A 54,605-nucleotide genomic window follows, 5' to 3' on the forward strand; every position below is an offset into this window, starting at 1 on the left:
AACGCCCTGTCCGACGTGTACGCGATGGGCGGCCGCCCCGTCCTCGCCGTCAACCTCCTGGCCTGGCCCCGGGACGTCCTGCCCCTCGACCTCGCCCGCGAGGTCCTGCGCGGCGGACTGGCCGTCGCCGCCGAGGCCGGCTGCCACGTGGGCGGCGGGCACAGCGTCGACGACCCGGAACCCAAGTACGGGATGGCCGTCACCGGGCTGGCGGACCCCGGCCGGCTGCTGCGCAACGACACCGGCCGCCCCGGCGTGCCGCTGTCGCTCACCAAACCCCTCGGGCTGGGCGTGCTCAACAACCGGCACAAGGCCACCGGCGAGCGGTTCGAGCAGGCCGTGGCCACCATGGTGGCGCTCAACCGCGACGCCTCCGCCGCCGCCCTCGCCGCCGGAGCGGTCTGCGCCACCGACGTCACCGGCTTCGGTCTCCTCGGCCATCTGCACAAACTCGCCCGCGCCTCCGGCGTCACCGCCGTGATCGACACCGCCGCCGTGCCCTACCTCGACGGGGCCCGGCAGGCCGTGCGGGACGGCTACGTCAGCGGCGGCACCCGGCGGAACCTGGAATGGGTGACGCCCTCCACCGACTTCGGCGGCGCGGACGAGGAGACCCGGCTGCTCCTGGCCGACGCCCAGACCTCCGGCGGGCTGCTGGTGGCCGGCGAGGTGCCCGGCGCCCCGGTGATCGGCGAACTGGTCCCGGTGGGCACGCACACCGTCGTCCTGAAGTGAGCCTCACATCTCGGTGCCGGTCTCCTGGTCGATGCCCGCCCGTTCCCGGTAACGGCGCACCAGCTCCGGGGCGGCCGGGCCCCGCGGGCGGCGTCCCGGCCGGATGTCGACCGCCAGCGCCTTCGCCTCCTGGATCTGCGTGTTGGGGTCCAGGGACAGGTGCAGCAGCTCGTTGGCCGCGTCACCGGTGCTGTAGCCGTTGGGGCCCCAGTGGTAGGGCAGACCCACCTGGTGCAGACGCCGGCCGTGCACGGTCAGCGACGGCATGCGGTCGGTGACCAGCACCCGCGCCTCGATCACCGCGCGGGCGCTGACGATCGTCGCCCAGCCGGTGTGCTCGAGACCGCGCTCGGCAGCCAGCTCGGGCGACACCTCGCAGAAGAACTCCGGCTGCAACTCGGCCAGGTACGGCTGCCAGCGGGACATGCCGCCCGCCGTGTGGTGCTCGGTGAGCCGGTAGGTGGTGGCCACGTACGGGAACACCTCGCTGCCCGGCTCGGCGCCGCTCGGCTGGTAGCGGTTGTCCGGGTGCGGCGGCCGCAGCAGGTGCCGGACGGGGTTGCGCTGGCGCCCGTACAGCAGGTTCGTGAACGGCGAGTCCTGCGGCTCGTAGTGCGTCGGCAGCGGCCCGTCGGCGAGGCCGGACGGCGCGTACAGCCAGGCCTTGCCGTCGTCCTGCATGATGAACGCGTCGGTGCCGGACAGCGCATCGGGTCCACAGGCGCCCTCCGGCGGCCGGTGGCCCGGGGACTTGCCCTTCTGGAAGTCGGGGACGTCGTGTCCGGTCCACTCGCCTCGCTCCGCGTCCCACCACACCAGCGCCTTGCGCTCGCTCCACGGCCGGCCGCCGGGGTCGGCCGAGGCGCGGTTGTACAGCACCCGGCGGTTGGCGGGCCAGGCCCAGCCCCACTCGGCGGCCACCCAGTCCTGCTCCCCGCCCGGCCGGCGGCGGTCGGCCTGGTTGACGCCGTCGGCGTGCACCCCGCAGTAGATCCAGCAGCCGCAGGAGGTGGACCCGTCGTCGGCGAGCTGCTCGTAGCCCGACAGCGGGACGCCGTCGGCGTCCCGGCCGTTGATCTCGGCCAGCACCGCCTCTGCGTCCGGCTCGGCGAGCTCACCGGACGTCGGGTAGTCCCAGGTCAGGTCGAGCAGCGGCCGGTCCATCGGATCGGTGGACGCGGCGAGCTTCTCCCGGACGATCCGCCCGAGGTGGTAGGTGAACCACAGGTCGCTGCGCGCCTCGCCGGGCGGCGGCACCGCCTGGTGGTGCCACTGCAGCAGCCGCTGGGTGTTGGTGAAGCTGCCGTCCTTCTCGGTGTGGGCGGCGGCCGGCAGGAAGAACACCTCCGTGCCGATGTCCTCGGTGCGCAGTTCGCCCGTCTCGATCTCCGGGCCGTCCTTCCACCAGGTGGCCGATTCGATGAGTGAGAAGTCCCGTACGACGAGCCAGTCCAGGTTGGCCATGCCCAGGCGCTGCAGCTTGGCGTTGCCGGAGCCGACCGCGGGGTTCTCTCCCATGAGGAAGTAGCCCTTGCAGGTGCCGTCCAGCTGGGCCATGACCGTCTCGTACGTGGAGTGCGAGCCGGTCAGCCGCGGCAGGTAGTCGAAGCAGAAGTCGTTCTCCGCCGTCGCCGCGTCGCCCCAGTACGCCTTGAGCAGGCTCACCAGGTAGGCGCGCATGTTGCCCCAGTAGCCCTTGGGCGCGGCGTCGGCCCGCACGAAGCCGTCGAGGTCCTGGTCGCGGTGGGCGTAGGGCATCGGGATGTAGCCGGGCAGCAGGTTGAACAGGGTGGGGATGTCCGTCGACCCCTGGATGGAGGCGTGGCCGCGCAGGGCGAGGATGCCGCCGCCGGGCCGGCCGATGTTGCCGAGCAGCGTCTGCAGGACGGACGCCGCGCGGATGTACTGCACCCCGACCGTGTGCTGGGTCCAGCCGACCGCGTAGGCGAGGGCGGTGGTGCGGTCCCGTCCGGAGTTCTCGGTGACCATGTCGCACACCTGGCGGAAGACGCCCTGGGGCACGCCGCAGATCCGCTCCACCATCTCGGGCGTGTAGCGCGCGTAGTGCCGTTTGAGGACCTGGAAGACGCAGCGGGGGTGGGTCATCGTCTCGTCGGACTCCGGCCGTCCCTCCGGGATGGTCGCGCCGCCGGATCCGTGGGACTCGCCGTGCGCCGCGTCCATGACGTCGGGGGCGGACGCTTCGCGCCGGTCGAAGCGCAGGTCGCGCTGCCCGGAGGCGGCCCGCACGTCGACGCCCTGGTACTGCCAGGTGGCCGGGTCGTAGCCGCGGCTGTCGGTGTCGAGGCCGGAGAACACCCCGTCGAGGTCCTCGGTGTCGCGGAAGTCCTCGCGCAGGATCACCGGGCCGTTGGTGTAGGCGACCACGTACTCCCGGAAGCAGGCGTCCGTGCTCAGGACGTGGTTGATGATCCCGCCGAGGAAGGCGATGTCCGATCCGGCGCGCAGCGGCACGTGCACGTCGGCCAGGGCGCTGGTGCGGGTGAACCGCGGATCGACGTGGATCACCTTCGCCCCGCGGGCCTTGGCCTCCATCACCCACTGGAACCCCACCGGATGGCACTCGGCCATGTTGGAGCCCTGGATCAGGATGCAGTCGGAGTGCTGGAGATCCTGCTGGAAGGTGGTCGCGCCGCCGCGGCCGAACGAGGTTCCCAGACCGGGAACGGTGGAGGAGTGTCAAACACGCGCCTGGTTCTCGATCTGCACGGCGCCCATGGCGGTGAACAGCTTCTTGATGAGGTAGTTCTCCTCGTTGTCCAGCGTGGCCCCGCCCAGGCTCGCGATGCCCAGGGTGCGGCGGGTGCGGGTCTCGTCGACCTCCCACTGCCAGCCCGCCCGGCGGGCCTCGATCACCCGGTCGGCGATCATGTCCATCGCCGTGCCGAGGTCGAGGCGCTCCCAGTCGGTGCCGTGCGGTCGCCGGTACAGCACCTGGTGCTCGCGCGCGCTCCCGGTGGTCAGCTGGAGACTGGCGGAGCCCTTGGGGCACAGCCGGCCGCGTGAGATGGGTGAGTCGGGGTCGCCCTCGATCTGGGTGACGCGCTCGTCCTGCACGTACACGTTCTGGCCGCAGCCGACGGCGCAGTACGGGCACACCGACTTCACGACCCGGTCCGCCGTGGCGACCCGGGGCGCGAGGCGCTCGCTCGGCCCGCTCTTGGCGGCGGCTCCGCGGCCCAGCGGGTCGGTGCCCTTGAGCTGGCGGTAGACCGGCCAGGAATCGATCCAGGTGCGCACGCCCATGATGCCTGCCTTTCCGCGGTACGCGACCGCCCGGGGTGAGTACCCGCGCCTCCACGTTCCCACCAGGATCACCCGGCCCGCGACCGGGCCGCCAGTCGTTCCCGCTGCGGAACGACCGTGTACCGGGGATCCTCGGCCGACGCCACGCCGGCGTGGAACACGCCGAGCCGCAGGGCCGCGGACCCGGCCAGCAGGGCCGTACCGGCGAGGGCCGCGAACGCCCGGCCGCGGCGGCCGGCGCAGGCGGCGAGCACGGCACCGCCGGCCGTGAGCCCTTCCGCCGCGCGCAGCCACGCCCGGGGTCCGCCGCTCGCGTACGTCTCGGCCGCGAGGCCCATGTTCCGTTTCATCAGCCGGAAGGCGCCCAGTTCGAGCACCGCGCCCAGGACGGCCGTGCGGCGGGCCGGCCCGGTCTGTTCCGGCGGTGCGGCGGCCAGGGCCCACCCGGCCGCCGCGGTGGCGGCGGAGCCGGCGAAGACGAACGGCATCTCGCGGTACCCCTCGTGCCACGAGGGAACCGCGGTGTCGCAGATCAGCACGGCGGTGTACGTCGCGACCGCCGGGGCGAGCACGGCGGCGGACACCGTGGCGGCGGCACCCGCGATCCGGTACCGGCCGGCGACATCGGAGGCGGCCGCGGCCATGGTCAGCGGAGCGTAGGCCGCCAGGAGCCACGACCCCATGCTCATCGGGGAGGTCGGCTTGACGACGCGGAGCATGGTGAGGAAGCGGGCCGGCCGGCCCAGGTCGTGCACGAGCGCCGCCAGCGACAGGGAGATCGCCCCCGCCGCGCCGAGCTTCGCCGTACGGGCCAGTGCCGGCCGGGCGGTGACGTCGGCCCCGGCGGCCAGCAGCGACGACGCCCCGGCGAGACCGCCCAGCCAGAGGTAGCCCGCGACGTCCAGCGGCTTCCACTCCGGCCGCTTCAGGACGGGCCGGCCGTAGTAGGACGCGAACTCGGCGTCCGGAACCATGGCTTGCTCGCCGCGCCCCCGGCGCCGGCCGCCCTTCGAACCGCCCCGCGTGACCTCGCTCATCGCGTCCTCCCGGCGAAACCGGCTGCGGCCAGCGCGGCGAGCGTCGCGGCGGCCGCGGCGGCGTGCCGCCACATGCCGGGCAGATCGCGTGTGGTGACCACCGGGTCGGGCGGCAGCCCGTACACCTCCGGCTCGTCCAGCAGCAGGAAGAACGCGCCGGCGCCCCCGACCCCGTCCTCCGGGTCCTCCCCGTACAGGCGGGCGTCGCGGACCCCGGCGCCGTGCAGGTGCGCGACCCGGTCCGCCGCGCGCTCCCGCAGTTCCTCCAGGGGGCCGAACTGGATGGAGTCGGTCGGACAGGCCTTGGCGCAGGCGGGTTCCATGCCGACACCGAGCCGGTCGTAGCACATCGTGCACTTCCAGGCGCGTCCGTCGTCGGGCCGCCGCTCGATGACACCGTACGGGCAGGCGGACACGCAGTAGCCGCAGCCGTTGCAGACGTCCTCCTGCACCACGACGGTGCTGAACTCGGTGCGGAACAGCGACCCGGTGGGGCACACGTCGAGACAGGCGGCGTGCGTGCAGTGCTTGCACACGTCGGACGACATCAGCCAGCGCACCTCGCCCCCGTCGAAGGAGTCGGCGAGGCCCCGGGCGGCGTCGAAGACGTCGACGTCCTCGTGGCCCCCGGCCGCCGGCACGCGCTGCTCGACGAAGGCCACGTGCCGCCAGGTGCTCGCGCCGAGGCCCTGCGTGTTGTCGTACGACATACCGGTCAGTTCGAGGCCGTCCTCGGGGATCGCGTTCCACTCCTTGCACGCGACCTCGCACGCCTTGCAGCCGATGCACACCGAGGTGTCGGTGAAGAACCCCATGCGCGGCGGCGGATCGGCGTACCCCGCCTCGCGCGCGACGTCGTCCGTCATGCGGAACCTCCAGTCTCGGCCGCCCCCGGGTGCCCCCGCCGGCGCCGGCCGAAACGACGGGCCGGCGCTCGTGCGTAGGGGCAGGGCGACCACCACCGCGGTCCTGTCCGCCGCCCTGGCGGGCGCCACCCTGGCCGCCGCTCCGGGTGCGGTGTCCGCTGTGACTCCACGGCTGCAACCTCGCACGGGACGGCCCGTTCGGCGACATGACGTACAGGTCGGCCCGGAGACCTGGGCCACGCTGCATACCGTCTGACCGGGGCAAGGAGGCGGGGCCGGGGCGTCACGCCCCGGCCCCGCCCTTCGTCCGTCCGGGGGGCGTCCCGCCGGACGGGCCCCTAGGGCACGCCGAGTTCGAACAGGACGTATCCCGCGTACGAGCCGGAGGCGAGGGCCGCCGTGCCCAGGACGGTGAGCAGTGAGGGCCACGTCAGCCGGCTCATGGCCACCGCGAGGGGGATGAGGAGGGGGAACAGGGGGAGGAGGTAGCGGGAGACGTTGCCGAAGTACTGCTGGGTGGCCATCACCATCAGATACGACAGCACCGTGTACACGACCAGGACGGCGGGCGGGCGCAGCCGCACCAGCAGCACGGTCAGCACCGGCACCAGCAGCACCACCCCGACGCCGATCGTGTCCTCCATCGGCATGGCGAACAGGTAGTCGAAGTGGCCCACCGGTACGGACGTGAGCACGTCGAAGCTGTGCCGGCCGTAGTCGAACCGGTGGCCCCAGGCGCCGTCCTGGAGCTTGTTGTAGCCGCCCCAGTCGCCCATCCGGTAACCCACCCAGCCCAGATAGCCGACCGCTCCCAGCGGGGCGATCACCACCGCGGCCAGAGGACGCCGCAGGCCCTCCCCGCGGCGCAGCACCGCGAACAGTCCGGCGACGGCGAGCGCCGCGACCAGGGTGACCGCGGTGGGCCGGGCGAGCCCGGCGGCGAAGGTCAGCACCCCGGCGGTGAGCCAGTGGCGGGTCATCACGGCGTAGCAGGCCCAGGCGGCCAGCGCCGTGTAGACGGACTCGGAGTACACCGCCCACTCCGCGCCGGAGCCCGGCCACACCGCCCACAGGCCGGCGGCGACCAGACCGGCCCGGTACCCGCCCAGCCGGGCGGTGACGGCGTGGATGCCGAGCGCCGCGACGAAGGAGAAGACGACCGACACGGTCATGCCGGCGCCGTAGGGGCCGAGGCCGGTGAGCTCCGAGACGACCCGGGTCAGCGCCGGGTACAGGGGGAAGAACGCGGCCGAGTTGCCCTGGAGGGTGATCATGCCGGTGGCGCCCGGCACCGGTTCCAGCGCCGGGTCGTAGCCGTACTGGGCGATCTGCTGGTACCACCAGCCGTCCCAGCTGCCCAGCACGTCCCAGGGGCGGGCGCCACCGCCGAACCGCGGATGCTTCTCCCGGAAGTCGCCGGCGGAGTCCAGCAGGAACATGAAGACGGCGAAACCCGCGAGCTTCAGCGCCCCGTACACCGCGAACACCGGACCGCAGTACGCGGCGGCCCGGCGCAGCCGCTCGCGCCGGGAAGGGGCGGCCGGAGGCGGGGCGTGGGGGAGGAGGACGGCGGCCGGGCCGGCCCCGTGTGTCCCGAGGAGGGTCATGAGGCGGAGCGTCCTGTCGTACGGCGGGAGCGGTGGCGGGGGAACACCCAGGCCCGCAGGAGGAGGAAACGCAGCAGGGTCGCGGCGAGGTTGGCGGCGAGCAGCGTCAGCAGCTCCACGCGCGGGTCCGCGCCGGGCGCGGCGCGGTGCAGGACGGCCAGTGAACCGCCGGTGAGGGCGAGGCCGGCCAGGAGGACCGTCAGCCCCTTGAGCTGATGGCGCAGCGCTCCGTCCCGCCCCCGCACCCCGAAGGTGAGCCGGCGGTTGGCGGCCGTGTTGGCGACCGCGGCCACCAGCAGGGCGAGCGCGTTGGCCGTCTGGGCTCCCGCAGCGGGCCGGAGCAGGCTGAAGAGCAGCAGGTGGAGCAGGGTGCTGGCGGCCCCGACGGCGGCGAAGCGGAACAGTTGGGGGACCAGGGCGGGCGGCAGCCCGCCGACCGCGCCGAGCTCCTCGGTGCGGTGCAGCGCGGTCAGCGGCAGCCGGCCACGGGTCAGGGCACGCCCCAGCCGGGCCACGCCGCGCAGGTCGGCCAGCGCCGTGGCGAGGATGTCGACGCGGCTGTCGGGGTCGTCCACCCAGTCCACCGGCACCTCGTGGATGCGCAGCCCGGCGCGTTCGGCGATCACCAGCAGTTCGGTGTCGAAGAACCACTCCCGGTCCTCGACCAGCGGGAGCAGCCGCTCGGCGACGTCACGCCGTACGGCCTTGAAACCGCACTGGGCGTCGGTGAACCCCACGGCGAGCGTGCCGCGCAGCAGCCCGTTGTAGCAGCGGGAGATGATCTCGCGCCGGGGTCCGCGCACCACCCGGGAACCACGGGCCAGCCGGGTGCCGATCGCGATGTCCGAATGCCCGGAGATCAGCGGGGCCACCAGCGGCAGCAGGGCCGCGAGGTCGGTGGACAGGTCCACGTCCAGATAGGCGAGCACCGGGGCGGACGACCGCGACCAGGCGGTGTGCAGGGCGCGCCCCCGCCCCTTCTCGGCCAGCCGCAGCCACTCGGTCCCGGGCAGCTCCCGGGCCAGCCGCTCGGCGATGAGCGGGGTGCGGTCCGTGCTGGCGTTGTCGGCGACGGTGATCCGGAAGGGGTAGGGGAACGTCCCCGTCAGGTGGGCGTGGAGCCGGCGGACGCAGGGCTCGAGGTCGTTCTCCTCGTTGTGCACGGGCACCACCACCTCCAGCACGGGTTCCGGGTGGTGGGCGGACAGCGGGGCCCGGCGCGGCAGCGTCCCCCGGGCCGCGGACGCGGCGGTCGTGCGGCAGCCGGCCGGTTCCGGCCGCCTCGCGGGTGTCATGACGGATCTCACGGTCTCCTCCGGCGCACGGCATGGCGGGACCCCGGTGGGGCCCGTGCGGGCATGCCGGAGGCGCCCGGGTGCTGGTCGGGTGAAGTGGCCCCGGGGCGGGAGGGCCCCGGGGGGCCCGGGGGCGTACACCCCGGGCGGGTACGGCGGTGCGGGCGTCAGCCGCTGCCGGCCGTCGTGGGAGGGCCCCCTGCCTCCTCCGTGGACGGGGGTGTGCTCGGCGGCCACGTGGGGGCCGGCGGTGAGGACGGGGCGGTCGTCGCCGACGGGGTCGCGTCGGGTGTGTCGGACGGGGGGAAGGCCGGTGTGCCGCCGGTCCCGGGCGCCGTGGTCCCGGGCGTGCCCGTGGGCGGGAGCGAGGTACTGGGGGCCGCGGTCGTCGGAGGCGGGGACAGCGGGGGCGGTGTCGGACTCGTCGCCGGCAGGGGCGGCCGGTCGGCGGGCAGGGACCGGGAGCCGGTGTCGGGCAGCAGCGCCAGCCCGATGCTCAGTCCGGCCACGGCGAGGGCCGAGCCGCCCGCCCGCCACAGCATCCGCGACCGGCGCCGCACCCGGATGCCCTCGTACAGCCGGGCCCGCTGACCGGGTTCCAGGGGGGCGTGCCGCCGGCCGTCCCGCATCATGCGCGTCAGCTCGCGCTCGAAGTCGTCCATCGCTGCTCCCCTCACCCCACGGGCCTGACGGAGTCGGACAGGATCCGCCGTAGCCGCGCCACTCCGCGCGAGGCGTGGGAGCGGGCGGTGCCCACCGGACAGCCGAGAGCCTGGGCCACCTGGCCCTCGGGCAGGTCCTCGCAGTAGCGCAGCACCACCGCGGCCCGCTGCCGCGGCGGCAGCAGGGCCAGCGCGGCCTCCAGCCGCGAGCGTTCCGCGACGGCCGCGGACACGTCGCCCGGCCCGGCACGGTCGGGCAGTTCTTCCACCGGACGCTCGCCCCACCAGCGCCGGCGCGCCGAACGCGCCGCCATCCGCACCAGCACCTGGCGCACGTACGCCTCCGGCGCCTGCTCGGCGACCCTCGGCCACGCGAACCACAGCTTCACCAGGGCCTCCTGGACGAGGTCCTCGGCACGCTGCCGGTCGCCGCCGGTCAGCAGACGCGCGACATGGAGCAGCGTCGACCAGCGTGCGGCCACGAACTCGTCGAAGCCGTCGGCCCGAAACCGCTCCATCCCCACCGTCCCGCCCGCGAACAACCCCTTACACCCACTCAAAGACCCGGGGCCCGGCGGAACGATGCACCCATGTGCTGTGATCCACCTCACGTCCGGACAGGCGAAAGGGCGGGCCGTGCGCCCACGACCGCCTTGCGGCGATCGATGAAGCGCACGGCCCGCCCCGGTGCGGGCACCCGCCCTGTCCGCGTGCGGTCACCTTCCCGCTCGCCCCTGCGGGGCCCGGTGGTGTCCGCGCGTGCGGAGCGGTCAGTGACTGCCCGGTCCGCCGCTGCCGAACGACCCACTGCTCCCCTCGTCCCAGCGAGGTCGTTCCTGCGCGGCGCCGGCGCGGCTGCCGGTGTCGCCCTGCCCGTTCAGCTCGTGCGGCGTCAGCCGCTCGTCGCTCCGGGGCACCTCGTTCGGCTCGCGCTGCTCACGTACCTCGTGGACCGGTCCGCCCTCCGGCATCCGGGGCTGCTCCTCCGGCCGGGGCCTGCGTGTCGTGCTCTTCCTGGTCCGGCGGCTGCCGAAGGCGAACATGCCGATCAGCAGGGCCACCACCACCAGGGCCGCCGCTCCGAGGCCGATGCCGAGCGCGCCGCGGCTCGCCGCGAGGTCCACCGTCTCCATCCATGAGGTGTTCGTCATGGCTCGCGGGTACCCCCGCTCCCGGGCGCGAACCCGCTCACCTCGCCCGCCGGCCCGCTCACCTCCCCCTGGGACGCCCGCGCACCGCGCCGACGTTTGGCCGCCGGGACGGCGGCTACCCGCGACCTGTGACCACGACATCGCAGGAAGAGCTGTTCCGGTTCCTGGAGGACCGGTTCGCCTGCGCCCAGGCCTGCACCGAGTGCGCACGGGCCTGCGCGACGCGGGCCGGCCTGGTGGACCCCGACGGGACCGGGAACCAGGAACTGATACGCCGCAAGGGCATCATGTGCGCGGAGGTCTGCGACGCGACCTGCCGTGTGCTGTCCGAGCAGAACCAGGTGGACGAGGACACCCTCCGCGTCCAGGTCGAGTGGTGCCGGCAGATGTGCCTGGAGAGCGCGCAGGCGTTCGACGGGCACCCCGGGGCGGAGGAGACCGCGCAGGCGTGCCGCGCCTGCGCCCGGGCCTGCACCGAGTTCCTCGCCACCCTCGGCTGACCTGCCTTCCGCGCGCCGCGGCCCCGCGTCCGGCACCGTACAAAACCGGGCGACGTGTCGCCATACTGGACGGGCCAGGGGAGGAGCGCGGCGGACTGCGACGGGGGCGGGCGAAGGAGATGGGGGACAGCAGGCTGATCCACGGCCGGTACCGGTTGCTCGACCGGATCGGACGCGGCGGCATGGGCGAGGTCTGGCGGGCACGGGACGAGTCGCTGGGCCGGCAGGTCGCGGTGAAGTGCCTCAAGCCCGTCGGGGCGCAGCACGACCGGTCCTTCGGCCGCGTGCTGCGCGAGCGGTTCCGGCGTGAGGCCCGGGTGGCCGCGGCCCTGCAGCACCGCGGGATCACCGTCGTGCACGACTTCGGGGAGTCCGAGGGTGTGCTGTACCTGGTGATGGAACTGCTCCAGGGACGCGACCTCAGCCGGCTCCTGGAGGACAACAAACAGCATCCGCTGCCGGTCGAGGAGGTCGTGGAGATCGCCGGGCAGGTCGCCGCGGCCCTCGCCTACACCCACGACCAGGGCGTCGTGCACCGTGACCTGAAGCCCGCGAACATCGTGCGGCTGGACGACGGCACGGTGAAGATCTGCGACTTCGGCATCGCCCGGCTCGGTCACGACATCGGCTTCACCTCCCGGCTGACCGGCACCGGCGTCGCCCTCGGCACCCCGCACTACATGTCGCCCGAGCAGATCAGCGGCTCGCCGGTCGACCGGCGCAGCGACCTGTACTCCTTCGGATGTGTGCTCTACGAGATCGCCACCGGGGTGCCGCCGTTCGACCTCGACGACGCCTGGGCGATCCTCGTCGGCCACCGCGACACCCCGCCCCGGCCGCCGCGCGGTCACCGTGCCGACCTGCCCGAGCGACTGGAGCGGATCATCCTGGACCTGCTGGCCAAGGAGCCCGGCGGACGGCCCGACAGCGCCCGGGACCTCGCCGACCGGATCGGCGAGCTGGGCGCCACCCCCGCCCCCGCCGTGGCGGCGGCCGGTGCGGGCCTCACCGGAGTGCCGGGGAAGGCGGCGGGCACCACCGGGGCGGTGCGCCCGGAGGAACCCGCTCCGACGGGCCGTGCGGGCCGCCTGCCGTCCTGGACGCGCGGCATGACCACCGGCCGCAAGGCCCGAGGCGGCACCTCCCCGGGCACCGCACCGCCCGACCCGGCCGCCGGCCTGTCCGGCGAGTGGATCGCCCGCCCCGCCACGGGAGCGCGCCCGCGGTCCGTGGCCGAGGAGCGCCCGGCCCCGGCCCCGGAGGCCCTGACCGCCCTCGCCGGACGGCACAACGCGGGCCTGAGCCTGGGACGCCTCGGCCGCTGGGCGGAGGCGGGCGAGGTGCACCGCACGGTCGCCGCCGAACGCGAACACCTCCTCGGCCCCGAGCACCCCGACACCCTCGCCAGCCGTTACGAGGTCGCCTTCACCCTCAGCCGCACCGGTCGCGCCGCCGACGCCCTGCGCGCCTACAAGCAGGTGGCCGCGGCCCGCATCCGCGCGCTCGGCGCCGACCATCCCGACACCCTGGCCGCACGTCAGGAAATGGCGTACGTCCTCGCCCAGCTGGGCCGGCCCCTCGACGCCCACCAGGTCTACCTCTCCGTGCTCGCCGCCCGCGAGCGCACCATGGGCGCCGAGCACCCCGACACCCTGCGCTGCCGCCACAACCTCGCCTTCAACCTCAGCAGACTCGGCCGCCTGGAGGACGCGTACGCGATGGCGTGCGCGGTGGCCGAGGCCCGCGCCGGGGTCCTGGGGCCCGAGCACCCCGACACCCTCGTCACCCGCTTCGAGGTCGCCTACACCCTCGGCCGGCTGGGCCGCTGGACGGAGGCCCTGGAGACCTACCGCGAGGTGGCCGGGGCCCGTGCCAGGGCCCTCGGTCCCGACCACGCCGACACCCTCGCCGCCCGCTACGAGATCGGCATCGGCCTGGGCCGGCTGGGCCGCACCGCAGAGGCCCTCGACCTGTACCGGGGCCTCGCCGGGGACCGTACCCGCGTGCAGGGGCCCACCCACCCCGAGACCCTGCGCGCCCGGCACGGCATCGGCGTCAACCTCGGCCGGTTCGGCCGCTGGGTGGACGCCCTCGCCGAATCGCGGGACGTGTGCGCGCTGCGCGAGCGGGTCCTCGGCGCGGACCACCCGGACACGCTGGTCAGCCGCCGCGAGGTCGCCGTGGGCCTGGGCTGGCTGGGCCGCTGGGCGGAGGCCCTGGCCGAGTACCGGGAGGTCGCCGACGCCCGGGAGCGGGCCCTCGGCGAGGACCACCCCGACACCCTCGCCGCCCGCAACGACGAGGCGCACTGCCTGGAGCAGCTCGGCCGCGTCGAGGAGGCCGCCGGGCTGTACCGCAGGGTGGCGGCGCTGCGGCAGCCGGGAGCGGCCGGAGGGGCATGACGGGCGGGCACCCCTGGCCGGTGCGGATCACCGCGTGCTACGAAGGACCATGACCGCAGCCGAGGAAACCGGGACGTACGACGCCGTCATCGTCGGCGGAGGCCACAACGGCCTCGTCGCCGCCGCCTACCTCGCCCGGGCCGGGCGCTCCGTGCTGGTGCTGGAGCGGCTGGACCACACCGGCGGGGCGGCGGTCTCCACCCGCCCGTTCGCCGGCGTCGACGCGCGGCTCTCCCGGTACTCGTACCTGGTCAGCCTGCTTCCCCGGAAGATCCTCCAGGACCTGGGCCTCGACGTCCGGCTGAGCACCCGCACCGTCTCCTCCTACACCCCCACCGAACGCGGGGGACGGCCCACCGGGCTGCTCGTCGGCGGCGGCGAGCGGCGCACCCGCGAGGCGTTCGCCCGGCTCACCGGGTCCGACCGCGAGTACCGGGCCTGGCAGCGCTTCTACGACATGACGGGCCGCGTCGCCCGCCGTGTCTTCCCCACCCTCACCGGCCCCCTGCCCACCCGCGGTGAACTGCGCCGCACCGTCGACGACGAGGAGGCCTGGCGGATCCTCTTCGAGGAGCCCCTCGGTGTCGCCGTCGAGGAGCGCTTCGCCGACGACCTGGTGCGCGGTGTCGTCCTCACCGACGCCCTCATCGGCACCTTCGCCGGCTCGCACGATCCCTCGCTCGCGCAGAACCGCTGCTTCCTCTACCACGTCATCGGCGGCGGCACCGGCGCCTGGGACGTGCCGGTCGGCGGCATGGGCGCCCTCACCGACGCGCTGGCCGGCGCCGCCCGCGCCGCCGGGGCCGTCGTCGCCACCGGCCACGAGGTGGTGCGCGTCGACACCGACGGCCGCACGGCCGAGGTGACCCACCGCTCCGTCGACGGCGAGGGCGTCGTCGGAGCGCGGCACGTCCTGGTCAACGCCTCACCCCAGGAACTCGCGCGGCTCACCGGCGACACGCCTCCGCCGCCCGCCGAGGGCGCCCAGCTCAAGGTGAACATGCTGCTGGAGCGGCTGCCCAGGCTTCGCGACAGCTCCGTCGACCCGCGCGAGGCGTTCGCCGGCACCTTTCACATCGCCGAGGGGTACGGACAACTCGCCACCGCCCACGCCCAGGCCGCCGCGGGTGAGCTGCCCGCCGCACCGCCCTGCGAGATCTACTGCCACTCCCTCACGGACCCGACGATCCTCGGCCCGGACCTGGCCGCGCGGGGCTTCCAGACGCTCACCCTGTTCGGACTGCACACCCCGGCGCGGCTGTTCGAGCCGGACAACGAGGGCGTGCGCGAGGAACTGCTGCAGTCGACCCTCGCCCAGCTCGACGCCCACCTGGCCGAACCCCTCGCCGACTGCCTGGCCACCGACGCCGACGGACGCCCGTGCCTGGAGGCCAGATCCCCGCTCGACCTGGAACGCGACCTCGGACTGCCCGGCGGCAACATCTTCCACCGCGAGCTCTCCTGGCCCTACGCCCAGGAGGGCACCGGCCGCTGGGGCGTGGAGACCCGGCACGCCAACGTCCTGCTGTGCGGCGCGGGCGCGGTGCGCGGCGGCGGGGTGAGCGGAGTGCCGGGACACAACGCGGCCATGGCGGTCCTGGAGGCGGGGGAGGTCTGACGCGCAGGGTCAGCCGGCCGACCGCGTCCACCCCTGCGCCCGCAGGCGCGCCGCGTCGGCCGGGCGCGTCTCGTCGAAGAGCCGGCCGCCGGGCGTCTCGACGCGCAGCGTGCCGACGTACGCGCCGCGTCCGACGTACAGCCGGTCCGTCGTGTACCGCCAGCGCAGGGTGAGGCTCCGCGCGGCGGGCAGGGCGGCGGTCAGTTCGTGCCAGACCCGTCCGGACCAGCCGGTGGCCGTGCCCGACGGGTGCGGCTCCGGTTCGGCGTCACGGCGCACGGTGGTGAACGGCACCGGCTGCCAGCCGGCGCCGCCGTCGGTGGAGGCCTCCAGGGCGAGGACGTCGGCGCGGGGCTCGGTGTCCCACCACAGCGGGCAGCGCAGCCGGGCCGCGCCCGGGGAGGTGTCCAGCGCGGGCAGGGTGAGGGTGGCCGTCGACGCACTCGCCATCCCCGAGAACCACGCGGTACGGCCCCGGGCCGGCCGGACCGGTACCGCGCGGGCCAGCTGGTTCGCCGCGGCCACCCGGGGAGCGGAGCCGGAACGCCAACTGCGCACAGGGTGGACGGAGTTGCCCAGCACCACGAGGAACGAGTCGGTCGTCGGGTCGAGCACCAGGGACGTCCCGGTGAAGCCGGTGTGACCCGCCGTGCGCGGGGTGGCCATCGCGCCCATGTACCAGTGCTGGTGGAGCTCGAAGCCCAGACCGTGCTCGTCACCCGGGAAGGCGGTGTTGAAGTCCGTGAACATCAGCTCCACCGACTCCCGCGTCAGGATCCGGGCCCGGCCGTAGACACCGCCGTTGAGGAGGGTCCGCCCGAGGACCGCCAGGTCCCAGGCGTCGGAGAACACCCCCGCATGCCCGGCGACCCCGCCCAGACTGTGGGCGTTCTCGTCGTGCACCTCGCCCCACACCAGCCCCCGGTCCAGCCCGGACCACGGCCTGCGGGCGTCCTCGGTGGCCGCGATGCGGGGCTTCCAGGAGGCGGGCGGGTTGTAGCGGGTGCTGCGCATGCCCAGCGGGCCGGTGATCTCCTCGCGCAGGAGGACGTCGAGGGGGCGGCCGGTGACCTGCTCCAGGACCAGCTGCAGCGCGATCAGGTTCAGGTCCGAGTAGCGGTACACCGTGCCGGGCGGACCGGTCGGCGCCTCGTCGAGGACGAGTCGCACCTTCTCCTCGTACGTGGGCGCGTCGTACAGCGGGATCCAGGCACGGAAACCCGAAGTGTGGGTCAGGAGGTGGCGGAGCGTCATGTCCTGCTTGCCCGCGCGGCCGAAGTCCGGGAGGTACGAGGCGACGGTCGCCTCCAGCTCCAGCCGGCCCCGTTCGATCTGCTGCACGGCGAGGATCGAGGTGAACAGCTTCGACACCGATGCCAGGTCGAAGACGGTGTCCTCGGCCATGGGGATCTGCTGGTCCGGCGGGAACTCCACGCCGCTGTCGGTCTTCTCGTCGTACGCCCGGTAGCGCACCGCCATGCCGATGGGCCGGTGCAGCGCGACCGTGCCGCCGCGCCCGGCGAGCAGGACCGCCCCCGCGTACCAGGGGTGTTCGGGGGAGGGGGCGAGGAACGCCTCGGCCTCGGTGACCAGTTGCCCCAGCGGAGCGGCCAGCAGACCGGCGCGGCGCGCCGATCCCCGCCGCAGGGTCGGGTTGCCGCCGCGTACGGGTGCGGCCGCCGACGCCGGGTCGGCCGGAAGGGCCGCGAACGCCAGCGCTCCACCCAGCGCCAGCGTACCCGCGCCCAGTTGACGCCGGGTGATGCCTCTCGCCCCTTCGTCCGCCATCAGGTTCCTCCCGTGTCGGGCCCCGCGCGAGGGCTGAAAGAATTTTTCGCAGGTCGCCGTGCGGGTGAAACTTTCCTGTCACGGGCGGCCGGTGTCAATGGTGCGCGCGCGGTCGCCCGAGGTGTCCCTGGCGGGAGCGGACGACTTCAGGCGTAGTACTCTGGCCGAAGTGGTGTGAGGGAAGCCCGGCGGGTGGGGGTGGTGACAGTGGTGAGGCGCAACGAGCAGCGGCGGGCCGCGCTGGTCGACGCGGCGATCGAGGTGCTCGCCAGGGACGGCGCCCGGGGGCTGACCTTCCGGGCGGTGGACACCGAGGCCGCGGTACCCCCGGGCACCGCGTCGAACTACTTCACCTCGCGCGACGACCTCCTCACCCAGGCCGGTGCCCGGGTCTACGAGCGGCTCCAGCCGGACGAGGAGACCATCGCCAGGCAGCGGGCCGCCGGGCGCGACCGGCAGGTCTACGTGACGCTGATGCGTGAACTGGTCGGGCGCATCGCCTCCTTCCGCACCGGCTACCTCGCTCTCCTCGAACTCCGGCTGGAGGCCACCCGCCGGCCGGGACTGCGCCAGGTGCTCACCGAACGGGTCCGGGCCGACGTGGAAGCCAACGTCCGCTACCACGAGGGCTCGGGTCTCCCCGGAGACGCGACGGCCGTCAAGCTCCTCTACCTCGCGCTCAACTGGCTGATCGTCGAGCAGCTCACCCTGCCCGACGTCTTCACGCCGGAAGAGCGCGACCGGCTGGTGCGGGCCGCGGTCGAACGGATCGTGGCCGAGGGGTAGCCCGCCCGGCCCTCACTCCCGCTCCCCGCGCAGATCCACGATCCGGCGGATCTTGCCCACGGACCGCTCCACCGTCTCCGGGTCGACGATCTCCACGTCCACCGAGACCCCGATGCCGTCCTTCACCGCCGCCGCGATGGACCGCGCGGCCGCGTCCCGCGTCGCCGGGTCCGCGTCGGGACGGGCCTCCGCACGGACCGTGAGCACGTCCAGACGGCCGCGCGTGGTGAGCCGCAGCTGGAAGTGGGGCGCCACTCCCGGGGTGCGCAGCACGATCTCCTCGATCTGCGTGGGGAAGAGATTCACCCCGCGCAGGATCACCATGTCGTCGCTGCGCCCGGTGACCTTCTCCATCCGCCGGAACACCCGGCCGGTGCCCGGCAGCAGCCGGGTCAGATCCCGCGTCCGGTACCGCACGACGGGCATCGCCTCCTTGGTGAGCGAGGTGAAGACCAGCTCACCCCGCTCCCCGTCCGGGAGGACCTCACCGGTGAGCGGGTCGACGACCTCCGGGAAGAAGTGGTCCTCCCAGATGTGCAGTCCGTCCTTGGTCTCCACGCACTCCTGCGCGACCCCCGGACCGATCACCTCCGACAGCCCGTATATGTCGACCGCGTCGATGGCGAACCGCTCCTCGATCTCCTGGCGCATCCGCTCCGTCCACGGCTCGGCCCCGAAGATGCCCACACGCAGGGACGTCGAGCGCGGGTCGACGCCCTGCCGCTCGAACTCGTCGAGCAGGGTGAGCATGTAGGACGGTGTCACCATGATGACCGACGGTTTCAGGTCCTGAATCAGGGTGACCTGCCGGGAGGTCATGCCACCGGACGCCGGGACCACCGTGCAGCCGAGCCGCTCGGCACCGTAGTGGGCGCCCAGTCCGCCGGTGAACAGGCCGTAGCCGTAGGCCACGTGCACCACGTCGCCGGCCCGGCCGCCCGCGGCCCGGATCGAACGGGCGACCAGGTCCGCCCACAGGGACAGGTCACCCTCCGTGTAACCGACCACGGTGGGGCGGCCGGTGGTGCCGCTGGAGGCGTGGATACGGCGGACCCGGTCGCGCGGCACGGCGAACATCCCGTACGGGTAGTGGTCCCGCAGGTCCGCCTTGGTGGTGAACGGGAAGCGGGCCAGGTCGGCCGGCGAGCGGCAGTCCTCCGGACGGACGCCCGCGTCGTCGAAGGACTTCCGGTAGAACGGCACGTTGTCGTACGCGTGCCGCAGTGTGCTCCGCAGCCGTTCCGACTGGAGCGTCCGCAGGCCGTCGGGATCGAGCCGCTCCGCCGCGTCCGTCATCACACCTGCTCCTCGCCCGTCGTGCCGCACCGGACGACCGATCATTCGGTCGCACCTGAGGCATCAGTAAGTCAGGCCACCGGCACCCGGGGCAAGAGCGGGGCCCCGGCCTCTTCCGCGGGAGCGGCCGTCGGCCCCTCGGCCCCCGGGGTAGTTCCTCCACGGCCTGTCGGCGGCCGGACCCTGTCGCTAGGCTGACCGCGGACGACGAATCGGGAGGAGCACGGACGTGGCCGAGAGCACCACCCAGCAGCGCCCGCTCACGGGCTGGGACAAGCCGGACCTGGACCTCAGCAACGCGCAGTGGCAGTCCAGCAGTCGAGGCAGAGGGGACGTCCAGATCGCCTTCGTGGAGGGGTTCATCGCCATGCGCAACAGCGGCCGCCCCGAAAGTCCTTCCCTGATCTTCACCCCCGCCGAATGGGGCGCGTTCGTGTCGGGGGCCCGCGAAGGGGAGTTCGACCTCACCTGAGCCGCGACCGCCGCGGCTCACGTGTTCCCCGCGTTTTTCCGGACACGCGAGCTGAAGTGCCTCAGCCGGGCCGTGCCTGAGTCAGGCTGGCCCGGGGAAGGCGAAGGTCGTTACTCCGGAGGCGAGGAATGATGAGTACCCAGCCGGTCGTCGCGGCGGTCGACGGTTCCGAAGACAGCCTGCGTGCCCTGGAGTGGGCCCTCGACGCCGCCCGCCGGCGCGAGGCCACGCTGCGGATCGCGCACGTGCGCCAGTACGCCCCCTGGACCCAGCCCGAAGTGCCGGCGGCCGGGCCGCCCGGCCCCGACGAGGACCCGGTCCTCGACCAGGTGCGCACACACCTGGCGAAGCAGGACGCGCTCCCCGCCGTCGAGTACGTCGCGCTGGAGGGCGCGCCCGGCGCGCTGCTGCCCGAGATGGGGGCGACGGCCGCACTGCTGGTGCTCGGCTCGCGAGGACGTGGCGGCTTCGCGAGCCTGCTGCTCGGTTCCAACTCCCTGGCGGCGGCCCGGGACGCCGAGTGCCCGGTCGTCGTGGTGCCCCGCCCGGGGCAGGGCGACGACGGGGCGCCGGCCCGGCCGGGCCGGCCCGTGGTGGTCGGCATGAACGCCGACAGCCCCGACGACGCCACGCTCGGCTTCGCCTTCGCCGAGGCCGCGCTGCGCGGCGGCCGGCTGCGGATCGTCGTCGCCTATCCGTGGCCGCTGCAGACCTGGATGCTGCCGGGGGAGATGCCGCCCCCGGACATCGACCGGGGCGCGGTCGAGCATGAGACGAGGATCCTCGCCGAGGGGTTCCTCGCACCGCATTGGGAACGGCACGCGGGGGTCACGACCGAGATCGTGGTGCTACCGGGGGATGCCGCGGGCCATCTGGTCGAGGCCTCCCGGGACGCGGAGCTGGTGATCGTGGGGCGCCACCGGCGCCGTCTGCTGGCGCCCGCCCGGATGATGGGGTCGGTCACCCAGGCGGTCCTGCTCCATGCGGAGAGCCCGGTGGCGGTGGTCCCGCCGAGTCCGGGGGAGGAGGTGCCCGGGTAGGTCCGGTCGAGGGCCCTGGGGTCTCCCCGTCCCGCGCTGCGGCACCGGCCGGCGGGGTGGACCGAGGAGCTCGCCCGAGCGTCCGCATGCCGGTCCGGGCACGTACCATGGCGGCATGTCGTTCCTCCGCCGCCGCAGTGCCACGCCCGCCGGGCCCGACTTCGACGTTCTGGCCATGGACCCGGGCGACTGGCCCGGCAATCTGGGCGCCGGGCTACTGCCCGCCCCCGACGGAAGCTGCCAGGGTGTCTTCCTGCGGTACGACCTGTTCGGCGGCCGCGGCCCGGCGATGATCATCGGCAATCTACCCGCGGGCTCGCCGGCCCGGGAGGTCCCCGAGGGCGAGGTCCCCTTCGAGGTCGGACAGCTGCTGCTGGCGCTGGAGAACGACGAGGAGGTGACCGTCGTCGGCACCGAGGACATGCCGGTGATGCAGGGCGACAACCTGCTGATCGTGCGCCGCGTCAAACTCTCCGAGAGCCGGATCTCCTGCGTGCAGTTCGACCGCAGCGACAACGTCCTGGTGACCATCGCCGCATGGGACCGCCCCATCACCGACGACCTGTACGCCCTCCTCAAGCCACTGCCCGCGGAACTGTTCCAGCAGGGCTGACTGCCGGGGCCGGGTTCCGGCGGAACCCGGCCCTTCACCGTCGCGTCCGCCGCGCCGCTACGACGACGTCAGCGTGACGTCCGCCGCCCGCACGAAGCCGACCCGGTGACCGAACTGGATCTCGTAGTACTGGTCCTCGCCCCGCACCACCCGGTGCGACGCACCGTCGAAGGCCACCGCGTAGTAGTACTCCCCGGGCACCTTGCCCCCGGTCACGTACTTCTGGCCCTTCAGCACCGTGTACGGCAGCGGTGACACCGTCTGCGCCGGCACGCCCTCCGGGTAGGCCTCCTTCTCCGGATACGCCCTGCCGTACACGGGCACCGAGTCGAGTCCCTCGCGCGGGGTGACGACCTTGCCCCTGGCGGGGACCGCGGTGGGCTGCTTCGCCGGGTTCCTGAACCACGCCTTCTGTCCGAGGTACCAGATGGCGGTCCAGTCGCCCCAGCGGTCGGCGACCGCGTACTGCTGCCCGGTGGAGACCCGGGAGGACAGGTCGTTCACCCCGGTGGACGGCGCCGAGCCGAGGCCGATGTCCCTGATCAGCGGGGAGCTCTCGTCGTGGTCGGAGTACAGCCGCACCGCGCTGGACCCGTGCGTGGCGCAGGGCTCGCCCGCGCTCTCGCAGCCGGTGAAGACCGGCCGGTTGGCGGAGTAGTCGGGGCGGATGGTGACCACGCCGGAGTTACGGCCGGCCGTCGCCTCCAGGGGGCGGCCCAGCAGCTCGAAGTAGTGCCGCCAGTCCCAGTAGGGCCCCGGGTCGGTGTGCATGCCGGCGATGGTGGCCGCCGTCGTTCCCGGCACCGTGTCGTGGCCGAGGATGTGCTGCCGGTCCAGCGGAATGCCGTACTTGCCGGCCAGGTACTTCACCAGCCGGGCCGAGGACCGGTACATCGCCTCGGTGTACCAGGCGTCCGGCTCCGCCAGGAAACCCTCGTGCTCCAGGCCGATCGAGCCCGCGTTGACGTACCAGTTGCCCGCGTGCCAGGCCACGTCCTTGGCCTTCACGTGCTGGGCGATGTGACCGTCGGTGGAGCGCAGACTGTACTGCCAGGACACGTAGGTGGGATCCTGCACCATGTCGAGGACGCCCTCCCAGGCGCCCTCCGTGTCGTGGACGACGATGTACCGGATCGCCTGCGAGGCGGGCCGGTTCCCCAGGTCGTGGTTGCCGTAGTCGCCGTCCCCGAACTCCGCGTACGGTGCCGGGATCCACTCGCACGACACGGTCCTCGGACACTCGGTGCCGGCGGCGGAGGCCCCCCTCAGTCCGGCGCGGGCCAGGGCCGACGTCTCGGGCTCGAGGCCGGGGCGGGCGGGCAGCGCGACGCGCTGTCCCGCGTCCGTGACCCGTTCCTCGCCGGCGCGGATCACCTCGAAGACGTCGTTCGCGTACGCCGCGGCCGTCGCGGCGTCGTCGGCGCCGGAGAAGAGCGCCACGGCCGCGTACCAGTCGGCCGGGTCGTCGCTCCCCGGCACACCCAGCCGCCGCTGTGCCTCGGCCAGCAGGGCGGCACCACCCGCCACGTTCGCGGCCGGGTCCTCCCGCAGCCGCTCGGGGCTGAGACCGGTCAGCCGGGCCGCCTCGGGCAGCGTGGTCAGCCGGTCCGGCAGGTCGCTGGTGCGCGGCGCCCGCGTCTCGGGACGCAGCGGCGGGCGGGCGTCGTCGCCGCGGGGATCCTCCGTGCCCTCGCCGTGGTGCTCGGACGCGGCGAGCGCGGTACGGGCGTCCGTGAGGTGCATCGGCCCGTAGCCGCCGGTCACGCTCGGTGCCCCGCCGTGCGCGTCCCAGCGTGACTGCAGGTAGGAGACGCCCAGCAGCACGCTCCGCGGCACGTCGTACCGGGCGGACGCGTCGGCGAACGCCTGCTGGAGACGGGAGGCGGCCGGCGGGGCGGGGGTGGGCGCGACGCCCAGCAGGGGCAGCGTCAGAGCGGCCGCGGCGAGGATGCGCAGGGCGATGGACTTCCGCCCGCTCGTGGGGGTCCCCCTGTTCGAGCGAAGTCGAAAGTGGGAGTGGGGGAGGGGGGCGCGCCGGGTCCGGCCGGTCGTGCGGACGGGGTCGGTGGGGGGTGGTCGCAATGCAGCCTCCTGGGACGGACGGGCACGGTACGCCGTGTGGAGCCGAGCGGTGCGAGTCAGTGCTACCGGTCGGCTGACCATCCGTCAATCATGCTCAGGAGCCTGCGTTCTCTGGCCGGTCGGGACCTGCGGTGCGTCAGTGGCGTACACCAATGGTCCCCGGGTGGGCGTCCCCGGTGGAGGTGGCGCAGCCCGCCGGGTCCGGGCTGACTCCCTCGCTCGACTGCCCGCCGCCGCGGGCAGTCGAACGGGTTCAGCGGGTGCCCACCGCCGCGCGCACAGCTCGTCGGGCGAGCTGACAGTCGTCGTGCAGGCGGCGCAGCAGCAGCCGCTGCTCCTCGCCGGAAGCCGCGCCACTGGGGTGCGCGGCCGGGGCCGTCTCGTGCATCGAGCGCTGCACCGCCGTCTCGTAGGTGCGGATCTCCCGGGTCAGCACCAGCATCAGGTTCACCAGGAAGGCGTCCCGTGAGGCGGGTCCGGCCGACTGGGCGATCTGGCTGATCTGGCGACGGGCCACCGGCGCGTCCCCGAGGACCGACCAGAGCGTCGCCAGGTCGTAGCCCGGCAGGTACCAGCCGGCGTGCTCCCAGTCGACCAGCACCGGTCCGGCCGGCGAGATCAGGATGTTCGACAGCAGCGCGTCGCCGTGGCAGAACTGGCCCATGCCCTGGCGTCCGGTCGCCAGCGCGATGCCGTGCAGGAGTTTCTGCAGGTCGCCGAGGTCCCGGTCGGTGAGCAGCCCCAGCTCGTGGTAGCGGGAGATGCGGGCCGCGTAGTCCAGCGGGGCGTCGAACGTCCCGGCCGGCGGCCGCCAGGAGTTCAGCCGGCAGATCGCGCCGAGTGCCGCCCTGATGTCCGCCCGCGGTGGCGCCTCCGCCGGGTGCCGCTGGAGCGCCACCACCCGGCCGGGCAACCGCTCGATCACCAGCGTGCAGTTGTCCGGATCCGCTGCGATCAGCCGGGGCACCCGCACGGGGGGGCGGTGCCGGACGAACGAGCGGTATGCCGCTATTTCGTGGCGGATCCGCTCACTCCACGCGGGGGAGTGGTCCAGTAAGCACTTCGCGACCGCGGTACTGCGCCCGGTGGTGCCGACCAGCAGCACGGACCTGCCGGTGCGGCGCAGCACCTGGACCGGCGCGAACTCCGGGCAGATGCGGTGCACCGAGGCCAGCGCGGTGCGCAGCTGGGCACCCTGCGGACCGGACAGGTCGAGCCTCCCGCTGAGCGGCTGGGTGCCCGGTCCCGCTGTGCGCCGTGCGCTGCCCGCGCCGAGGACGGGGGCAGCCGGGCGCGCAGGGGCGAGGTAGGGGCCACTGTCCGACGGACGCGGACGCAGCGGCCGGGGCGGGGCGGACACGGAGGACGATGCTGCGTACATGGGTGATACAGATCCCTTCGTGTGCCTGCGACGTCAGTGCACCACCAGGCCCGGCCGCCCGGCCGCACCCTGGGGGAATGCCCCTGCGGCGACGGGGTCGTGGTGGCGCGTTCCTACTCGACACCGGATGGCCCCTGGCACACCATCTGGCGCACCCTGGCGAACCCTGGCGAATAGTCGCCCGGCAACCCGCACCGGGCTACTGTCAACTCAGCCGAGAACCTGGGGGCTTGACGTGAGCGGACAACCCAACACCCGGCTCTCGGACCTGTTCGGCCTGGCCGGCTGGTCCAAGGGCGAACTCGCGAGGCTGGTCAACCGGCAGGCGGCGGCCATGGGCCACCCCCAGCTGGCGACCGACACCTCCCGGGTGCGGCGGTGGATCGACATGGGAGAGATCCCGCGCGATCCCGTACCGCGGGTGCTGGCAGCCCTGTTCACCGAGCGTCTCGGCCGTGTCGTGACCATCGAGGATCTCGGTCTGGTCCGGCACGGGCGTACGGGGAAACGGCCACGCCCCGGGAGTGCGGAACATCCCGACGGAGTGCCGTGGGCGCCCGAGCGGACAGCCGAGGTCCTCACCGAATTCACGGGAATGGACCTCATGCTCAACCGACGCGGCCTGGTGGGCGCGGGCGCCGCGCTCACCGCGGGCTCCGCACTCAGCAGCGCCATGCACGACTGGCTGCACACCGATCCGGCCCTGACCGCCGACGCTCCCCGTCTCCACGATCCCCTGCACGCCGACCCCGCCGGCTTCGACCGCTACGAGGCCGCTCCCATCGGCTCGCAGGAGATCGAGGAACTGGAGCGCTCCGTGGAGGTGTTCCGCGCCTGGGACGCCGCCCGGGGCGGGGGCCTCCAGCGCAAGGCGGTGGTCGGCCAGCTCAACGAGGTGGGCGGCATGCTCGCCTACCACCACCCACCCCATCTCCAGCGGCGCCTGTGGGGCGTCGCCGCCAACCTCGCCGTGCTCGCCGGCTGGATGTCCCACGACGTCGGCATGGAACCCACGGCGCAGAAGTACTTCGTCATCGCCGCCCACGCGGCACGGGAGGGCGGCGACCGCCCGCGTGCCGGCGAGGCGCTGTCCCGGGCGGCCCGTCAGATGGTGCACCTCGGGCGGCCCGACGAGGCACTGGACCTGATGAAGCTCGCCCAGTCCGGGTCGGGTGAGGAGGTGCTGCCGCGCACCCGCGCGATGTTCCACACCATCGAGGCGTGGGCGCAGGCGTCCATGGGCAAGGGGCAGGCGATGCGCCGCACCCTGGGCCGCGCCGAGGACCTGTTCGTCTCCGACAAGGGGGACGTGCCGCCGCCGAACTGGATGCAGTTGTTCAACGAGGCGGACCTGTACGGCATGCAGGCCCTGGCGTACCGGACGCTCGCGGAGTTCGAGCCGGACGCCGCCGCGCACGCCCAGCACTACGCGGACAAGGCGCTGGCGCTGCGGGTCGAGGCACAGCAGAGGTCCAAGATCTTCGACTTCCTGTCCATGGCGTCCGCCTGCTTCATCGCCGACGATCCCGAACAGGCGGACCGGTTCGCGCGGCTCGCCCTGGTGTCGATGGGGCAGAACTCCTCGCGCCGTACCTGGGACCGGCTGCGCCAGATGTACCGGCTCACCGCCGAGTACTCCTCGTATCCGAGGATCCAGGAACTGAGGGAGGAGATCGAGCTGGCGCTGCCCAGACCCCGGGGCAAGGGCGGCACCGCCCGGACGTGACGGCCCGGCCCCCGTGGAGCGGGGCTACGCGGCGACCCGAGCCACCAGTACGCAGGCGTGGTCCGCGCGCTCCCCCTCGCCGTACTCCCGTAGCACGGCCCGGACGCAGTCCCGCGCGGTGCGGGTTCCGGTGAGGACGGGAGCCAGGGGGAGGAGTTGGTGGGCTGCGGTCGCTCCGGCGTGCCCGGGCACCAGCAAGTCGGTGTGCAGGAGCAGCAGATCGCCGACCTCGAGGGTCTCCTCGGCCTGTCCGTACGCGGAGTCCGGGGCGGCGCCGAGCGGTACGCCGCGCGGAGCTTCCAGTGCCCGCCCCGTCCCGCCGCGGAACAGCAGCGGTGCGGGGTGTCCCGCCTGGGCCCACACCAGGGAGCGGGTGGCGGGCCGGTAGCGCAGGCAGACGGCGCTGCCCAGGGCCGGCTGCGCGCCGACGTCCAGTAACCGGTTCAGGCAGGCCAGCAGCGGGCCCGGCTCGATGCCGGTCATCGCCATCCCGCGCACGGCGCCGAGCAGCATCGCCGTACCGGACACGGCGCCGACGCCGTGTCCGGTCAGGTCGCCGACGCCGAGCAGTGTGGTGCCGTCGGGCAGTTCCAGGGAGTCGCACCAGTCGCCCCCGACCGCGGTGTGTGCGGACGGTGGCAGGTGGGCCGCGGCGATGTCCAGGGTCCCCGGGCCGTCGTGGGGGGTCCGCGGACCGTCGTGCGGGAGCCGCCGGGAGCCACGCCACGGCGGCGGCACGGCCTCCCGCGGCTCCACCACGAGCGGCTGCCCGGTCCCCGTGGCGGCGTGCCGGTGGTGGTGCAGCCAGTCACGGGTCTCGCTCACCGCCCGCCGGCAGCGGCGCAGTTCACTGACGTCCCGCAGCACGGCCCACATCGAGGCGGTGCTTCCGTCGGCGCCGAGCACCGGTTCGCCCATCATGTGGACGGTCCGTACGCCGTCGCCCGGGCGCAGGACCCGGAACTCGCCGTCGATCGGCCGGCCGTCGACGAGACAGCCGGTGACCATCCCGGTCAGGGAGGGCCGGTCCTCGTCGACGACCAGCGACGGCAGTTCGTCGAGGGTGAGCGGGGGTGCGGCCGGGTCGCGGCCCAGGATGCGGTACAGCTCGCCGGACCAGCTGACTTCGTCGGTGAGCAGGTTCCACTCGGCGCTGCCGACCCGGCTGAGCAGGGAGTCGGGAGGTGGCACGGCTGTCGCGGCAGGCGGGCCGGACACCATCGGCGGGTCGTCGCGCAGATGGGCCAAGTGCTGGTCGAGGTCGTCCAGTTGGTGCAGCGCCAGGTCGTACAGGGCGCGCCGCCAGCGTTCCCTGGGGTCCGTCGTGTCCGCCGGGGTGCCGCGTCGTACGGCGTCCACGTCGCCCTTGAGCCGCCGGGCCTGCGAGATGAGCGCGTCGACCGGGCCGCGTGGCGGCGGCTGGGCGGCGGGGCGGTCCGCGGAGAGGTGGGACGGCATGAGACGCACTCCGATGCGGGACGGTACGGCCTTCAGGCGGAGGGAGGGACCGCTACGACTGTCGCACAGCCCGCGAGGGCCTGTGAGAGATTCGGCAACACCCGACCAGGCGGTGCCCTTGGCATATGCCACCGTCTTCTCGGGACTATCCAGGGGTATGCCCTGGGGTGTGTTCGGCTCCTCAACTCTTATAATTCGCAAGGGATTTGGGGGCTACCCGATATCCTGGATCCACTCACTCGCATGTTCGACGTTCAGGCGTGTGCGCGGGGAGTGACCGGCGGGTAACCCCGCATTCAGTAGCGCAGGACCGCGGCCATGCCGTCCGCGTCCCCGAGGGTGCCGTCCGGGACGAAGCGGACCTCGGCGCCCGTCTCCAGGCACTGCTCGACGATCTCGTCCACGATGTCCTCGCGGGCGTCCAGGTCGCCGTCCTCGGCGATGATCAGATGGTCGCCGGCGTCGCGCACCGTGATCCGGTAGTTCTCCTCGACCGCCAGCAACCGGACCCGGCCCTCCCGGGCGCTCTGCCACAACTCGTCCACGCCGGCCGCGAACTCCTTGCGTCCGCGGGCCGATTCCAACGACCGGGACACGTCCTCGGTGCGCTTGCGCGCCTCGTCCTGGAGGACCGGCTGCACGGCCTGCCACACCGCCTCGGCCGTCCCGTGTGCCAGCCCGCCGTGCGGGACGTGCACGGCGTCCTTGGCCGTGGCGCTGCCGGCCTCGCTCAGCAGCGACAGTGCGGCGGGATCGCCGGTGACGTACAGCGGCCGCGGGTGGTGGCGCAGGACGGCGCCCATCGCCGTGTCGGCCTCGCGCAGGAACCGGCGGGTGTCCTCGTCCCGGAAGTTGCTCGGCTGGTCACCGGACCGTTCCTGCCGCTCGGGGTCGAAGTTCGGCTGCTCGCGCACGAGGGGGAAGGCGCCGATGTGTTCCTCGGCGACGCGGTCCGCGCCGCCGCTCCACAGAGTGGCCCGGTCGGCGGCCACGGACAGCACCCAGAACGGCTGCTCCGCCGTGTGGGCGGAGACCAGGTTGCGGGTCAGGAAGGTGTCCGACACGACGACCCGTTCGGGCACGCTCCGGGCGAGGGACCACACCTGGTGCTCGCCCGGAGCGGCGAAGATCACCAGGCCGTCCTCGCTGTGCGACAGGTCGACCTCCGTCAGGGCCTGGTCGAGCTGCCGGGCCACGTCGGCGCGCCGGTCCCGGGTGACCGCGGGATCGGCCTCCAGCTTCTTCTTGGCCTCGGACACCATGTTGCGCAGCCGGACGGCGTCCTGGGTGCTGAGGGGATCGCGCCGGTGCGTCGGCGTCAGCAGGGACACCGCGGGGTAGGGGCGCGGACGGCGAAGCTCGGCAAGGGTCGCGGGACTCAGATCGTGCTCCATGACAGCACCATAGGGCGAATTCCACGCTAGGGCATTTGGGGCAAAGCCCCGCACGTGCGAACCCGGCCCGCCCGGGGGCGGCGACCGGCGGGGAGGGCCCGCCTACCTCCGCGCGACGGAGAGCGGGCCGTGCGGTCGACACGGCGAGGAGCACCGGTGGCACCGTCGCGCGGGCAACCGGGTGCCGGGGTCGGTGGCCCGAGCGCGGTTCCGGGTGCGTGCTCGCGGTGGCGTCCCTGTGCGGCCACGCCGGCCGGCGCCGGCGCGGCGGCACAACGGCCCGGCCGGGCGCGGTCCGTGTGCCCGGCCCGGCCCGGCGGTGAGTGAGCGTGCCGGCGGTGCCGGCAGGAGGTCAGAGCCGGTCCTCGTTCTCGCTGCCGCAGGAACTGCCGCTCGGCGGCAGGGAGCCGTGCAGCAGGAAGTCGTCGATCGCGCGGTGGACGCAGTCGGACGATCCGTAGCCGGTGTGGCCCTCGTCGCGGTTGTCCAGCACCACCGCCGCGGAACCGAGCCGCTCGGCGGTCTGCACCGTCCACCGGTACGGCGTGGCGGGGTCGCCCCGGGTGCCCACCAGCAGCATCCTCGCCGTGTCGACGTCCTTGACCCGCTCCCGGATGTAGTCGGTTCCCGCGGGCCGGCCGTAGCAGAGCACGACCTGGGCGAGCCGGTACGGGCCGAAGACCGGTGAGGCCTCCTCGTACGCCGCCCGCAGGCGGGCCACGTCGCGGGTCAGCCGTTCGGCGTCCGGCCGGTCGGGGTCGTCCGCGCAGTTCACCGCCATCAGCGCCGCCGGCAGGTTGTCCAGCGGCACCTCCTCCGGTTCGGTCAGGGGTTCGTCGGTCCGCCGCGGTACGGGCAGCCCCGCACCGCCGGTCGCGAGGGCCTCGACCCCGCTGATGTCCCCGTCCTCGACGAGCTCGGCGAGCGCCCTTTGCAGCAGCGGCCACATCTGCTTGGTGTACAGGCCCTGCGCGATGGCGCCGACCAGGTCCTGACCGGTGAACTCGTAACCGAAGTCGGTCGGCACCGGGTTCTCGTCGAGCGAGTCGACCAGGTCCACGACCTGTGTGCGGGCGGTGCGCGCGTCCTGTCCGAACGGGCAGGCCAGTTCCTCGGTGCACCAGGTGAGGAAGTTCTGCAGAGCCGTCTGCTGTCCCCGCGCGCTCGCCAGCCCCTGCTCGGCCAGCGACTCGGTCAGTGTGTCGACGCCGTCCAGCGCCATGCGTCCCACCTTCCGCGGGAACTTGGCCGCGTACACCGCGCCGAGCCGGGTTCCGTAGGAGAAACCCAGGTAGTTGAGCTTCTTGTCGCCGAGCGCCTGGCGCATCACATCCAGGTCGCGGGCGACGTCCACGGTTCCGATGTGCTCGAGGACGGGCCCCGAGTGCTCGGCGCACTCGGCCGCCACCTCGCGCAACTGCCGCAGCGTCTCGCGCGGATCGGTCATCTCCTCGCCGTCGGTCGCCTCCAGCGCCTGAGCGGTGGCGTCCGTGCCACAGCTGACCGGTGAGGAGAGGCCGACGCCGCGGGGATCGAAGGAGACCACGTCGTAGTCGTCGGTCAGCCCCAGGAAGTCCTTGCGGCCGTGGGCGAGTCCGAGTACCCCGGAACCACCGGGGCCGCCGAAGTTCAGCACCACCGAGCCGCGGGGGTCGCCGGTCGCCCGGTAACGGGCCAGGGCCAGTTCGAGGGTGCCCCCGCCGGGATCCGCGTAGTCGAGCGGAACGGTGATCTTTCCGCACTGCAGGTCCTTCGGCAGGTCCATGCCCTCGCACGCGGACCATGCGATCTTCTGGTCGTAGAACCGGTCGAGTTCCGAGCCGGTGCGGCCGGTCGCGGTCAGGCCGGTGCCCAGCAGGGCCAGGCCGACCACTCCAGCGGTCGCGCAGCGCGGGACCGAGGGGCGCATCGCGCACCGCCGGAGACGGAGTCGCTCGGACAGCTTGACCAGCATCGATGCCTCCCGGGACGCCCCGACCGGTGCCCTCGCCCACCATAAGCGGGCCCCGCGGCCTCTGCCCGTCGGCCGGACCCGGGGGCACCCCCGGCCCGGACCCGGTGTTCACGCGCCAGGAGTTCGAGGGGCTTTGCCCGCAGTTCGAGCGGCGGAACCCCCGATGGGGTGAACCGGCTGCGGCATACGGATGAGCCATAACCCGGATGCCGCAGCCGCGTTCTATCCGGTGCGGGCGAGCGCCCGCGACCATGTCTGGAAGGGCAGGGACCTATGAGACGGGTTACCCGAAACGGTGTGATCGCCGTCGCCGCCGCGTCGGGCGCGATGGCCGTGGCGGTGCCGGCGTACGCCGACGCCGGGGCGGACGGCGCCGCGGTCGGCTCGCCCGGGGTGGTGGCGGGGAACACCCTCCAGCTCCCGGTGCACGTCCCGGTGAACGTGTGCGGCAACACGGTGAACGTGGCGGGCGTCCTCAACCCCGCCGCGGGCAACACCTGCGTCAACGAGGACACGGGAGAGCGGGGCGCTTCCGCGGACTCCTCCACCGGGGCGAGGACCGGGAGCGACACGCAGGGCTCCCCGGGAGTGCTGTCCGGCAACGGGGTGCACCTGCCCGTGGACCTCCCGGTCAACGTCAGCGGCAACAGCGTGAACGTGGCCGGCGCGGGCAACGCATCCGCCGGCAACTCCTCCGGCAACACCGGAGGTGAGCGCCCCGCCCGCCCGGAGCGGCCTGAGCCCGCCACCACACCGCGCACCCTGCCCGCCCCGGCTCCGCACACGGCCGCGCAGGAGCCCGTCGCCCTCGCCGAAACGGGAGCCGACCGGACGCTGCCTGCTCTCGCGACCGGCGCGGCACTCTTCCTGAGCGGGGCCGCGCTGTACCGCCGGGCCCGCGCGGGGGCGGTCGGCTGAACCGGCCGGCCGGGAGAACGATCGAGCTCACGGGGCCCCGGCGTCCGGGTCGGCGGGGCCCCGTGGTCGTGCCCGTCACGGGTGGTGCCCGGCCATTCCCGCGCGGAGCCCTCTCAGGTCAGCCCTGCCGGCGGTGGAAGCGCCGGTGCAGCTCCTTGATCTCCTCGGTCAGCGCGGGCACGGGACCGTCCACGGTGACACCCGGGGCGACCACGGAGACGGGCAGTGTCCGCACCGGCGGGGCGGGCACCCCCAGCTCCGTCAGCCAGGACCCCAGCTGCTCGGAGGAAGCGACGTACACGATGCGTCCGAGGCCCACCCAGGCGTGGGCGGCGGCGCACATCGGGCAGTGCTCGCCGGAGGTGTACACCGTGGCCGCGGCCCGTTCGGCGGGGGCGAGGTGCGCCGCCGCCCAGCGTGCCAGCTCGAACTCCGGGTGCCGGGTGCGGTCCCCGGACGCGACGCGGTTGTGGTCCTCGGCGAGCACCGTGCCGTCCGCGGCGACCAGTACCGAACCGAACGGCTCGTCACCGGATTCCAGCGCCTCGGCCGCCAGCTCCACGCAGCGCCGCAGGTACGGCAGTTCGTCATCCTTCACGACCATGGTCCCGCCTCCTCACGAGCGACTTGATCCACAGTCACCCTAATCCCGTTGCTCACCGGCACCGGCCCGTGCTGGAGTCGCCCGCATGGACGACGCCGACCTGCTGTCCCTGTTCGACCGTGACATGCGTGAGGGGGCGCGGCCCGACGGCCCCGGGGCCCGCGTGGAGCGAGTGGGCGCCGTCGTGCGCCGCACCGCCCCCGGGCACGGCTGGAACGGCATCCTCTGGTCCGCCCTGGAGGCGGCGGACGCCGACGCGGTGATCGCGGAGCAGGTCGCGTACTTCACCGGGCTCGAGCGCGACTTCGAGTGGAAGCTGTACGGCCACGACCTGCCCGCGGACCTCGGGCAGCGGCTCGTGGCGGCGGGATTCACGCCGGAGCCGGAGGAAACGCTGATGATCGGCGAGACCGCCGCACTCACCCTCGACGCCGGGCCGCCCGAGGGCGTGCGCATCGTGCCCGTCACCGACCGGGCGGGCGTCGACCTGGTGGCCGGGGTGCACGAGAGGGCGTTCGACGCCGACGCCTCGTGGCTGCGCGGACAGTTGCTCGACCAGCTGGCCGACTGCCCGGGCACCGTCGTCGCCGTGCTCGCCCTGGCCGGCGACGAGCCGGTGAGCGCGGCCCGCATGGAACTGACGCCGGGAACCCGCTTCGCCGGACTGTGGGGCGGCGGCACGGTACGGGGCTGGCGCGGCCGGGGCATCTACCGCGCCCTGGTGGCACACCGGGCCCGCGTCGCCGCGGACCGCGGCTACCCCTACCTCCAGGTGGACGCCTCCGATCAGAGCCGCCCCATCCTCGAACGCCTCGGTTTCGCCGCCGTGACGTCGACCACGCCGTATCTGTACACGCCCGTGCGGTGAGGCGCCGCGGCCCGTTCGCCCCTCCCACGGAGGAGACCGCCGCGCGGGCCTCCTCCGCCTCCGCTGCACGACGCCGGCGTCCGGCGGCACCGTCGAGGGGTGCCGCCGGACGCCGGCTTCGCTCATCCGGTGGCCGGCCTAGCGGCCGGCCTTCGAGCGGTCCAGAGCGGCCACGCCCACCGCGGCCAGACCGATCTGGATCAGCCACTCCACCCAGTCGACACCGTCGGTGTCGGCCACACCGAAGCCGGCGGCGATCGCCGACCCGAGGAGTGCGGCGGCGATGCCGACGAGGATCGTCCACAGAATGCCGATGCGCTGCCGGCCCGGAACCACGAGCCGGCCCAGAATGCCGATGACAATGCCGATGACGATGGCACTGATGACGCCGTCGATCTCCATCTCGCCCCTTCTCCTCGCGTCTTCCGCTGCAGTGCGTCTGCCCCCGCGCCGCGCGGACACTCCGCCCCGCACGGGAGAGCGCCGGCCCGCGGCGGACGCGGACCGGCGCTCGACTCCCCTTTCGCCGCGGGCCTACGGCTTGGGCGCGCTCCTGGCCGCCGTGGCGGCGCAGACCGCGCCCAGCACCACGGCGAGGGCTCCGATGATGACGTTGTTCCAGATCACCCCTGCGTCAGGGCTGCTGCCGACGATCCACGGCGAGATGATCATCCATGCGCCCAGGGCGCACATGGCCCAGCTGAGCCCGTACATGCGCGCCGGGGCCGCGGTGAACCCGAGGGCGAGCACACCGATCGCGATGCCCACGACGAGGTTGTGGGTCACGAGGGCGGGCTGGCTGGTCGTGTAGTGGAGGATCCAGGGGGACACCGCGCAGTAGAGGCCGAGCAGGAACACCGGACCGTCCACGAGGGCCACATCGCGACCGCCGAGCACGCGGTCGTACCGTGCCCGCATCTCCGGTGCGTCGGGGTGGCTCGTGAGGTCGCTGCGCGCGTGTGAGACGTTGGCCATGAGTCGTCTCCTTCGACTAGCGGGCCTGACCGCTGTGTGCGGTGTGCGGTAAGTGCCGCGCTCTTACATTCTGTACTTATTTTTCCCTTATGTGTAGAGCTGGGCGGAGAGTGTACGGGCAGGGTGACCGCCCGGGCTTCTATAGGGTGATCCCGTGGCCAGAGCAGACGACGAGGAGCGGCGGACGGCGGGCCGGGGCGGACCGGGCGGGTCTCCGGTGCCGGGACCGGCCGAGCTGCAGGCTTTCGCCGTGCAGCTGCGCCGGATGAACGGCGAGATCAACCGCATGGTCCACGGCTTCGCACACCACAACGGCCTGCACGTCACCGACGTGCAGGCGCTCGCGGCGATCCTCGACGCCGACGAGCCGATGACCCCCGGCCGGCTCAGGGAGCACCTCGGGCTCACCTCGGGGGCGGTGACCGCGTGCGTGGACCGGCTGGAGCGCGCCGGGCACGTCACCCGGGTGCGGGAGAGCAGCGACCGACGGGTGGTCCACCTGTACTACGCGGCCGACGCCAGGACCACGGCCCGGACGCACTTCCGTCCGCTCGCGCAGGCGGTGGGTTCGGTCCTCGCCCGCTTCGACGACGCCGAACTCGCCGTCGTGCTGAGGTTTCTGACCGCGTTGAACGAGGAACTGGCGCTCCGAGGCACCTCCGGGCGGCCCTGACCGCCGGGCCTGACGGTACCGGCGGACGCGGTGTGGTCTACGATCACCACCGCAATCTATTTCAATCATTGAGATTGTTTTCTATTCAGATGATTACCGCCGCACCTGGAGAGCGATGAACGCCTCAACGCGATGGGCCCGCCGGCTCGTCCCCCTCCTGCTGGTCGTCGTGTGGCTCGGCATCGGCGGGGCCTTCGGTTCCTACGCCGGCAGGCTCGGGGAGGTGGCCACCAACGACCAGGCCGGCTTCCTGCCGCGCAGCGCCGAGTCCACTGAGGTCGTCGAGGAGCAGAAGGCCTTCCGGCAGGACGAGACGCTTCCGGCGATCGTGCTGTGGACCGCCGACGGAGGCGGTCCGGTGACGGACCGGCAGGGCGAGGCCACCCGCTCGCTCGCCTCCCTCGCCGACGCCCCGGGCGTCGCCGGCAAGGTCTCCCCGGCGCTGCCCTCCGAGGACGGCGAGGCGCTCCAGGGCGTCGTCCAGCTGGAACCCGCCGACGGGGACCAGCTCGCCGAAGCACTCGAACGCATCCGGACGGCGGCCGGCCAGGTGGAGGGCACCACCGTCCAGGTGGCCGGACCCGCCGCGACCCAGGCCGACCTCGCCGACGCCTTCGCCGGCATCGACGGTCTGCTGCTCGGCGTCGCCCTGGTGGCCGTCCTGGTGATCCTCGTCCTGGTGTACCGGAGCGTCCTGCTGCCCCTGGTGATCATCATTTCCGCGGTCATGGCGCTCGCCCTGGCCTGCGCGGTGGTGTACGCGCTCGCGAAGAACGACATCGTGCGGGTCGACGGCCAGGTGCAGGGCATCCTGTCCATCCTCGTCATCGGCGCCGCCACCGACTACGCCCTGCTGCTCACCGCCCGCTTCCGGGAGGAACTGGCGGAGCACGACCGTTTCACCGCCATGCGGTCCGCGCTGAAGCAGACCTGGGGTGCCGTCGTGGCCAGCGCCGCCACCGTCGTCCTGGGTCTGCTGGCCCTGCTGCTCAGCGACCTCACCAACAACCGGGCGCTCGGTCCGGTCGGCGCGATCGGCATCGTCTGCTCCGTGCTCAGCACCCTGACCTTCCTGCCCGCCGTACTGGTCCTGCTCGGCCGCGCCGCCTACTGGCCGGCGAAGCCGCACAGCGCCGAGGAACGGCGCACCGGTGACGGGCTGTGGCAGCGGGTCGCCTCCCTCGTCGACCGCGCCCCGCGCAAGGTGTGGGCGCTCACGCTGGCGGGCCTCGTCGTGTTCGCCGCCTTCTCACCGGCCCTCACCTCCAAGGGGGTTCCGCTCGACGAGACCTTCGTCAACGACGCCCCCTCCGTGGCCGCCCAGGAGACCCTCTCCGAGCACTTCCCCGGCGGCTCCGGCAACCCCACCGTGGTCATCGCCGACGCCGGCCGGCTGGAGCAGGTCGTGGCCGCGGCCGAGGACACCGAGGGGGTCGCCTCGGCGGCCGGCGTCACGGCCTCCGGACGTCCCGGCGGCGAACCGCTGGTCGTCGACGGGCGGGTCCGCGTCGACGTCACCCTCGACGCCGCCTCCGACAGCGACGCAGCCAAGGACACCGTGGCCCGGCTGCGCACGTCCTTGCACGGCGTTCCCGGCGCCGACGCCCTCGTCGGGGGCTACACCGCGCAGCAGTACGACACCCTGCGGACGGCGGAGCGGGACCGCGGGCTCATCGTCCCCGTCGTCCTCGTCGTCATCTTCCTGGTGCTGACGGTGCTGCTGCGCTCGCTGCTGATGCCCGCGCTGCTCGTCGCCACCGTCGCGGTCAACTTCCTCGCCACGCTCGGCGTTTCCGCCCTCGTCTTCCCGTTGTTCGGGTTCACGGGCACCGACCCGTCGGTGCCGCTGTACGGCTTCGTGTTCCTGGTCGCCCTCGGCGTGGACTACAACATCTTCCTCATGTCCCGGGTCCGGGAGGAGTCGCTGCGGCACGGGGCCCGTCAGGGCGTGCTGCGCGGACTGGTCAGCACCGGCGGGGTGATCACCTCGGCCGGCGTGGTGCTGGCCGCGACCTTCGCGGCGCTCGGAGTGATCCCCCTGGCCTTCCTGGCGCAGGTCGCCTTCATCGTCGCCTTCGGTGTCCTCCTCGACACGCTGGTCGTCCGCTCCCTGCTGGTGCCCGCCCTCGCCCTGGACCTCGGACCGGTGGCCTGGTGGCCGGGCCGGATCTCCAGGGAACGCAAGGAGGCGCGGAACTGACCGCGTCCCGCGGACGGAGCCGGGACACGTGCGCGTCGGCCCGTACATGTCCCTCGCGATCCGGGGCAAACGCACCCCACGGACGAAGGGCGGCGCCGGGCAGGTCCCCGGCCCGCGGGCCGACAGGAGGTGTCCACCGACATGACAGCCGTGACGGAAGCGAAGGTGCTGGAGCGGTTCCCCGCAGGATCCCCCCGCGGATCCTGGCCCGCCGAGGAGTGCGCGGCCCGGCACCGCGCCTCGGGCGAGCCCGCCACGGTCGTCATGGATCTGGAGTCGGACGCCTTCCTCGTGGTGGTCCCGTCCGAAGAGGGCGGCTGACCCCGCCCGCCGGACCCGCCGGTGCCCGGTGACTCCCCAGGGAGTCACCGGGCCCCGGCATGATCACTGGTCTCTACCCTTGACTGGTACAGACCAAAGCGGTTGAGTGTGCTCGACACCCCCACCACGGCCGCCCCCACGCCGCGCCCGGCCCCGCGGCGCGCACGCACGGAATCCGGCCGGGCTCGTCCTCGTCCGGCGGCGGCCGTGTCCCGCGAAGGAGTTGACCCCTTGTCGAGACGCCGCATCGCCGCCGTGACCGCCGCCCTCGTCCTCGCCGGCAGCGCCCCCGTGCTCCTCCCCGCCGCCACCGCGTCCGCCGCCCCCGCCGCCGCGTGCTCCGGCTACCCCGACTGGGTGGCCGGGACGTGGTACAACGCCGGAGACGTCGTGCGCTACACCGACGGCCGGGCGTACATCGCCGAGCACGCCAATCCGGGCTACGACCCGGTCATCAGCACCTGGTACTGGGAGCCCTACGCGTGCGACGACGGGCCCGGCACGCCCGTCGGGAACTTCGTCGTGACCGAGGCGCAGTTCAACCAGATGTTCCCGAACCGGAACGGCTTCTACAGCTACAGCGGGCTCGTCGCCGCGCTGAACGCCTACCCCGGCTTCGCCAACACCGGCAGCGACACGGTGAAGAAGCAGGAAGCCGCCGCCTTCCTGGCCAACGTCCACCACGAGACCGGCGGCCTGGTGCACATCGTGGAGCAGAACACCGCCAACTACCCGCACTACTGCGACTGGGGACGGCCGTTCGGCTGTCCGGCAGGCCAGGCCGCGTACTACGGCCGCGGGCCGGTGCAGCTGAGCTGGAACTACAACTACAAGGCCGCGGGCGACGCGCTCGGCATCGACCTGCTGAACAACCCCTGGCTGGTGCAGAACGACTCCGCCGTCGCCTGGAAGACGGCCCTGTGGTACTGGAACACCCAGACCGGTCCCGGTTCGATGACCGCGCACAGCGCCATGGTCGACCAGGCCGGATTCGGTCACACGATCCGTGCGATCAACGGCTGGGTGGAGTGCGACGGGAAGAACCCGGCGCAGGTGCAGAGCCGGGTGACCAAGTACCAGCAGTTCACCCAGCTCCTCGGTACGACACCCGGCGGCAACCTGTACTGCTGACGCGGGACCGTGCGTCATGGTGTCATGCCCCTGACCATCCGTACGGCCGTGGCGCACCTCGCGCGCGCCCGGCCGTGCCCGGACGAAGGGCACCCACCATGCGCACCCCCCACGCCCTGCTCGCCACGACCGTCTCGGCCGCCGCGCTGGCCGCGACGGTCGCGGCACCGGCGCCCGGCCTGGCCGCCGACGCCGTCCCGCCACCCGGCACCTACTACGTCCAGAGCGCCACCACCGGACTCAACGCCGCCGACCGTTCGGGCGCGGTCGAACAGCACCGGCCGCGCGGCGACGAGGACCGCCAGCAGTGGAACCTCAGCCCCGACGGCACCCTGGAGAACACCGACAGCCCCGGCACCTGCCTCGGCCGGACCGGCGACCGGGCCCGGACCGTCCCGTGCGCGAGCCCGGAGGCGCGCTGGGAGATCGCCCCCGCCGGCGCCGACCGGTTCACGCTCACCGTCCCCGGCACCGCCCACCGCCTCACCGTCGCCCCGAAGCCCTCCGGCGCCAACCACCCCGCCCCGCTCGCCGTCGCCACCGCCACCGGCGGCCTCGCCGACTGGTACCTGACCCCGGCCGACCCGGTGACCCGGCCCGCGCCGCCGCGGGAGCAGCGCACCCTGGACCAGGTCACCTTCCTCACCGCCCACAACGCCTACGCCAACGGTGTCGACGGCGGCTTCGCCCCGCCCCTCGTCGACCTCTTCCCCAACCAGAGCCGCGGCATCGAACGTCAACTCGCCGACGGAGTACGCGGTTTCATGCTGGACATCCACCAGACCCCGGACGGCGCGATCCTCTGCCACAACAGCTGCGCCCTCGTCCGCAGACCCGTCGCCCTGTGGGTCGACCTCCAGCGCATGGTGGACTTCCTGCGCGCCCGGCCCGACCAGTTCGTCACCGTCTTCCTGGAGGACTACGTCGACCCGGGCGTGCTGCGCGCCGAACTCGCCCGTGTCCAGGGGCTGTCGGAGGTGCTGTACCGGCCGGACCGCACCGGCGTCCGCGAGAACGGCTGGCCGACCATGGGCGAACTGGCCGCCGCGGGGCAGCGGCTGCTGATCTTCACCGACCACAGCCGCGCCGCCGACCGGGCGGCGGGTCTGACCCGGGACACCTTCGGCGTCATGTACCAGCGGGAGTGGACGGTCGAGAACCACTGGTCCATGGGGCCGGGCGTGGGCACCTCCGACTGGTCCTGCTACAGCCGCTGGTACGACGCGGGCACCGACATCCCGCTGACCCGCACCGAGCCCGGCTTCCGCCCCCTGTTCGTCATGAACCACTTCCGCGACGCCGCCGTCGCCTCCACGGCCGTCACCGACAACGCCAAGCTCGCCGACCGGGCCCGTCGCTTCTGTCAGCCGGCCGCCCGCAAGAAGCCCACCTACCTCGCCGTGGACCGCTACGACCTGGGTGGCCCCGCCTCCGCCGTCGCCGCCCTCGACACGTACGTGTATCCGTAGCCGGCCGGCCGCATCCCGTTCCGGGGGAACCGGTCCCGGAACGGGATTGGCGCAGCCGGTGGTTTTACGTATAACCTCTCCGGTCAATCCCACCTGCGAGAGGTCACGATGAGACGCATCCCCCTGGTCACCCTCGTCGTCGACGACTACGACGAGGCGGTCCGCTTCTTCACCGGCGCCCTCGGGTTCCGGCTCGCCGAGGACGCGCCCCGGCCGGACGGCGGCCGCTGGGTGGTCGTCGAACCGGATGCCGGACACACCGGGACGGCCCTGCTGCTCGCCCGTGCCCGGGGGGAGGCCCAGCGGGCCAGGGTCGGCGACCAGACCGGCGGGCGCGTGGGCTTCTTCCTGCACACCGACGACTTCGCCCGCGACCACGCGCGGATGACCGCCGCCGGCGTGACCTTCCTGGAGGAACCGCGCCACGAGCCCTACGGCTCGGTCGCCGTCTTCCAGGACCTGTACGGCAACCGCTGGGACCTGCTCCAGCCCGCCGCCTGACCCTCTCCCGCCGCTTCGAACCGCCCGCTCAAGGAAGGTCCCCGCCATGACCGCTACGCGCGTAGACACCGCTGTGATCCGACGCCTCCCCAAGGCCGTCCTGCACGACCACCTCGACGGCGGACTGCGCCCCGCCACCGTGGTGGAACTCGCGCGGGCGGCCGGCCACACCCTGCCCACCACCGACCCCGACGAGCTCGCCGCCTGGTACGTCGAGGCCGCGAACTCCGGCGACCTGGTGCGCTACATAGCCACCTTCGAGCACACCCTCGCCGTGATGCAGACCCGCGAGGGCCTGCTGCGCACCGCCGAGGAGTACGTCCTCGACCTCGCCGCGGACGGCGTCGTCTACGGCGAGGTGCGCTACGCCCCCGAGCTGAACACCCGGGGCGGGCTGACGATGAGCGAGGTCGTGGAGGCCGTCCAGGAAGGTCTCGCCGCCGGCATGGCCAAGGCGGCCGCCGCCGGGACGCCCGTCCGGGTGGGCACCCTGCTCTGCGGCATGCGGATGTTCGACCGCGTCCGCGAGGCCGCGGACCTCGCCGTCGCCTTCCGGGACGCCGGCGTCGTCGGCTTCGACATCGCCGGCGCCGAGGACGGCTTCCCGCCGGCCGACCACCTCGCCGCCTTCGAGCACCTGCGCCGCGCGAACGTGCCGTTCACCATCCACGCCGGCGAGGCCCACGGACTGCCCAGCATCCACCAGGCGGTCCAGGTGTGCGGCGCCCAGCGCATCGGGCACGGGGTGCGCATCACCGAGGACATCGCCGACCTCGCGGCCGGCAAGCTCGGCCGTGTCGCCGCCTGGATCCGCGACCGCCGGATCGCGCTGGAGATGTGCCCCACCTCCAACCTCCAGACCGGCGCCGCCACCTCGATCGCCGCACACCCGGTCACCGCGCTGAAGGACCTCGGCTTCCGGGTCACCGTCAACACCGACAACCGTCTCGTCTCGGGCACCAGCATGACCCGCGAGATGTCCCTGCTGGTCGACGAGGCCGGCTGGGGCGTCGAGGACCTGCGGACCGTCACCGTGAACGCGGTGAAGAGCGCCTTCCTCCCGTTCGACGAGCGCAAGGCCCTCATCCGGGACGTGATCCTGCCGGGCTACGACGCGGCGCTTCGGACCAGCCCCCGGGCGTAGGCGGCCTGTCCGACGTGCTGGAGGTCGTCGGACAGGACGCTCACCAGCCGGACGCCCAGTGTCACCGGGGGGTCCCAGCGCTCGTCGACCACGCGCTCCAGGTCCTTGGCGGCCAGGGCGCGCAGCGCGGCCAGGGTCCGCTCGTGCACCGCGTCGTGGTAGCCGGTCAGCAGGTCACCGGAATCGACCCGCACCTTGGCGACCTTCGCGGAGGTGTGCCCGTACCCGGTGTCGTGGCGGGGCAGGCCGAGCCCGAGGCGCTTCTCCCAGCCCTCGGAGAGCCACACCTGCTCGTGGCCGAAGGCGTCGGCGAGGTGATCGTCCTGGACCCGGGTGAGGTGCCACACCAGCCAGGCCACGGAGTTGGCGCCGGGGCCGGGGCGGGCGTTCAGCTCGTCGGGGCCGAGGTCACCGACGGCGGCGTGGACCTCTTCCCGGACGCGGCCGAAGCCGTCGATGAGGATGTCCTTGGCATGCATGCCCCCACCCTCGCGCATCCGGGCGCCTCACGCGCCCCCGCCGTCCAGCAGGGCCATCAGGGCCCGCGCCGCCGGGCTGGCCGCCCGCGGGGAGGGCACCAGGGCGACCGTCTCGTACGCGGCCTCGTCGGTGTCCTTCAGCGGGAGCGCGGTGAGGGCCTCGCGCTTGTGCCGGAAGTGCCGCGGCACGACGGCGACGCCGAGGTCCTCGTCGACCAGGTCGAGCAGGCTGTGCACGTCGTTCACCTCCAGCGCCACCGTGCGCCGTACGCCCGCGGCGGCGAAGGCGGCGTCGGTGGCGCGGCGCGGACCCCAGTCGGGATGGAAGTCGACGAACACCTCGCCGGCCAGGTCCCGCGGGGTCACCGGCGCCGCGGCCCGGGCGAGCCGGTGGCCGGGGTGGCACAGCACGGTCATCGGCTCGCTGGTCAGGGGCACCGACCGCAGCTGCTCAGGGTCCGCCTCCGTCCGGTAGGCGAAGGCCAGGTCCAGCCGGCCCGCCGCGACCTCCTCGGCCAGCGCGGCCGAGCCCCACTGGCGCAGCCGGATCTCCACATCGGGGTGCCGCCGCCGGAACGCGGCGAGCAGTTCCGCCACGTCCACCCCGGCGATGCACTGCTCCGTACCCAGGGCCAGGGTGCCGCGCAGGACGCCCTGCACCGCCGCCACCGCCTCGTGCGCGGCCCGCACCTGTGCCAGGATCCGCTCCGCCTCCGCCAGCAGCGCCCGCCCGGCCTCGGTGAGCGTCACCCTGCGGGTCGTCCGGACGAACAGCGGCGCCCGCAGCTCGCGCTCCAGGGTGCGGATGGAGGCGGACAGGCCCGACTGGGAGACCATCAGCCGTTCCGCCGCGCGGGTGAAGTGCTGGTCCTCGGCGACGGCCACGAAGTGCTGGAGGTGACGCAGTTCCATGATTGAGAAGCGTATCCGCTGAATATCATCGGATTCTTCTGTTGGACCACTGCCCGCAGGCCACGACAGAGTGGGACAGGCGGTTCGCCGGAACCGCCGAGACGTGTGCCAACCCCCCCTGGAGTCCCGTTGTACACCGCACACCCCGACCGTTACGCGGACATGCCCTACCGGCGCTCCGGACGCAGCGGCCTGAAGCTCCCCGCGCTCTCGCTCGGCCTGTGGCACAACTTCGGACCCGACCGTCCGGCCGGGACCCAGCGCGCCATCCTGCGCCGCGCCTTCGACCTGGGCGTCACCCACTTCGACCTGGCCAACAACTACGGGCCGCCGCCCGGCGCGGCCGAGTCCGCCCTCGGCGAGGCGCTGCGGGCCGACTTCGCGCCGTACCGCGACGAGCTGGTGATCTCCACCAAGGCCGGCTACCTGATGTGGCCGGGCCCCTACGGCGAATGGGGCTCGCGCAAGTACCTGCTGTCCTCGCTGGACCAGAGCCTGAGCCGGATGGGCCTGGACCACGTCGACATCTTCTACTCGCACCGCTTCGACCCGGAGACTCCGCTGGAGGAGACGATGGGCGCCCTGCACACGGCGGTCCAGCAGGGCAAGGCGCTCTACGTCGGCGTGTCCAACTACTCGGCGGAGCAGACCCGCGAGGCGGCCCGCATCCTCGGCGAACTGGGAACCCCGCTGCTGATCAACCAGCCCCGCTACTCGATGCTCGACCGCCGCCCGGAGGACGAGGGGCTGATGGACGCCCTGGACGAACTCGGGGCCGGCTCCATCGCCTACTCCCCGCTGGAGCAGGGCCTGCTCACCGCCCGTTACCTCGACGGCATCCCCGAGGACTCCCGGGCCGCGAGCGACAGCCCCTTCCTGAACACCGACGCCGTCACCGGAGAACTGGTGGAACGGCTGCGGTCGCTCGACGAGATCGCCGGGTCCCGCGGTCAGACGCTGGCTCAGATGGCCCTGGCCTGGGTGCTGCGCGGCGGCCGGCTGACCTCCGCGCTGGTCGGCGCGAGCAGCCCGGAGCAGCTCGAGGACAGCGTGGCCGCCACCCGCAACCTCGACTTCACCGAGGACGAGCTGTCCCGCATCGACGCGGTCGTGAAGCAGTAGTCACGGCCCGCGCGGCCGGATTCAGGCCCCCTCGGGCACCCGGTCCAGGAAGCCGTACACGGCACGGATCCGGCCCCCGGAGTCGAAAGTGATCACATCGGATCCGGCGACCGGGGCCGAACCGTCCGCCTCGCTCACCAACTCCCAGGAGAAACGCGCGGTGTCGTGGTGCCCGTCGACGGCGCCGAGGAGCCGGAAGGCGAACCCGGGGAACTGCTGCCGTGCGGAGGTGATCACCGCCGTGACCGCCTCGTGGCCGGTGGCGTCGGACACCGGGTCGGTGTAGCGGCCGTCGGCCGTCCACGCCTCGGCGACCGCCTTGGCGCGTGCCTCGTCGCCGTCGGCGTTCCAGGCCTCGAAGTAGCGGGCGACGACGGCGTCGTGATCGTGGGTGTGCGCGCTCATGGAGATGCCCCCTGGGATCGTGGTGTGCGTACCGGGTCCCGGTGACCCGGTACGCACACACTGCCCCCGGCCGGTGGCCGCGGTCGATTACCCGCGAGGTCATGCGCACCGTCGGCCACGGGCCGAACCGTTTCGGCCAGACATGGCCGTGAATATGCCAGGAGACTGGCCGGAAACCCATGGTGACAGTGATTCAGCCGTGAACATACTCGACAAGGAGAGCGCTTCACACCGCGCGACGGCGCCCTCACGCACAGCACGCGAGCCCCAGGGCGGGCAGCCGGCCCGTACCGGCAGGCCCGCGACGCAGCGGGGGAGGGAACGTGCACGACGAATTCCTGTGCCACGTCACGGCCTACGGAGTCTGCGACGGACGGCGCATCGGCGTGCCCCTGGGCACCTACCGCGCGCCCACCCTGGCCCTGGCCCTGTGGTGGCTGCGCGACCGTGCCTCCTGGATCGCCGAGCGGCTCGACCCGTGCCCCGACGCCGAGCGCTTACCTCCGGGCGCGCTCGTCCCCGTCCCCGACGGCGTGCCCGACGTGCCCGCCGTGCTGCGTGCCTGGTGCGGTGACGTGGTGCGGCAGGAGGAGGTGGCCGAGGCGCTCGCCGCCGGTCGCCTGGTGCGGCTGGCCACGGGGGACGACACCACCGAGTACGAGTTGCTGGCCGAATCCGTGGACGCCCTGCGCATGCAGCGCGCCGCCCGCGCACTCGGCGTCCCGGTCGCCTGAGACGGGCCCCGGCCCCGCCGCTGCGCGCCCCGGTCGCACGCCGGCCCGGCCCGCACCGCCGGGGAGCGGTCAGCGGTCCGTACCGCCGCCCCGCCGGACCGCGCGCGCCGCCGCCGCCCCCGCGAACCCGGCGGCCAGCCCCCACAGCAGGGCCAGCCCCAGGGCACTCCACAACCGCGGCGCCAGGACGACCTCCCCGGAGAACCCCTCGCCCGGATCACCGATGCCCAGCACGGACAGGCCGATCCGCGCGGAGATGCGAGCCATGAGGCAGATCATCAGCACCGTGAGCGCCAGGGCCACCGCCAGGCGCACCGCGTGCTGCCACACCCTGACACCGGCGGGGGACAGGGCCGCCATCACGAACGCGGCGGCCAGCAGCAGCACCGCGTCCACCACCAGCAGCCACCACCACTTCGCCCCGTCCTGCTCGACGAGGGTGCCCAGATTCAGCTCCGAGAGGTCCGGGCTCCGCAGCACCTCGTCCAGGACCTGCGGCATCGGCAGCCCGAACGGCCCCTCCACCCTGCCGTCCCAGGTGGCACCCAGCCCGACGGTCAGCGCGAGCCAGGCCACGTTGGGCAGCCCGAGCAGGATCACGGCGAACGTCTCGACCGGACGGCCCCGGGTGGCGGCCACCACCAGCGCCACGACCAGGGCCACCACGACGGCGGCGAGCAGCAGCCGCACCATCGCGACCACCGCGGGACGCACCGACGCCTGCGAGCGCAGCAGCCCCGCCGGCAGCGGCGCGCCGCGGGACACCGTCAACGCCACCAGCAGCACCCCCGCCAGCCACACCAGACCGATCAGGACGGTCAGCGGCACGTCGGCGGCGAAGCCGACCACCGGCCTGATCCCGAACAGCTCACCGAGGTCCCCGAGCGGCCCTTCGCCGAGCGGGATCTCGAAGGTGTGACGTGCGGCGAGCGCCAGGCCGGCGAGCCCGAGCAGCCACAGCACGGCGATCCGCGCCGCCCACCCGCCCAGCCCCGGCGCTCCGGCGACCGTCCGGTGACGCAGCGGACGCAGGAACCCCCAGCCGACGACCAGCGCCCCGGTGAGGGTGACGGACAGCGGGATGACGGCCAGACCGCCCTCCGTGCCGGCCAGTCCCCCGGCGTCCCCGGACAGGCGCACCGTGCCGCCGACGGCCGTCACCAGGGTCGCCGCGAGCACCTGGGGGAAGGCGCCACCCGGAAGGTCCGCGGCACCGGCCGCCCACAGCCCGAGCGCGGCCACCGCGCCCATGGCGGCCAGTGCGCCGAGGACCGTGACCAGGGCGTGCGCCCAGCCGTGGCGGGAGACCAACGGGCCGGAAGAGGTGCGTGCGCTCACCTCTGCACGCTAAGCAGCGCGGGCCGGTGCCGCCTGCCGGGAGGTCCGTCCGCGCGCCTCAGTCCGGCGGCCGGCGCGGCCCGGTCCGGACGACCAGGGCGTGGTCCCCGAGACCCAGCATTCGGTCGGACGGCAGCTCGCCGGAGGTCGTCAGGACCGCCTCGATGCGGGCGGTGACCGGATCGAACGCCGCGTCGAGCACCGTGCCGCGCTCCTCACCGCACTCCGTGAGCACGCGGCTGCCCACCAGTTCGTGGTCGGCCGGGGCCGGCCCGGCTCCGCAGCCCGAGCGGGCGATCAGCAGGTCCGGTCCGGTGGCGCCCAGCGTGCTCCACGGCACCACCGCGTCCCTGCGCAGCCGCCCGCGCGCTATCCGGACGGACGTCACGCGCCACGGCGCCCCGCCGACGGTCAGCGCCCGCACGACGCCGACCCGGCCCGCGTCGCCCGGAGTCAGCACAGGCAGCCCCCGCACCCGGGAGAACAGCATCATCGCGCCGCACCCCTCGCGCGGGCGTGGTGGGCACCGACGCGGGCGGTGAAGGCCGGCAGGTCGTCGCTGACGTACGCCGTCGCGTGCGCCGGGATCACCAGCGTCCGTCCGCTGACGCTCAGGACCTCGCCCCGCGGCACGTACACCCGGTGCCGCCGGTGCCGGGAGCCGTGCACCAGGTCACGCTGGGCCGCCAGCCGGAACGCGACGAGCCGGCCGCTGGTGCCGCCCTCGACCAGGACGTCGAGCACCGTCCCCACCGTCTCGCCCTCGTCGGTCAGCACCCGGGCCCCGAGCAGCCGCCCGCGCACCGTGTCGCGGCGCACCACCGACAACGGCAGGTCGCACAGCGCCCCCGCGTCACGCACCATCACCGCGTCGCGGCCCAGACAATGCACCGCCGGCCAGGGCAGGTCCCGCGGCAGGGGCCCCGACAGCAGGGTCCTCCCGGTCAGCGTGAAGCTCGCGATCCGCCCGGCCGAGGGGTCGAAGACCGTGTCCTTCACATGGGCCACGGCGTCGCCGCCCAGGGTCACCACGGGCAGCGTCGCCAGGCTCCGCACCGCCGTCAGATCGTGCATGGCACACCCTCCCGCCGGACCTGGCGGAACACGGGTTCCCCACGGGGCGGGACCGAACACCGATCAGGTGGACTGCGGCGCCGGAGTCGGGGTACCAGGACTGGTGCAGATCGTCCGGCCGGGCCGGCTACGCAGAGAGAACGCGCATGACCTATCACTTGGACGGGGCAGTGATACCGACTGGTTTCGACGTACCCGTGGAGCCGCTTCGACGGGCCGCACACTTCACCGGCGAGCCGGGATGCATCGCTCAGGCGCGGGCTTTCGCCGCGACGTTCCTGCAACAGCTCAGGACCGAGTGGTGCGCCACGATCGGCACACGGTCGGACGGCGCGGTGCTGCTGGTCGTCAGCGAACTGGTCACCAACGCGGACCGGCACAGCGAAGGCCCGTACATCCTGGAACTGGAGGGGACGGACAGCTCGGTCACCGTGGCCGTCTACGACAGCAGCGCCACCCTGCCCCGCGTCTTCCCGCGCAACCCCGAGCGGGTCGGACGGCACGGACTGGAGATCGTCCAGGCGCTGGCGCGGGACGTCGCGGTGGAACGCGTGCCGGTCGGCAAGTGCGTACGCGCCGTGCTGACCCTCGACGCCGGCTGACCATCCCGGCCCGCCCCGTCAGGCGCAGCCGAGCTCGCCCAGCATTCCCTCGCGCAGGCGGGCGATGATCCGCTTGATCAGACGGGAGACGTGCATCTGCGAGCAGCCCAGGCGCTCACCGATCTCCGCCTGGGTGGCCTCCTCCACGAACCGCAGGTGAATGATCTCGCGGTCGCGGTCGCTGAGCTCGGCCATGAGGGGGGCGAGCGTGTGGAAGTCCTCGACGAGCCGCAGGCCCTCCTCCTCGACCCCGATGAAGTCGGCGAGGACCGACTCGCCGTGCTCAGGGCCGTCACCGGTGAGGGCGGCGTCCAGCGACGACGAGTTGTAGCCGTTCGCGGCGATCTGCCCCTCGACGACCTGCCGCTCGGTGATGTTCATCAGGGTGGCCAGCTCGGCGACCGTGGGCTCCCGGTCCAGCCGGCTCGCGAGCTCCTCGCGGGCCTTGGCCAGCTCGACCCGCAGCTCCTGGAGCCGCCGGGGCACGTGCACGGCCCAGGTGGTGTCACGGAAGAACCGCTTGATCTCGCCCACGATGTACGGCAGCGCGAAGGAGGTGAACTCCACCTCACGGGACAGCTCGAACCGGTCGATCGCCTTGATCAAACCGATCATCCCGGTCTGCACGACGTCGTCCATGTCGTCGCCCCGGCCGCGGAACCGCCCGGCCGCGAACCGCACGAGGGACATGTTCATCTCGATGAGGGTGTTGCGCGCGTACTGGTACTCGCGCGTCCCCTCCTCCAGCTCCGCCAGCCGGTGGAAGAACTGCCGGGACAGCTGCCGCGCATCGCGCGGGGCGACGGCCCGGGGATCGACATGCCGCAGGTCGCCGCCACCCGTCCCGGCTTCGGTGCGCTCATCGACTACCTGTGCCTGCGACCGGATCACGGCGGTCCTCATTCCCTCTCCCACGAACGTCACGGCTGCCATGCGCCTGAGCCTCGCGAGTACCCAGCTCACACCGACCCATGCACACCACGTTTCCGAGCGACTCGCAAGCGTGATGCGCACCGGTCGTTCCCGTCTCGCTTCCGAGGGTACGCCGAAGGGGCGCGCGGGGCAGCGTGACCCGGCACGCCGGGCCGAGCCGCCCGGACCGACTTGGCCCGGACCGACTTCACTCAGGGCGGAACGCCGCTCCCTTCCGCCGCGGGCCGTACTTCCTAGGCTGAGCGGATGACCAGTCAAGCGCCGCACCACGCCCGCGTCATACCCCTTCGACCCCAGCCGGCCCGGCCCGCTCCGGCACGCCCGCCCAGGGAGCCGCTGTGGCGCGACCTCGTCGGCGACGTGCTCCGCAGGGCGCGGCTCGCCCAGAAGCGCACGCTGAAGGACGTCGCCGACGAGGCCCGGATCTCCGTGCCGTACCTCTCGGAGGTCGAACGGGGCCGCAAGGAGGCATCCTCGGAGGTCCTCGCGGCCGCCGCCCACGCCCTCGGTCTCGGACTCGGCGACCTGCTGTCCCTGGCCCACGGCGAGCTGGTCCGCGTCACCGCCGGCCGATCCCCCGCCGCGCGCGGCGTGCCCGCCTCCACGCCGTACGACGGACTCTGCCTGGCCGCCTGACCCGTACCCGGCGCCTACACCCCCACCAGGCGCCGGGTCAGCACCTCGTCGGCGAGGCCGTAGGCGACGGCCTCCCCGGCGGTGAACACCTTGTCGCGGTCCATGTCCGCCCGCAGCGTCGCCACCTCGTGCCCGGTGTGCCGGGACAGCACCTCCTCCACCTGGGACCGGATCCGCACCATCTCCTTGGCCCGCAGCGACAGGTCGGACGCCGTGCCGCGGGCCCCGTCCGCGGCCGGCTGCCCGAGCAGCACCCGCGCGTGCTCCAGCACGAACCGCCGTCCCGGATCCCCGCCGGCCAGCAGCACGGCGGCCGTGGAGGCCGCCTGACCGACACAGAACGTCGAGACCGGGGCCCGGACGAACGTCATCGTGTCGTAGATCGCCATGAGGGAGGTGAAGGAGCCGCCGGGGGAGTTGATGTAGACCGCGATCTCGCTCTCCGGGGCCGCCGACTCCAGGTGGAGCAGCTGGGCGATGACGACGTTGGCGACGCCGTCGTCGATGTCGGTCCCGAGGAAGATGATCCGCTCGGACAGCAGCCGGCTGAACACGTCGTAGGACCGCTCGCCCTGCGGGGTGCGCTCGACGACGTGCGGGATCGTGTAGGAGCCCATCACCGCAACCCCGCCCTCTGCCGCGCGGCGGCCGGACGGACGTCGTCCAGCGACTCCACCACCCGGTCCACCATCCCGTACTCCCTGGCCTGTTCGGCGGTGAACCAGCGGTCCCGGTCGCCGTCACGGGAGATGGTCTGCGCGCTCTGCCCCGTGTGCTCGGCGGTGATCCGCTCGACGGTCCGCTTGGTGAACTCCAGGTTCTCCGCCTGGATCTCGATGTCGGCGGTGGTGCCTCCGATACCGCCCGACGGCTGGTGCATCATGACGCGCGCGTTCGGCAGGGCGTACCGCTTGCCGGGCGTGCCGACGCAGAGCAGGAACTGGCCCATGCTCGCCGCGAAGCCCATCGCCAGCGTGGAGACGTCGTTGGGGATCAGCCGCATGGTGTCGTAGATGGCCAGCCCCGCGTGCACCGAGCCGCCGGGGCTGTTGATGTACAGGCTGATGTCGGTGCGGGGATCCTCGGCGGACAGGATCAGCAGCTGCGCGCAGACCCGGTTCGCGGAGACCTCGTCGACCTGGGTGCCGAGCAGCACGATCCGCTGCGCGAGCAGCTGGGCGGCGAGGTGGTCGTCGTACGGCGTCGGCGGGGTGTCGCCCTCCGCGGCCCGGGGCAGCGGGGCCGGCCGGGGGACGGCGGTGCGTGGGTACATGGGCGCTCCTGGTGGTCGCTGGTCGACGACGCGGCCGGGACGGCCGCGTGCCTCCCACTGTCGACCGGCCGGGACGGCGAGCGGGAAGAACTCTGCCCGTGGCAGATTCGCCACGGGCAGAGCCCTCCCCGCCACCCGGTCGCCGGTGCACCGATGAGTTCCGCGGTCCCGACCGGTCGACACTGGTGACCGCGTTCCACGCTTCCGGGAGGTACTCATGAACACCGACGGATTCACCACGTGTCTCTGGTTCGACGGCCAGGCCGAGGAGGCGGCGAACTTCTACGTATCGGTCTTCGAGAACGCGAAGCTCGGTGAGGTCGTCCGCAACACCGGCGCCGCGCCCGGCGCCGAGGGCTCCGTGCTCACGGTCGAGTTCACGGCCAACGGCCAGAAGTTCGTCGCGCTGAACGGCGGACCCCAGTTCACCTTCAGCGAGGCGATCTCCTTCCAGCTGGACTGCGCCGACCAGGCGGAGGTCGACCACTACTGGGAAAAGCTCGTCGAGGGCGGCGGTGCACACGGTCCCTGCGGCTGGCTCAAGGACCGGTTCGGCGTCTCCTGGCAGGTCAACGCCGTGCGGCTGACCGAGATGATCAGCGACCCCGACCGGCAGAAGGCCGACCGCGCCATGAAGGCCATGATGACGATGGGCAAGCTGGACATCGCCGCCCTGGAGCAGGCGTACGCGGGCGAGTGAGGTCCGGGGGAGGGCGGGAACGTCGGTGCCCGCGTTCGGTCAGGATCTCCCTGACCGTGTGGCGGGCGTTCGCCGCGAGCGCCGGGTTGGTGCCCCAGTGGTACGGCAGCTGGATCAGCGAGACCGACAGGGCCCGGCCCCGCCCGCGTGCCCACTGCGCGTCGTCGGCGCCCACCGCCTCGCGGAAGGCGCCCCGCGCCCCGGCGGGCAGCAGGTTCCAGGCGACGATCAGGTCGACCGCCGGATCGCCCACTCCGGCGCATCCGTAGTCGATGACGGCGCTGAGCCGGCCGCCGTCGGCCGGCACGTTCCCCGGTGACAGGTCACCGTGCGCCCACACCGGCGCCCCGCCGTGCTCCGGGACCGTCAGCGACTCCTCCCACGACCGGGTCACCGCCCCCTGGGTCGACCCGCCCGGCAAGACGCGCGACCGCCTCGCGCGTCGACGCGTCCCGGGTGGCGAGGGGCACGCCGCGGGAGCAGGCCGGCGCCTGAGCCGTGTCGATCGCGCGCAGCGCGCTGACGTACACGGCGAGGTCCCGGGCGAGCGCGTCCGGATCCTCCACCTCTCCCGCGACCGGGTTGACGCCGTCCGGCCAGCGGTACACCGACCACGGCCAGGGGAACCCGTGACCGGCCTCGCCCCGGCCCAGCGGCTCCGGCGACGCGAACGGCAGCCGCGGCGCCGGCCGGGGCAGCCGGCGCTGCTCGTGCGCCACGCCGCCGACGGCGCCGGGATACCGGGGCAGCCGCACGACCAGGTCCGCACCGAGCCGGAACATCGCGTTCTCGGTCCCCGAGGAACGCAGCCGGCGCACCGGCAGCCCGGCCCACTGCGGGAAACGGCCCGCGACCAGCCGGCGTACCAGCGGGGCGTCGGTCTCCACCTCGTCGGACCGCATCCTCAGGGCACACATGCCGCCCGTCACCGTGCTTGCCGCGGCCGCGTGTCGAGCGGTTTTCGCCGGTCCGCTCAGCCGGCGCGGACGTCCTCGGCGATCACCCGGGTGATCTCCCGGGCGATGCGCCGGATGCCGGGGGAGGGGACCGGGCACGGCCTGGGCTCGGACGTCGTGGGCGCCAGGCAGAAGTGCAAGGGGTCGTCGTCGAGGTGCAGGGCCGTCCGGTCCCGTCCGGGCTCGGTGCAGTGGTCCGGGTGGGCCCGCTCGTAGGCGTCGCACGGCACGTACTGCGTCCAGGTGTACCGGGCCCCCGCCGGGCTCACCGTCCCGCCCGCGTCGGCGACGAGGTCGCCGGAGCCGGCCGCACGCCGCTCGTAGAGCGTGTTCACCCGGCGCACCCGGTCGGGAGAGACCGGGTCCGGGCCCTGCAGCACCCAGACGATCCGCGGGCCGTTCTTCCCGCCCGCCGAGCGGATCTGGTCGGTCAGGCGCCGCACGTCGGCCGCGTACCGCTCGAGGTACCGGTCCCGCGAGCCGTCGTAGGTGATGCCGCCCATGCACGGCGTGTAGCCCCAGGAGTTGCCCCAGAACTGCAGCACCACGTAGTCCGGCCGCAGCTCGCGCACCAGTGCCGCCGCCTTGTCGGACGCCGGCACCAGGGACCGGTCGGCCGTCCCCTCCAGGTAGTCGCAGACGGTGGTGCCCGAGTAGGGGGCGCCCGTGTAGTCGGCCCGCAGCTGTCCACGCAGCTCCTCGCCGAGCACCTCCTGGTTCTCCATCGCCAGGGAGTCGCCCAGGTACAGCACGGTGGGCGCGGCCGCGGCCGCGGGCGGGGCGGAGACGGCAGGTGCCGGCTGCGTGGTGGCCGAGGCCGACGGCCTGGGAGAGACCGCCGGTGCGGGCAGGTCCTCCGGCCCGGACGACGGATCGGTGCACGCGCCGAGCAGAGCGGCGGCGAGCACCACGGACACGAACCACGGCTTGCGCATACGGCGGCATCCCCCCGGCCGGCGAAACGGCCCCCAGGCAAGCACAACCGGGGCCCGTGGGGAAGACACAGTTCCGGCCGGTCCGGGACGGCGCCCGGCGCGCCGGCCGGGGGAGAGGTGATGAGCGTGAGGAACGGACGGAACACTCGGGCATAATCGGGCGTATGCGTGAACGTGTGGTGGCCGCGTGCGACGGGGCTTCGAAGGGAAACCCGGGACCCGCCGGCTGGGGCTGGGTGGTCGCCGACGAATCCGGGACGCCGGTCCGCTGGGAAGCGGGGGCGTTGGGCACGGCCACCAACAACATCGCCGAACTCACCGCGCTGGAGCGGCTGCTGGCGGCCACCGACCCGGGCGTGCCGCTCGAGGTCAGGATGGACTCGCAGTACGCCATGAAGGCCGTCACCACCTGGCTGCCCGGCTGGAAGCGCAACGGCTGGCGCACCGCGGCCGGCAAACCGGTCGCCAACCAGGAACTCGTCGTGCGCATCGACGGCCTCCTGCAGGACCGCTCGGTGGAGTTCCGTCACGTCCCCGCTCACCAGGTCGACGGCGACCGGCTCAACGACTTC

52 protein-coding genes and 1 pseudogene (2 of these 53 running past the window's edge) are annotated in these 54,605 nt (G+C 73.5%); 24 read left to right on the plus strand and 29 right to left on the minus strand.

Annotated features, from left to right (window positions below; genetic code table 11):
- Positions 1-735, plus strand: partial view of a selenide, water dikinase SelD gene (gene selD / locus ACZ6A9_RS19220; protein WP_468986923.1) — the 3' portion only. 285 nt of this gene lie to the left of the window's left edge; 735 of the gene's 1,020 nt are visible here — the last part of the coding sequence; the start codon falls outside the window, past its left edge; it ends in the stop codon at positions 733-735.
- 3 nt (positions 736-738) lie between these two features.
- On the opposite strand, the gene fdh is transcribed toward selD, so the two are convergent.
- The 8 genes from fdh to ACZ6A9_RS19260 all read right to left on the minus strand — a co-directional run bounded on the left by fdh (position 739) and on the right by ACZ6A9_RS19260 (position 10,620).
- On the minus strand, positions 739-4,002 hold the full coding sequence (fdh, locus tag ACZ6A9_RS19225) for a formate dehydrogenase (RefSeq protein WP_468986926.1): 3,264 nt from the start codon (positions 4,000-4,002) through the stop codon (positions 739-741).
- A gap of 68 nt (positions 4,003-4,070) precedes the next feature.
- The gene (gene nrfD, locus ACZ6A9_RS19230) at positions 4,071-5,039 is read right to left on the minus strand and encodes an NrfD/PsrC family molybdoenzyme membrane anchor subunit (RefSeq protein WP_468986928.1); all 969 of its coding nucleotides are present in this window, start codon (positions 5,037-5,039) and stop codon (positions 4,071-4,073) included.
- The gene (locus ACZ6A9_RS19235) at positions 5,036-5,905 is read right to left on the minus strand and encodes a 4Fe-4S dicluster domain-containing protein (RefSeq protein ID WP_468986932.1); all 870 of its coding nucleotides are present in this window, start codon (positions 5,903-5,905) and stop codon (positions 5,036-5,038) included. Before ACZ6A9_RS19235 ends, nrfD begins: the two co-directional genes overlap by 4 nt.
- Positions 5,906-6,243: 338 nt before the next feature.
- Positions 6,244-7,512, minus strand: a complete 1,269-nt coding sequence (locus tag ACZ6A9_RS19240; RefSeq protein ID WP_468986935.1) for a hypothetical protein — start codon at positions 7,510-7,512, stop codon at positions 6,244-6,246.
- Positions 7,509-8,807 (minus strand): glycosyltransferase, encoded by a 1,299-nt coding sequence (locus ACZ6A9_RS19245; RefSeq protein ID WP_468986937.1) that lies wholly within the window; start codon positions 8,805-8,807, stop codon positions 7,509-7,511. Before ACZ6A9_RS19245 ends, ACZ6A9_RS19240 begins: the two co-directional genes overlap by 4 nt.
- Before the next feature lie 167 nt (positions 8,808-8,974).
- Positions 8,975-9,469, minus strand: a complete 495-nt coding sequence (locus ACZ6A9_RS19250) for a cellulase (protein ID WP_468986939.1) — start codon at positions 9,467-9,469, stop codon at positions 8,975-8,977.
- An 11-nt stretch (positions 9,470-9,480) separates the two neighbouring features.
- Positions 9,481-9,987 (minus strand): SigE family RNA polymerase sigma factor, encoded by a 507-nt coding sequence (locus ACZ6A9_RS19255; protein ID WP_468986942.1) that lies wholly within the window; start codon positions 9,985-9,987, stop codon positions 9,481-9,483.
- A 252-nt stretch (positions 9,988-10,239) separates the two neighbouring features.
- Positions 10,240-10,620, minus strand: a complete 381-nt coding sequence (locus tag ACZ6A9_RS19260; RefSeq protein ID WP_468986945.1) for a DUF6479 family protein — start codon at positions 10,618-10,620, stop codon at positions 10,240-10,242.
- Between the two features lie 128 nt (positions 10,621-10,748).
- On the opposite strand from ACZ6A9_RS19260, the gene ACZ6A9_RS19265 reads away from it, so the two are divergent.
- The 3 genes from ACZ6A9_RS19265 (at position 10,749) to ACZ6A9_RS19275 (ending at position 15,140) form a co-directional block, all read left to right on the plus strand.
- On the plus strand, positions 10,749-11,120 hold the full coding sequence (locus ACZ6A9_RS19265; RefSeq protein WP_468986949.1) for a four-helix bundle copper-binding protein: 372 nt from the start codon (positions 10,749-10,751) through the stop codon (positions 11,118-11,120).
- Positions 11,121-11,239: 119 nt separating this feature from the next.
- Positions 11,240-13,522, plus strand: a complete 2,283-nt coding sequence (locus ACZ6A9_RS19270; protein WP_468986952.1) for a serine/threonine-protein kinase — start codon at positions 11,240-11,242, stop codon at positions 13,520-13,522.
- 49 nt (positions 13,523-13,571) lie between these two features.
- Positions 13,572-15,140, plus strand: a complete 1,569-nt coding sequence (locus tag ACZ6A9_RS19275) for a phytoene desaturase family protein (RefSeq protein WP_468986956.1) — start codon at positions 13,572-13,574, stop codon at positions 15,138-15,140.
- 9 nt (positions 15,141-15,149) lie between these two features.
- Here ACZ6A9_RS19275 and ACZ6A9_RS19280 read toward each other — a convergent pair whose 3' ends face one another.
- Positions 15,150-16,928 carry a serine hydrolase domain-containing protein gene (locus tag ACZ6A9_RS19280; RefSeq protein WP_468986960.1) on the minus strand — a complete coding sequence of 593 codons (1,779 nt, stop codon included), beginning with the start codon at positions 16,926-16,928 and terminating at the stop codon, positions 15,150-15,152.
- Between the two features lie 207 nt (positions 16,929-17,135).
- Between ACZ6A9_RS19280 and ACZ6A9_RS19285 the strand changes: the two genes are divergently transcribed.
- Positions 17,136-17,714 (plus strand): TetR/AcrR family transcriptional regulator, encoded by a 579-nt coding sequence (locus ACZ6A9_RS19285; RefSeq protein ID WP_468987234.1) that lies wholly within the window; start codon positions 17,136-17,138, stop codon positions 17,712-17,714.
- A 12-nt stretch (positions 17,715-17,726) separates the two neighbouring features.
- On the opposite strand, the gene paaK is transcribed toward ACZ6A9_RS19285, so the two are convergent.
- Positions 17,727-19,010: a phenylacetate--CoA ligase PaaK gene (paaK, locus tag ACZ6A9_RS19290; RefSeq protein ID WP_468986965.1), complete on the minus strand. Its 1,284-nt coding sequence runs from the start codon at positions 19,008-19,010 to the stop codon at positions 17,727-17,729.
- A 229-nt stretch (positions 19,011-19,239) separates the two neighbouring features.
- On the opposite strand from paaK, the gene ACZ6A9_RS19295 reads away from it, so the two are divergent.
- The 3 genes from ACZ6A9_RS19295 (at position 19,240) to ACZ6A9_RS19305 (ending at position 21,135) form a co-directional block, all read left to right on the plus strand.
- The gene (locus ACZ6A9_RS19295; protein WP_145870994.1) at positions 19,240-19,482 is read left to right on the plus strand and encodes a DUF397 domain-containing protein; all 243 of its coding nucleotides are present in this window, start codon (positions 19,240-19,242) and stop codon (positions 19,480-19,482) included.
- Positions 19,483-19,613: 131 nt separating this feature from the next.
- A complete protein-coding gene (locus ACZ6A9_RS19300; RefSeq protein ID WP_468986968.1) occupies positions 19,614-20,522 on the plus strand; it encodes a universal stress protein in 909 nt (302 codons plus the stop codon).
- Between the two features lie 115 nt (positions 20,523-20,637).
- The gene (locus tag ACZ6A9_RS19305; RefSeq protein ID WP_468986972.1) at positions 20,638-21,135 is read left to right on the plus strand and encodes a hypothetical protein; all 498 of its coding nucleotides are present in this window, start codon (positions 20,638-20,640) and stop codon (positions 21,133-21,135) included.
- 57 nt (positions 21,136-21,192) lie between these two features.
- On the opposite strand, the gene ACZ6A9_RS19310 is transcribed toward ACZ6A9_RS19305, so the two are convergent.
- Together ACZ6A9_RS19310 and ACZ6A9_RS19315 are read right to left on the minus strand one after the other, a co-directional pair.
- Positions 21,193-23,217, minus strand: a complete 2,025-nt coding sequence (locus ACZ6A9_RS19310) for an N-acetylmuramoyl-L-alanine amidase (protein WP_468986975.1) — start codon at positions 23,215-23,217, stop codon at positions 21,193-21,195.
- Between the two features lie 253 nt (positions 23,218-23,470).
- The gene (locus tag ACZ6A9_RS19315) at positions 23,471-24,598 is read right to left on the minus strand and encodes an aminoglycoside phosphotransferase family protein (protein ID WP_468986980.1); all 1,128 of its coding nucleotides are present in this window, start codon (positions 24,596-24,598) and stop codon (positions 23,471-23,473) included.
- Between the two features lie 235 nt (positions 24,599-24,833).
- Between ACZ6A9_RS19315 and ACZ6A9_RS19320 the strand changes: the two genes are divergently transcribed.
- The gene (locus ACZ6A9_RS19320) at positions 24,834-26,324 is read left to right on the plus strand and encodes a DNA-binding protein NsdB (protein ID WP_468986983.1); all 1,491 of its coding nucleotides are present in this window, start codon (positions 24,834-24,836) and stop codon (positions 26,322-26,324) included.
- A gap of 24 nt (positions 26,325-26,348) precedes the next feature.
- Here the strand turns inward: ACZ6A9_RS19320 and ACZ6A9_RS19325 are convergent, their stop codons facing one another.
- From ACZ6A9_RS19325 to ACZ6A9_RS19335, 3 genes are all read right to left on the minus strand, one after another.
- Positions 26,349-27,782: a PP2C family protein-serine/threonine phosphatase gene (locus ACZ6A9_RS19325; protein ID WP_468986986.1), complete on the minus strand. Its 1,434-nt coding sequence runs from the start codon at positions 27,780-27,782 to the stop codon at positions 26,349-26,351.
- Positions 27,783-28,078: 296 nt separating this feature from the next.
- The gene (locus ACZ6A9_RS19330; protein WP_468986989.1) at positions 28,079-29,176 is read right to left on the minus strand and encodes a baeRF3 domain-containing protein; all 1,098 of its coding nucleotides are present in this window, start codon (positions 29,174-29,176) and stop codon (positions 28,079-28,081) included.
- 352 nt (positions 29,177-29,528) lie between these two features.
- Positions 29,529-31,130 carry an alpha/beta hydrolase gene (locus tag ACZ6A9_RS19335; protein ID WP_468986992.1) on the minus strand — a complete coding sequence of 534 codons (1,602 nt, stop codon included), beginning with the start codon at positions 31,128-31,130 and terminating at the stop codon, positions 29,529-29,531.
- A gap of 297 nt (positions 31,131-31,427) precedes the next feature.
- Here ACZ6A9_RS19335 and ACZ6A9_RS19340 point away from each other — a divergent pair, with 297 nt between their 5' ends.
- The gene (locus tag ACZ6A9_RS19340; protein WP_468986997.1) at positions 31,428-32,048 is read left to right on the plus strand and encodes a chaplin; all 621 of its coding nucleotides are present in this window, start codon (positions 31,428-31,430) and stop codon (positions 32,046-32,048) included.
- A 118-nt stretch (positions 32,049-32,166) separates the two neighbouring features.
- Here the strand turns inward: ACZ6A9_RS19340 and ACZ6A9_RS19345 are convergent, their stop codons facing one another.
- Positions 32,167-32,652, minus strand: coding sequence for a nucleoside deaminase (locus ACZ6A9_RS19345; protein ID WP_468987000.1), 486 nt, complete (start codon positions 32,650-32,652; stop codon positions 32,167-32,169).
- A gap of 85 nt (positions 32,653-32,737) precedes the next feature.
- On the opposite strand from ACZ6A9_RS19345, the gene ACZ6A9_RS19350 reads away from it, so the two are divergent.
- Positions 32,738-33,520, plus strand: a complete 783-nt coding sequence (locus ACZ6A9_RS19350) for a GNAT family N-acetyltransferase (RefSeq protein ID WP_468987003.1) — start codon at positions 32,738-32,740, stop codon at positions 33,518-33,520.
- A 138-nt stretch (positions 33,521-33,658) separates the two neighbouring features.
- Here ACZ6A9_RS19350 and ACZ6A9_RS19355 read toward each other — a convergent pair whose 3' ends face one another.
- Positions 33,659-33,922: a GlsB/YeaQ/YmgE family stress response membrane protein gene (locus ACZ6A9_RS19355; RefSeq protein ID WP_228965611.1), complete on the minus strand. Its 264-nt coding sequence runs from the start codon at positions 33,920-33,922 to the stop codon at positions 33,659-33,661.
- Between the two features lie 132 nt (positions 33,923-34,054).
- Complete coding sequence (locus ACZ6A9_RS19360) at positions 34,055-34,495, minus strand: SPW repeat protein (RefSeq protein WP_468987007.1); 441 nt, start codon at positions 34,493-34,495, stop codon at positions 34,055-34,057.
- A 154-nt stretch (positions 34,496-34,649) separates the two neighbouring features.
- Between ACZ6A9_RS19360 and ACZ6A9_RS19365 the strand changes: the two genes are divergently transcribed.
- The 7 genes from ACZ6A9_RS19365 (at position 34,650) to ACZ6A9_RS19395 (ending at position 41,934) form a co-directional block, all read left to right on the plus strand.
- Positions 34,650-35,168, plus strand: a complete 519-nt coding sequence (locus tag ACZ6A9_RS19365) for a MarR family winged helix-turn-helix transcriptional regulator (protein ID WP_468987010.1) — start codon at positions 34,650-34,652, stop codon at positions 35,166-35,168.
- A 115-nt stretch (positions 35,169-35,283) separates the two neighbouring features.
- Positions 35,284-37,368, plus strand: coding sequence for an MMPL family transporter (locus ACZ6A9_RS19370; protein WP_468987013.1), 2,085 nt, complete (start codon positions 35,284-35,286; stop codon positions 37,366-37,368).
- 141 nt (positions 37,369-37,509) lie between these two features.
- Positions 37,510-37,689 (plus strand): hypothetical protein, encoded by a 180-nt coding sequence (locus tag ACZ6A9_RS19375; protein WP_468987015.1) that lies wholly within the window; start codon positions 37,510-37,512, stop codon positions 37,687-37,689.
- A gap of 231 nt (positions 37,690-37,920) precedes the next feature.
- Positions 37,921-38,820, plus strand: coding sequence for a glycoside hydrolase family 19 protein (locus tag ACZ6A9_RS19380; protein ID WP_468987017.1), 900 nt, complete (start codon positions 37,921-37,923; stop codon positions 38,818-38,820).
- A 98-nt stretch (positions 38,821-38,918) separates the two neighbouring features.
- The gene (locus ACZ6A9_RS19385) at positions 38,919-40,289 is read left to right on the plus strand and encodes a phospholipase (RefSeq protein ID WP_468987024.1); all 1,371 of its coding nucleotides are present in this window, start codon (positions 38,919-38,921) and stop codon (positions 40,287-40,289) included.
- 108 nt (positions 40,290-40,397) lie between these two features.
- On the plus strand, positions 40,398-40,790 hold the full coding sequence (locus tag ACZ6A9_RS19390; RefSeq protein ID WP_468987026.1) for a VOC family protein: 393 nt from the start codon (positions 40,398-40,400) through the stop codon (positions 40,788-40,790).
- A gap of 46 nt (positions 40,791-40,836) precedes the next feature.
- Positions 40,837-41,934: an adenosine deaminase gene (locus ACZ6A9_RS19395; RefSeq protein WP_468987029.1), complete on the plus strand. Its 1,098-nt coding sequence runs from the start codon at positions 40,837-40,839 to the stop codon at positions 41,932-41,934.
- On the opposite strand, the gene ACZ6A9_RS19400 is transcribed toward ACZ6A9_RS19395, so the two are convergent.
- Both ACZ6A9_RS19400 and ACZ6A9_RS19405 read right to left on the minus strand, forming a co-directional pair.
- On the minus strand, positions 41,898-42,413 hold the full coding sequence (locus tag ACZ6A9_RS19400) for a mycothiol transferase (protein WP_468987032.1): 516 nt from the start codon (positions 42,411-42,413) through the stop codon (positions 41,898-41,900). The genes ACZ6A9_RS19395 and ACZ6A9_RS19400 overlap by 37 nt on opposite strands.
- 27 nt (positions 42,414-42,440) lie before the next feature.
- On the minus strand, positions 42,441-43,325 hold the full coding sequence (locus ACZ6A9_RS19405; protein ID WP_468987034.1) for a LysR family transcriptional regulator: 885 nt from the start codon (positions 43,323-43,325) through the stop codon (positions 42,441-42,443).
- Between the two features lie 129 nt (positions 43,326-43,454).
- Here ACZ6A9_RS19405 and mgrA point away from each other — a divergent pair, with 129 nt between their 5' ends.
- Positions 43,455-44,447 (plus strand): L-glyceraldehyde 3-phosphate reductase, encoded by a 993-nt coding sequence (gene mgrA / locus ACZ6A9_RS19410; RefSeq protein ID WP_468987036.1) that lies wholly within the window; start codon positions 43,455-43,457, stop codon positions 44,445-44,447.
- 21 nt (positions 44,448-44,468) lie between these two features.
- Here the strand turns inward: mgrA and ACZ6A9_RS19415 are convergent, their stop codons facing one another.
- The gene (locus tag ACZ6A9_RS19415; protein ID WP_468987039.1) at positions 44,469-44,852 is read right to left on the minus strand and encodes a nuclear transport factor 2 family protein; all 384 of its coding nucleotides are present in this window, start codon (positions 44,850-44,852) and stop codon (positions 44,469-44,471) included.
- 323 nt (positions 44,853-45,175) lie between these two features.
- Here ACZ6A9_RS19415 and ACZ6A9_RS19420 point away from each other — a divergent pair, with 323 nt between their 5' ends.
- Positions 45,176-45,586 (plus strand): hypothetical protein, encoded by a 411-nt coding sequence (locus tag ACZ6A9_RS19420; RefSeq protein WP_468987041.1) that lies wholly within the window; start codon positions 45,176-45,178, stop codon positions 45,584-45,586.
- 69 nt (positions 45,587-45,655) lie between these two features.
- Here ACZ6A9_RS19420 and ACZ6A9_RS19425 read toward each other — a convergent pair whose 3' ends face one another.
- The 3 genes from ACZ6A9_RS19425 to ACZ6A9_RS19435 are packed head-to-tail and all read right to left on the minus strand — an operon-like array spanning position 45,656 to position 47,998.
- The gene (locus ACZ6A9_RS19425) at positions 45,656-46,924 is read right to left on the minus strand and encodes a streptophobe family protein (RefSeq protein ID WP_468987043.1); all 1,269 of its coding nucleotides are present in this window, start codon (positions 46,922-46,924) and stop codon (positions 45,656-45,658) included.
- A 58-nt stretch (positions 46,925-46,982) separates the two neighbouring features.
- Positions 46,983-47,417 carry a PRC-barrel domain-containing protein gene (locus ACZ6A9_RS19430; RefSeq protein ID WP_468987045.1) on the minus strand — a complete coding sequence of 145 codons (435 nt, stop codon included), beginning with the start codon at positions 47,415-47,417 and terminating at the stop codon, positions 46,983-46,985.
- Positions 47,414-47,998, minus strand: coding sequence for a PRC-barrel domain-containing protein (locus ACZ6A9_RS19435; RefSeq protein ID WP_468987048.1), 585 nt, complete (start codon positions 47,996-47,998; stop codon positions 47,414-47,416). The genes ACZ6A9_RS19430 and ACZ6A9_RS19435 overlap by 4 nt, the downstream gene beginning before the upstream one ends.
- Positions 47,999-48,144: 146 nt before the next feature.
- Here ACZ6A9_RS19435 and ACZ6A9_RS19440 point away from each other — a divergent pair, with 146 nt between their 5' ends.
- Positions 48,145-48,600: an ATP-binding protein gene (locus ACZ6A9_RS19440; RefSeq protein ID WP_468987051.1), complete on the plus strand. Its 456-nt coding sequence runs from the start codon at positions 48,145-48,147 to the stop codon at positions 48,598-48,600.
- Between the two features lie 18 nt (positions 48,601-48,618).
- Here ACZ6A9_RS19440 and ACZ6A9_RS19445 read toward each other — a convergent pair whose 3' ends face one another.
- On the minus strand, positions 48,619-49,503 hold the full coding sequence (locus ACZ6A9_RS19445) for a SigB/SigF/SigG family RNA polymerase sigma factor (RefSeq protein ID WP_468987235.1): 885 nt from the start codon (positions 49,501-49,503) through the stop codon (positions 48,619-48,621).
- Positions 49,504-49,779: 276 nt separating this feature from the next.
- On the opposite strand from ACZ6A9_RS19445, the gene ACZ6A9_RS19450 reads away from it, so the two are divergent.
- The gene (locus ACZ6A9_RS19450) at positions 49,780-50,169 is read left to right on the plus strand and encodes a helix-turn-helix domain-containing protein (protein ID WP_468987053.1); all 390 of its coding nucleotides are present in this window, start codon (positions 49,780-49,782) and stop codon (positions 50,167-50,169) included.
- 14 nt (positions 50,170-50,183) lie between these two features.
- Here the strand turns inward: ACZ6A9_RS19450 and ACZ6A9_RS19455 are convergent, their stop codons facing one another.
- Together ACZ6A9_RS19455 and ACZ6A9_RS19460 are read right to left on the minus strand one after the other, a co-directional pair.
- A complete protein-coding gene (locus tag ACZ6A9_RS19455; protein ID WP_468987055.1) occupies positions 50,184-50,786 on the minus strand; it encodes a ClpP family protease in 603 nt (200 codons plus the stop codon).
- The gene (locus ACZ6A9_RS19460) at positions 50,786-51,442 is read right to left on the minus strand and encodes an ATP-dependent Clp protease proteolytic subunit (protein ID WP_468987056.1); all 657 of its coding nucleotides are present in this window, start codon (positions 51,440-51,442) and stop codon (positions 50,786-50,788) included. Before ACZ6A9_RS19460 ends, ACZ6A9_RS19455 begins: the two co-directional genes overlap by 1 nt.
- A 217-nt stretch (positions 51,443-51,659) precedes the next feature.
- On the opposite strand from ACZ6A9_RS19460, the gene ACZ6A9_RS19465 reads away from it, so the two are divergent.
- Positions 51,660-52,142 carry a VOC family protein gene (locus ACZ6A9_RS19465; RefSeq protein WP_468987060.1) on the plus strand — a complete coding sequence of 161 codons (483 nt, stop codon included), beginning with the start codon at positions 51,660-51,662 and terminating at the stop codon, positions 52,140-52,142.
- 28 nt (positions 52,143-52,170) lie between these two features.
- Here ACZ6A9_RS19465 and ACZ6A9_RS19470 read toward each other — a convergent pair.
- Both ACZ6A9_RS19470 and ACZ6A9_RS19475 read right to left on the minus strand, forming a co-directional pair.
- A pseudogene (locus ACZ6A9_RS19470) lies at positions 52,171-53,059 on the minus strand (aminoglycoside phosphotransferase family protein); the annotation flags it as partial.
- 56 nt (positions 53,060-53,115) lie between these two features.
- A complete protein-coding gene (locus ACZ6A9_RS19475) occupies positions 53,116-54,033 on the minus strand; it encodes an SGNH/GDSL hydrolase family protein (RefSeq protein WP_468987062.1) in 918 nt (305 codons plus the stop codon).
- A 164-nt stretch (positions 54,034-54,197) separates the two neighbouring features.
- On the opposite strand from ACZ6A9_RS19475, the gene ACZ6A9_RS19480 reads away from it, so the two are divergent.
- On the plus strand, positions 54,198-54,605 hold the 5' portion of the coding sequence (locus ACZ6A9_RS19480) for a ribonuclease H family protein (protein WP_468987065.1). 291 nt of this gene lie beyond the right edge of the window; the window shows 408 of its 699 coding nt (coding positions 1-408); its start codon is at positions 54,198-54,200; its stop codon lies off the right edge, out of view.

This window comes from Streptomyces sp. NPDC041124 (assembly GCF_055592385.1).

Coding starts and splice junctions, on each gene's coding strand:
- nrfD (WP_468986928.1), bottom strand. CDS start 5,039: ATGAGCGAGGTCACGCGGGGCGGTTCGAAGGGCGGCCGGCGCCGGGGG.
- ACZ6A9_RS19235 (WP_468986932.1), bottom strand. CDS start 5,905: ATGACGGACGACGTCGCGCGCGAGGCGGGGTACGCCGATCCGCCGCCG.
- ACZ6A9_RS19240 (WP_468986935.1), bottom strand. CDS start 7,512: ATGACCCTCCTCGGGACACACGGGGCCGGCCCGGCCGCCGTCCTCCTC.
- ACZ6A9_RS19245 (WP_468986937.1), bottom strand. CDS start 8,807: ATGACACCCGCGAGGCGGCCGGAACCGGCCGGCTGCCGCACGACCGCC.
- ACZ6A9_RS19250 (WP_468986939.1), bottom strand. CDS start 9,469: ATGGACGACTTCGAGCGCGAGCTGACGCGCATGATGCGGGACGGCCGG.
- ACZ6A9_RS19255 (WP_468986942.1), bottom strand. CDS start 9,987: ATGGAGCGGTTTCGGGCCGACGGCTTCGACGAGTTCGTGGCCGCACGC.
- ACZ6A9_RS19260 (WP_468986945.1), bottom strand. CDS start 10,620: ATGACGAACACCTCATGGATGGAGACGGTGGACCTCGCGGCGAGCCGC.
- ACZ6A9_RS19270 (WP_468986952.1), top strand. CDS start 11,240: ATGGGGGACAGCAGGCTGATCCACGGCCGGTACCGGTTGCTCGACCGG.
- ACZ6A9_RS19275 (WP_468986956.1), top strand. CDS start 13,572: ATGACCGCAGCCGAGGAAACCGGGACGTACGACGCCGTCATCGTCGGC.
- ACZ6A9_RS19280 (WP_468986960.1), bottom strand. CDS start 16,928: ATGGCGGACGAAGGGGCGAGAGGCATCACCCGGCGTCAACTGGGCGCG.
- paaK (WP_468986965.1), bottom strand. CDS start 19,010: ATGACGGACGCGGCGGAGCGGCTCGATCCCGACGGCCTGCGGACGCTC.
- ACZ6A9_RS19300 (WP_468986968.1), top strand. CDS start 19,614: ATGAGTACCCAGCCGGTCGTCGCGGCGGTCGACGGTTCCGAAGACAGC.
- ACZ6A9_RS19305 (WP_468986972.1), top strand. CDS start 20,638: ATGTCGTTCCTCCGCCGCCGCAGTGCCACGCCCGCCGGGCCCGACTTC.
- ACZ6A9_RS19315 (WP_468986980.1), bottom strand. CDS start 24,598: ATGTACGCAGCATCGTCCTCCGTGTCCGCCCCGCCCCGGCCGCTGCGT.
- ACZ6A9_RS19325 (WP_468986986.1), bottom strand. CDS start 27,782: ATGCCGTCCCACCTCTCCGCGGACCGCCCCGCCGCCCAGCCGCCGCCA.
- ACZ6A9_RS19330 (WP_468986989.1), bottom strand. CDS start 29,176: ATGGAGCACGATCTGAGTCCCGCGACCCTTGCCGAGCTTCGCCGTCCG.
- ACZ6A9_RS19335 (WP_468986992.1), bottom strand. CDS start 31,130: ATGCTGGTCAAGCTGTCCGAGCGACTCCGTCTCCGGCGGTGCGCGATG.
- ACZ6A9_RS19345 (WP_468987000.1), bottom strand. CDS start 32,652: ATGGTCGTGAAGGATGACGAACTGCCGTACCTGCGGCGCTGCGTGGAG.
- ACZ6A9_RS19350 (WP_468987003.1), top strand. CDS start 32,738: ATGGACGACGCCGACCTGCTGTCCCTGTTCGACCGTGACATGCGTGAG.
- ACZ6A9_RS19355 (WP_228965611.1), bottom strand. CDS start 33,922: ATGGAGATCGACGGCGTCATCAGTGCCATCGTCATCGGCATTGTCATC.
- ACZ6A9_RS19360 (WP_468987007.1), bottom strand. CDS start 34,495: ATGGCCAACGTCTCACACGCGCGCAGCGACCTCACGAGCCACCCCGAC.
- ACZ6A9_RS19370 (WP_468987013.1), top strand. CDS start 35,284: ATGAACGCCTCAACGCGATGGGCCCGCCGGCTCGTCCCCCTCCTGCTG.
- ACZ6A9_RS19375 (WP_468987015.1), top strand. CDS start 37,510: ATGACAGCCGTGACGGAAGCGAAGGTGCTGGAGCGGTTCCCCGCAGGA.
- ACZ6A9_RS19385 (WP_468987024.1), top strand. CDS start 38,919: ATGCGCACCCCCCACGCCCTGCTCGCCACGACCGTCTCGGCCGCCGCG.
- ACZ6A9_RS19390 (WP_468987026.1), top strand. CDS start 40,398: ATGAGACGCATCCCCCTGGTCACCCTCGTCGTCGACGACTACGACGAG.
- ACZ6A9_RS19395 (WP_468987029.1), top strand. CDS start 40,837: ATGACCGCTACGCGCGTAGACACCGCTGTGATCCGACGCCTCCCCAAG.
- ACZ6A9_RS19400 (WP_468987032.1), bottom strand. CDS start 42,413: ATGCATGCCAAGGACATCCTCATCGACGGCTTCGGCCGCGTCCGGGAA.
- ACZ6A9_RS19405 (WP_468987034.1), bottom strand. CDS start 43,325: ATGGAACTGCGTCACCTCCAGCACTTCGTGGCCGTCGCCGAGGACCAG.
- ACZ6A9_RS19415 (WP_468987039.1), bottom strand. CDS start 44,852: ATGAGCGCGCACACCCACGATCACGACGCCGTCGTCGCCCGCTACTTC.
- ACZ6A9_RS19430 (WP_468987045.1), bottom strand. CDS start 47,417: ATGATGCTGTTCTCCCGGGTGCGGGGGCTGCCTGTGCTGACTCCGGGC.
- ACZ6A9_RS19435 (WP_468987048.1), bottom strand. CDS start 47,998: ATGCACGATCTGACGGCGGTGCGGAGCCTGGCGACGCTGCCCGTGGTG.
- ACZ6A9_RS19440 (WP_468987051.1), top strand. CDS start 48,145: ATGACCTATCACTTGGACGGGGCAGTGATACCGACTGGTTTCGACGTA.
- ACZ6A9_RS19445 (WP_468987235.1), bottom strand. CDS start 49,503: ATGAGGACCGCCGTGATCCGGTCGCAGGCACAGGTAGTCGATGAGCGC.
- ACZ6A9_RS19450 (WP_468987053.1), top strand. CDS start 49,780: ATGACCAGTCAAGCGCCGCACCACGCCCGCGTCATACCCCTTCGACCC.
- ACZ6A9_RS19455 (WP_468987055.1), bottom strand. CDS start 50,786: ATGGGCTCCTACACGATCCCGCACGTCGTCGAGCGCACCCCGCAGGGC.
- ACZ6A9_RS19460 (WP_468987056.1), bottom strand. CDS start 51,442: ATGTACCCACGCACCGCCGTCCCCCGGCCGGCCCCGCTGCCCCGGGCC.
- ACZ6A9_RS19465 (WP_468987060.1), top strand. CDS start 51,660: ATGAACACCGACGGATTCACCACGTGTCTCTGGTTCGACGGCCAGGCC.
- ACZ6A9_RS19475 (WP_468987062.1), bottom strand. CDS start 54,033: ATGCGCAAGCCGTGGTTCGTGTCCGTGGTGCTCGCCGCCGCTCTGCTC.